The organism is Mediterranea massiliensis (assembly GCF_900128475.1).
In the GTDB taxonomy this organism is placed as follows: domain Bacteria; phylum Bacteroidota; class Bacteroidia; order Bacteroidales; family Bacteroidaceae; genus Bacteroides; species Bacteroides massiliensis_E.
Genome location: NZ_LT635837.1, coordinates 55,633 through 99,385, shown reverse-complemented (window position 1 = coordinate 99,385; position 43,753 = coordinate 55,633). Strand labels below are relative to the sequence as shown.

Annotated in this window: 44 protein-coding genes (1 of these 44 cut by a window edge); 21 read left to right on the top strand and 23 right to left on the bottom strand. The window is 47.7% G+C overall.

The features are described 5' to 3' along the window. Positions 1-806: aminotransferase class I/II-fold pyridoxal phosphate-dependent enzyme (locus BQ7483_RS08270; protein ID WP_072545555.1), on the bottom strand; the 806-nt coding region annotated here is incomplete at its 3' end. Between the two features lie 189 nt (positions 807-995). Between BQ7483_RS08270 and BQ7483_RS08265 the strand changes: the two genes are divergently transcribed. The 3 genes from BQ7483_RS08265 (at position 996) to BQ7483_RS08255 (ending at position 4,271) form a co-directional block, all read left to right on the top strand. Then, positions 996-2,042 carry a diacylglycerol/lipid kinase family protein gene (locus tag BQ7483_RS08265; protein WP_072545775.1) on the top strand — a complete coding sequence of 349 codons (1,047 nt, stop codon included), beginning with the start codon at positions 996-998 and terminating at the stop codon, positions 2,040-2,042. A gap of 74 nt (positions 2,043-2,116) precedes the next feature. Further along, positions 2,117-3,874: an aspartate--tRNA ligase gene (aspS, locus tag BQ7483_RS08260; RefSeq protein ID WP_072545554.1), complete on the top strand. Its 1,758-nt coding sequence runs from the start codon at positions 2,117-2,119 to the stop codon at positions 3,872-3,874. Positions 3,875-3,890: 16 nt separating this feature from the next. After that, on the top strand, positions 3,891-4,271 hold the full coding sequence (locus BQ7483_RS08255; RefSeq protein ID WP_022021719.1) for a GtrA family protein: 381 nt from the start codon (positions 3,891-3,893) through the stop codon (positions 4,269-4,271). Between the two features lie 6 nt (positions 4,272-4,277). Here BQ7483_RS08255 and trxA read toward each other — a convergent pair whose 3' ends face one another. Further along, entirely contained in the window at positions 4,278-4,640 is a 363-nt protein-coding gene (trxA, locus tag BQ7483_RS08250) for a thioredoxin (RefSeq protein WP_022021720.1), read from the bottom strand. Positions 4,641-4,695: 55 nt separating this feature from the next. Next, a complete protein-coding gene (locus BQ7483_RS08245) occupies positions 4,696-4,944 on the bottom strand; it encodes a hypothetical protein (protein WP_022021721.1) in 249 nt (82 codons plus the stop codon). 101 nt (positions 4,945-5,045) lie between these two features. Here BQ7483_RS08245 and BQ7483_RS08240 point away from each other — a divergent pair, with 101 nt between their 5' ends. Continuing rightward, positions 5,046-5,990 (top strand): LysR substrate-binding domain-containing protein, encoded by a 945-nt coding sequence (locus BQ7483_RS08240; RefSeq protein WP_072545553.1) that lies wholly within the window; start codon positions 5,046-5,048, stop codon positions 5,988-5,990. Between the two features lie 58 nt (positions 5,991-6,048). Here BQ7483_RS08240 and BQ7483_RS08235 read toward each other — a convergent pair whose 3' ends face one another. Genes BQ7483_RS08235 through BQ7483_RS08215 form a run of 5 tightly spaced genes read right to left on the bottom strand, consistent with a single transcriptional unit; the run spans position 6,049 to position 12,194 of the window. Continuing rightward, a complete protein-coding gene (locus BQ7483_RS08235) occupies positions 6,049-6,933 on the bottom strand; it encodes a carbon-nitrogen hydrolase (RefSeq protein WP_072545552.1) in 885 nt (294 codons plus the stop codon). A 30-nt stretch (positions 6,934-6,963) separates the two neighbouring features. Next, the gene (locus tag BQ7483_RS08230) at positions 6,964-8,217 is read right to left on the bottom strand and encodes a 5-methylcytosine restriction system specificity protein McrC (protein WP_072545551.1); all 1,254 of its coding nucleotides are present in this window, start codon (positions 8,215-8,217) and stop codon (positions 6,964-6,966) included. After that, positions 8,214-10,598 (bottom strand): AAA family ATPase, encoded by a 2,385-nt coding sequence (locus BQ7483_RS18245; RefSeq protein WP_072545550.1) that lies wholly within the window; start codon positions 10,596-10,598, stop codon positions 8,214-8,216. Before BQ7483_RS18245 ends, BQ7483_RS08230 begins: the two co-directional genes overlap by 4 nt. Before the next feature lie 25 nt (positions 10,599-10,623). Beyond that, positions 10,624-11,655, bottom strand: coding sequence for an agmatine deiminase family protein (locus BQ7483_RS08220; RefSeq protein WP_083535689.1), 1,032 nt, complete (start codon positions 11,653-11,655; stop codon positions 10,624-10,626). Further along, a complete protein-coding gene (locus tag BQ7483_RS08215; RefSeq protein WP_072545548.1) occupies positions 11,655-12,194 on the bottom strand; it encodes a ferredoxin domain-containing protein in 540 nt (179 codons plus the stop codon). The genes BQ7483_RS08220 and BQ7483_RS08215 overlap by 1 nt, the downstream gene beginning before the upstream one ends. Positions 12,195-12,349: 155 nt before the next feature. Between BQ7483_RS08215 and BQ7483_RS08210 the strand changes: the two genes are divergently transcribed. Both BQ7483_RS08210 and BQ7483_RS08205 read left to right on the top strand, forming a co-directional pair. Beyond that, on the top strand, positions 12,350-13,444 hold the full coding sequence (locus BQ7483_RS08210; RefSeq protein WP_072545547.1) for a Nif3-like dinuclear metal center hexameric protein: 1,095 nt from the start codon (positions 12,350-12,352) through the stop codon (positions 13,442-13,444). 5 nt (positions 13,445-13,449) lie between these two features. Continuing rightward, positions 13,450-14,283 (top strand): zinc ribbon domain-containing protein, encoded by an 834-nt coding sequence (locus BQ7483_RS08205; RefSeq protein WP_072545546.1) that lies wholly within the window; start codon positions 13,450-13,452, stop codon positions 14,281-14,283. Positions 14,284-14,334: 51 nt separating this feature from the next. On the opposite strand, the gene BQ7483_RS08200 is transcribed toward BQ7483_RS08205, so the two are convergent. Beyond that, positions 14,335-14,856 carry an FHA domain-containing protein gene (locus BQ7483_RS08200; protein ID WP_072545545.1) on the bottom strand — a complete coding sequence of 174 codons (522 nt, stop codon included), beginning with the start codon at positions 14,854-14,856 and terminating at the stop codon, positions 14,335-14,337. Between the two features lie 45 nt (positions 14,857-14,901). Continuing rightward, the gene (locus tag BQ7483_RS08195; RefSeq protein WP_072545544.1) at positions 14,902-16,032 is read right to left on the bottom strand and encodes an HU domain-containing protein; all 1,131 of its coding nucleotides are present in this window, start codon (positions 16,030-16,032) and stop codon (positions 14,902-14,904) included. 139 nt (positions 16,033-16,171) lie between these two features. Between BQ7483_RS08195 and BQ7483_RS08190 the strand changes: the two genes are divergently transcribed. Next, the gene (locus tag BQ7483_RS08190) at positions 16,172-17,602 is read left to right on the top strand and encodes a capsule assembly Wzi family protein (RefSeq protein WP_072545543.1); all 1,431 of its coding nucleotides are present in this window, start codon (positions 16,172-16,174) and stop codon (positions 17,600-17,602) included. A gap of 84 nt (positions 17,603-17,686) precedes the next feature. Here BQ7483_RS08190 and BQ7483_RS08185 read toward each other — a convergent pair whose 3' ends face one another. Then, positions 17,687-18,952, bottom strand: a complete 1,266-nt coding sequence (locus BQ7483_RS08185; RefSeq protein ID WP_072545542.1) for a DEAD/DEAH box helicase — start codon at positions 18,950-18,952, stop codon at positions 17,687-17,689. A gap of 288 nt (positions 18,953-19,240) precedes the next feature. After that, positions 19,241-20,266: a TolB family protein gene (locus tag BQ7483_RS08180; RefSeq protein WP_072545541.1), complete on the bottom strand. Its 1,026-nt coding sequence runs from the start codon at positions 20,264-20,266 to the stop codon at positions 19,241-19,243. 521 nt (positions 20,267-20,787) lie between these two features. Between BQ7483_RS08180 and BQ7483_RS08170 the strand changes: the two genes are divergently transcribed. Next, a complete protein-coding gene (locus BQ7483_RS08170) occupies positions 20,788-21,288 on the top strand; it encodes a redoxin domain-containing protein (RefSeq protein ID WP_072545540.1) in 501 nt (166 codons plus the stop codon). A 245-nt stretch (positions 21,289-21,533) separates the two neighbouring features. Here the strand turns inward: BQ7483_RS08170 and BQ7483_RS08165 are convergent, their stop codons facing one another. The 3 genes from BQ7483_RS08165 to lon form a co-directional block, all read right to left on the bottom strand. Then, entirely contained in the window at positions 21,534-22,598 is a 1,065-nt protein-coding gene (locus BQ7483_RS08165; protein ID WP_235847344.1) for an LptF/LptG family permease, read from the bottom strand. 80 nt (positions 22,599-22,678) lie between these two features. Further along, a complete protein-coding gene (gene tgt / locus BQ7483_RS08160) occupies positions 22,679-23,809 on the bottom strand; it encodes a tRNA guanosine(34) transglycosylase Tgt (RefSeq protein WP_072545538.1) in 1,131 nt (376 codons plus the stop codon). After that, positions 23,806-26,295 (bottom strand): endopeptidase La, encoded by a 2,490-nt coding sequence (gene lon, locus BQ7483_RS08155; RefSeq protein WP_072545537.1) that lies wholly within the window; start codon positions 26,293-26,295, stop codon positions 23,806-23,808. The genes tgt and lon overlap by 4 nt, the downstream gene beginning before the upstream one ends. Before the next feature lie 176 nt (positions 26,296-26,471). On the opposite strand from lon, the gene BQ7483_RS08150 reads away from it, so the two are divergent. Beyond that, positions 26,472-27,179 carry a tRNA1(Val) (adenine(37)-N6)-methyltransferase gene (locus BQ7483_RS08150; RefSeq protein WP_072545536.1) on the top strand — a complete coding sequence of 236 codons (708 nt, stop codon included), beginning with the start codon at positions 26,472-26,474 and terminating at the stop codon, positions 27,177-27,179. Positions 27,180-27,310: 131 nt separating this feature from the next. Here BQ7483_RS08150 and BQ7483_RS08145 read toward each other — a convergent pair whose 3' ends face one another. Further along, positions 27,311-28,450 (bottom strand): Fic family protein, encoded by a 1,140-nt coding sequence (locus BQ7483_RS08145; protein WP_072545535.1) that lies wholly within the window; start codon positions 28,448-28,450, stop codon positions 27,311-27,313. A gap of 480 nt (positions 28,451-28,930) precedes the next feature. Here BQ7483_RS08145 and BQ7483_RS08140 point away from each other — a divergent pair, with 480 nt between their 5' ends. Both BQ7483_RS08140 and BQ7483_RS08135 read left to right on the top strand, forming a co-directional pair. Further along, positions 28,931-30,154, top strand: coding sequence for a site-specific integrase (locus tag BQ7483_RS08140; protein WP_032944613.1), 1,224 nt, complete (start codon positions 28,931-28,933; stop codon positions 30,152-30,154). 20 nt (positions 30,155-30,174) lie between these two features. Beyond that, on the top strand, positions 30,175-31,500 hold the full coding sequence (locus BQ7483_RS08135; protein ID WP_072545534.1) for a site-specific integrase: 1,326 nt from the start codon (positions 30,175-30,177) through the stop codon (positions 31,498-31,500). 26 nt (positions 31,501-31,526) lie between these two features. Here BQ7483_RS08135 and BQ7483_RS08130 read toward each other — a convergent pair whose 3' ends face one another. From BQ7483_RS08130 to BQ7483_RS08100, 7 genes are all read right to left on the bottom strand, one after another. After that, positions 31,527-31,838, bottom strand: coding sequence for a helix-turn-helix domain-containing protein (locus BQ7483_RS08130; protein ID WP_022161963.1), 312 nt, complete (start codon positions 31,836-31,838; stop codon positions 31,527-31,529). Then, positions 31,835-32,128 (bottom strand): helix-turn-helix domain-containing protein, encoded by a 294-nt coding sequence (locus BQ7483_RS08125; RefSeq protein ID WP_022161964.1) that lies wholly within the window; start codon positions 32,126-32,128, stop codon positions 31,835-31,837. Before BQ7483_RS08125 ends, BQ7483_RS08130 begins: the two co-directional genes overlap by 4 nt. Before the next feature lie 12 nt (positions 32,129-32,140). Further along, positions 32,141-32,464, bottom strand: coding sequence for a helix-turn-helix domain-containing protein (locus tag BQ7483_RS08120; RefSeq protein WP_022161965.1), 324 nt, complete (start codon positions 32,462-32,464; stop codon positions 32,141-32,143). 206 nt (positions 32,465-32,670) lie between these two features. Next, a complete protein-coding gene (locus BQ7483_RS08115; RefSeq protein WP_072545533.1) occupies positions 32,671-33,084 on the bottom strand; it encodes a hypothetical protein in 414 nt (137 codons plus the stop codon). Between the two features lie 309 nt (positions 33,085-33,393). Next, positions 33,394-34,698 carry a sigma-54-dependent transcriptional regulator gene (locus BQ7483_RS08110; protein WP_072545532.1) on the bottom strand — a complete coding sequence of 435 codons (1,305 nt, stop codon included), beginning with the start codon at positions 34,696-34,698 and terminating at the stop codon, positions 33,394-33,396. Continuing rightward, positions 34,673-37,099: a hybrid sensor histidine kinase/response regulator gene (locus BQ7483_RS08105; RefSeq protein WP_072545531.1), complete on the bottom strand. Its 2,427-nt coding sequence runs from the start codon at positions 37,097-37,099 to the stop codon at positions 34,673-34,675. Before BQ7483_RS08105 ends, BQ7483_RS08110 begins: the two co-directional genes overlap by 26 nt. Positions 37,100-37,180: 81 nt before the next feature. After that, complete coding sequence (locus BQ7483_RS08100; RefSeq protein WP_072545530.1) at positions 37,181-38,014, bottom strand: helix-turn-helix transcriptional regulator; 834 nt, start codon at positions 38,012-38,014, stop codon at positions 37,181-37,183. 136 nt (positions 38,015-38,150) lie between these two features. Between BQ7483_RS08100 and BQ7483_RS08095 the strand changes: the two genes are divergently transcribed. The 10 genes from BQ7483_RS08095 to BQ7483_RS08055 all read left to right on the top strand — a co-directional run. Further along, complete coding sequence (locus BQ7483_RS08095; protein WP_072545529.1) at positions 38,151-38,429, top strand: immunity 17 family protein; 279 nt, start codon at positions 38,151-38,153, stop codon at positions 38,427-38,429. Between the two features lie 52 nt (positions 38,430-38,481). Next, the gene (locus BQ7483_RS08090; RefSeq protein ID WP_072545528.1) at positions 38,482-39,402 is read left to right on the top strand and encodes a hypothetical protein; all 921 of its coding nucleotides are present in this window, start codon (positions 38,482-38,484) and stop codon (positions 39,400-39,402) included. Between the two features lie 159 nt (positions 39,403-39,561). Then, a complete protein-coding gene (locus BQ7483_RS08085) occupies positions 39,562-40,668 on the top strand; it encodes a tyrosine-type recombinase/integrase (RefSeq protein ID WP_072545527.1) in 1,107 nt (368 codons plus the stop codon). Between the two features lie 160 nt (positions 40,669-40,828). Continuing rightward, positions 40,829-41,089 (top strand): hypothetical protein, encoded by a 261-nt coding sequence (locus BQ7483_RS17515; RefSeq protein WP_139247601.1) that lies wholly within the window; start codon positions 40,829-40,831, stop codon positions 41,087-41,089. 81 nt (positions 41,090-41,170) lie between these two features. Then, positions 41,171-41,545, top strand: coding sequence for a hypothetical protein (locus BQ7483_RS08080; protein ID WP_072545526.1), 375 nt, complete (start codon positions 41,171-41,173; stop codon positions 41,543-41,545). Positions 41,546-41,591: 46 nt separating this feature from the next. Beyond that, the gene (locus BQ7483_RS08075; RefSeq protein ID WP_072545525.1) at positions 41,592-42,176 is read left to right on the top strand and encodes a hypothetical protein; all 585 of its coding nucleotides are present in this window, start codon (positions 41,592-41,594) and stop codon (positions 42,174-42,176) included. A gap of 82 nt (positions 42,177-42,258) precedes the next feature. Beyond that, the gene (locus BQ7483_RS08070; protein ID WP_072545524.1) at positions 42,259-42,762 is read left to right on the top strand and encodes a DUF2004 domain-containing protein; all 504 of its coding nucleotides are present in this window, start codon (positions 42,259-42,261) and stop codon (positions 42,760-42,762) included. A gap of 80 nt (positions 42,763-42,842) precedes the next feature. After that, complete coding sequence (locus BQ7483_RS08065; RefSeq protein WP_072545523.1) at positions 42,843-43,049, top strand: hypothetical protein; 207 nt, start codon at positions 42,843-42,845, stop codon at positions 43,047-43,049. 79 nt (positions 43,050-43,128) lie between these two features. After that, on the top strand, positions 43,129-43,530 hold the full coding sequence (locus tag BQ7483_RS08060) for a hypothetical protein (protein ID WP_072545522.1): 402 nt from the start codon (positions 43,129-43,131) through the stop codon (positions 43,528-43,530). A 44-nt stretch (positions 43,531-43,574) separates the two neighbouring features. After that, a protein-coding gene (locus BQ7483_RS08055; protein WP_083535686.1) for a hypothetical protein crosses the window boundary here: on the top strand, positions 43,575-43,753 show its start. It continues 190 nt past the right edge of the window; 179 of the gene's 369 nt are visible here — the first part of the coding sequence; it begins with the start codon at positions 43,575-43,577; its stop codon lies beyond the right edge, outside the window.

Below are 43,753 nucleotides of genomic sequence, written 5' to 3'. Positions count from 1 at the left end.
ATGTAGGAGCGGGCGTTGGGGGGGAGCCAGTTGATGTCTTCCTTGTCCCCAGCCACGAAACCGCCGATGGAAGCCAGCGACTTGCTGAAGGTACCCATAATCAGGTCTACGTCGTCGGTCACGCCGAAGTGGTCGCAGACACCGCGTCCCTGACGGCCGAACACACCCAGACCGTGGGCTTCGTCCACGTAGATGCTGGCATTGTATTTCTTCTTCAGACGGACAATCTCGGGCAGGTTGGCCAGGTCGCCTTCCATGGAGAACACACCGTCTACTACAATCAGCTTCACGGCTTCGGGTTCGCACTTCTGGAGTTCCTTTTCCAGAGCCTCCATGTCGTTGTGTTTGTACTTCAACTGCGTGGCGAAGGACAGGCGGCGTCCGTCTACGATGGAAGCGTGGTCGCGGTCATCGCAGATGATGTAGTCACCACGTCCCACCAACTGGGGGATGACACCTTCGTTTACGGTAAAACCTGTGGAGAAGCAGAGCGCTTCGTCTTTTCCCACGAATTCAGCCAGTTCCTTTTCCAGCTGCACGTGGATGTCGAGTGTGCCGTTCAGCAGACGGGAACCGGCACAGCCTGTGCCATATTTGTCGGTAGCTGCCTTGGCTGCATCAATGATGCGTTTGTCATACGTCAGGCCCATATAGGCATTCGAACCGAACATCAGGACCTTCTTGCCATCCATCAGTACCTCTGTATCCTGGTGGCTGTCGATTTCACGGAAATAAGGATATACGCCTTTGGCCATAAATTGTTGCGGCAGGTCGTATTTCGCAAATTTTTCTTGTAGTAAACCCATTGAATGTCTTATAATTAGTATGTTTATTTTTGTCAGGTTTTTAAAACAGGGGGCAAAGATAGCAAAATTACTTTTTTTATGCACCAAATAGTTGAAAAAATATGTTTGTCCAGTGTTTTAAAATCGCTTTATTACGTTTTTTCTGAGGATTTGTATTACTTTTGCACGACATGAAAATCCTTTTTGGACATGGACAACAACAAGAAGAAAATCGTTTTTGTAATCAATCCGATATCCGGCACGCAGGGTAAGGAGCAGATTCTGGCCTGGGTGAACGAAAAGCTGGACCGGGAGAAGTATGACATGGAGGTGGTCTATACGGAGTATGCCGGGCATGCCGTCAAGATAGCGGCACAGAAGGCGGCCGAAAAGGCTTTTGCCGTAGTGGCCATCGGAGGTGACGGGACCATCAACGAGATAGCCCGCTCGCTGGTACATACGGATACGGCCCTGGGCATCATTCCATGCGGGTCGGGCAACGGGCTGGCCCGCCATCTGCAAATTCCGCTGGATCCCAAGAAGGCGGTGGACATCATCAACGGCGGGCGGCTGGAAGTGATTGATTATGGAAAGATCAACGGTATTCCTTTTTTCTGTACGTGCGGCGTGGGCTTCGATGCCTTTGTCAGCCTTAAATTCTCGCAGGCAGGGAAGCGCGGGCCGCTGACCTATCTGGAACAGACTTTGCTGGAGAGCCTGAAGTACAGGCCCGAAGTCTACGAGCTGGAGATGGACGGCAATGTGTCGACCCGTTATCGGGCTTTCCTCATCGCCTGCGGCAACGCGTCGCAGTACGGCAACAATGCCTACATCACTCCGCGGGCGACGCTGGACGACGGCCTGCTGGACGTCACCATTCTGGAACCCTTCACGGTGCTCGACGTTCCCTCCCTGTCGTTCCAGCTGTTCAACAAGACCATCGACCAGAACAGCCGCATCAAGACATTCCAGTGCAAGTCGTTGCGCATCCATCGTTCCAAGCCGGGAGTGGTGCACTTCGACGGCGATCCCATGATGGCCGGCGAAGATGTAGAAGTGAGCATCGTGCAGCGCGAGCTGAAGGTCATCGTACCTTGCGAAACCTGCAAGCGGTCGGGCAACGTGCTGCAGCGGGCACAAGATTATATCAATGGCTTGAAGCAGCTCAACGAAGCGTTTGTGGAAGATATTTCGCACAAAAACCGGGCTATTTTGGACAAAGGTAAGGAACAGATCAAAAAGCTGGCGAAAAAATAGGCCGAGTATTATAAATATTGTGTACTTTTGCATGCTTGAATTAACGTGTATGCTTAAAATAAATAGATAAAGAAATGTATAGAACACACACTTGCGGAGAACTCCGCATCTCTGATGTCAATAAGCAGGTGACGCTGGCCGGATGGGTGCAGCGCAGCCGTAAGATGGGAGGCATGACTTTCATTGACCTCCGCGACCGCTACGGCATCACACAGTTGGTATTCAACGAAGAGGTGAATGCCGGGCTTTGCGAACAGGCCAACCGCCTGGGACGTGAATATGTCATTCAGGTGACCGGTACGGTGAACGAGCGTTTCAGCAAGAACGCCAACATGCCTACGGGCGACATTGAAATCATCGTGTCCGAACTGAATGTGCTCAACGCAGCCCTGACTCCTCCTTTCACCATCGAAGACAATACGGACGGAGGCGATGACATCCGCATGAAGTACCGTTATCTGGACCTGCGCCGCACGGCTGTACGCAAGAATCTGGAACTGCGCCACAAGATGACCATCGAGGTGCGCAAATACCTGGACAGCAAAGGTTTCATCGAAGTGGAGACTCCGTTGCTCATCGGTTCGACTCCCGAGGGCGCACGCGACTTTGTCGTTCCTTCGCGCATGAATCCGGGACAGTTCTACGCACTGCCGCAAAGCCCGCAGACACTGAAGCAGCTGCTCATGGTATCGGGCTTCGACCGCTACTTCCAGATTGCGAAGTGCTTCCGTGACGAGGACCTGCGTGCCGACCGTCAGCCGGAATTTACGCAGATAGACTGCGAAATGTCGTTCGTACAGCAGGACGATGTCATCGAGCTGTTCGAAGGCATGGCCAAGTACCTGTTCAAGACCATCCGCGGTGTGGAACTGACCGAACCGTTCCAGCGCATGCCGTGGGCCGAGGCCATGAAGTATTATGGCAGCGACAAGCCCGACCTGCGCTTCGGCATGAAGTTTGTCGAGCTGATGGATATTCTGAAAGGATACGGCTTCTCGGTATTCGACAATGCGGCCTACATCGGCGGTATCTGTGCCGAAGGTGCAGCCCACTATACACGCAAGCAGCTCGACGCGCTGACCGAGTTTGTGAAGCGTCCGCAAATCGGTGCCAAGGGTATGGTTTATGCCCGTGTGGAAGCCGACGGTAACGTGAAGTCCAGCGTAGACAAGTTCTACACGCAGGAAGTGCTGCAGCAGATGAAGGCTGCCTTCGGCGCGAAGCCCGGTGACCTGATTCTGATTCTCAGCGGCGACGATGCCATGAAGACGCGCAAGCAGCTCTGCGAGCTCCGTCTGGAGATGGGCAATCAGCTGGGCCTGCGCGACAAGAACAAGTTTGCCCTGCTGTGGGTGGTAGACTTCCCCATGTTCGAGTGGAGCGAGGAGGAAGGACGACTGATGGCCATGCACCATCCGTTCACCCATCCGAAGGACGAGGATATCCCCTTGCTGGATACCGATCCGGCAGCTGTGCGTGCCGATGCATACGACATGGTGTGCAACGGTATCGAAGTGGGTGGCGGTTCCATCCGTATCCACGATGCGAAGCTGCAGGCCAAGATGTTCGAGATATTGGGCTTCACGCCCGAGAAGGCTCAGGAGCAGTTCGGCTTCCTGATGAATGCCTTCAAGTACGGAGCACCCCCTCACGGAGGTCTGGCCTACGGTCTGGATCGCTGGGTGAGCATCTTTGCTGGACTGGACAGCATCCGCGACTGCATTGCCTTCCCGAAGAACAACAGCGGACGCGACGTCATGCTCGACGCTCCGGGTTACCTCGACCAGAAACAGCTGGACGAGCTGAATCTGATTGTGGATGTAAAAGAATAAAAACGTCGGACGGGCAGTGAGAGAAACGACACGCATCTTCCGCTTCGTGGTCATCGGCACGCTGAATGCGCTGATTACCGCCGCTACCATCGGGGTGATGATGGGTGTTTGCAATGTCCACTACCTGGCTTCCAACGTGACAGCTTATGTACTTGCACAGACGAACAACTTCGTCTGGTGCAAGTATTGGATATTTCCTACAAACAAAAAGAGCAACACCTGGCGGCAGGTGCTGCTCTTTCTTATTGCTTTCGGAATGGCCTACGGGGCCCAGTTCCTTTTCCTTATCGCACTGGTCGAGTTGCTTGGCTGCAACGAATATCTGGCACAGTTCCTCGGATTGTTTGTCTATGGTGCGGTCAATTTCCTGATGAACAAGAAAATTACTTTCAGGTAAGTTCTCTCATTCTGGCAGCAGTACGTTCCGGATGGCTTCCTGCAACACGTTCTTGGGCAACGCCCCTTGAGCCATTTGTGGAGCTCCTTCCATGGGAACGAAGAGCAGGGTGGGGACACTTCTGACGCCGAATACACCTGCCAGTTCCTCTTCCTCTTCTACATTAATCTTATAGATATCTATCTTTCCTGCATATTCGGCTGCCAGTTCTTCAAGAACGGGCGACAGCATCTTGCAAGGACCGCACCAGGTGGCATAAAAATCAATGATGGCCGGTCTTTCGCCCAAGAATTTCCATTCGGAGGGGCTTGTTTCATAGTTGGCTACTTTATTTAAGAAGTCTGCTTTGTTCAATGACATCGTTTTCATACTTGTTTTCTGTTTTTATGGTTGTTATTTTGATTTTGTTCGCTTCGCATTTCATTTATTTGTGGGACGCATCGGGATGATAGGGCTTGATGACGTCCTGGTAGAGTGTCTTTTTCTGCGATGCTACAGAGCATCCACCGCTCCCGCAGCAGGACAGATTGAATAGTGCCTGGATGATGAACAATCCGCCTAATGCCGCCAAGAAATAATCGCCTGCCCAGGCTGCATATCCGCCGACTCCCAGTCCGATCAATAAGCGCAGGGTTCGGACGAAATCCCAGTTTTTCAGTAATAAGTTTTTCATATTTTCCTTTCTTTGTTTGATTCTGATGCAAAATTAGAGGGAAAACAGGGGGCGTACAACAGATTTCGTTTATCTTTGTATAGACGTAATCTATTAAATATATGAACCTGCAACAAATGGAATACATCGTGGCCTTGGACAAGTACCGCCATTTTGTCCTTGCTGCCGAAGCCTGTGGAGTGACTCAGCCCACCCTCAGTGCCATGATACAGAAATTGGAAGAAGAACTGGATGTCAAAATCTTCGAGCGGAGCAGGCGGAGTGTGGTTCCCACCAGCATCGGGGTCAAGATTATCCGTCAGGCACAGACGGCCTTGAACGAAACCCAGCGCATCAAGGAGGTGGTGGCCGACGAAACGGGTGCCATGAACGGCAGTCTGCATATTGGCATTGTTCCGACCATTGCTCCCTACATCGTGCCCGATTTCATCTACCATTTCCAACATGCTTATCCGAATATGAAACTTCATTTGGACGAACGGGACAACAAGGGACTGTTGCAGGAACTGGCCTACGGGAATCTGGATATGATCATGACCACTTCGCCCCTGGAGGGAACTTCTTTATTGGAAATACCAGTCTATGTGGAGCGTTTTGTCGTATATTTTTCCGAGGGATGCCAATGGGACACGCTGCCAAGCGGTCCTGGGATGTTGTTGCCGGCCGATCAGATGTGGGTGCTGAAAGAAGGGCATTGCGTTCATGGTGAAGCGACCAGTTTCTGTAAGAATCAGGAAGTGGGAAATCATGTGTACGAAGCGGGCAGTATCGAGACACTGATTCGGATTGTAGACCGTAACGGTGGATATACCATTATCCCTGAGCTGCATGTAGGCTTCCTGACAGACAAACAAAGGGAACATGTACGCCCCATCGAAAGCATGCCGTCTCCCCAGCGCCGCATATCCATTTTCTTGAAAGAAGATTTTGTACGGGAGAGAGCGGTCAATGCAGTGAGAGAAACCTTGCTGAAGATTATACCTGCCCGCATGTTGGACGAGCGGTTCGGCAAGCATGATATCCGGCTACGGAGAAGCAGAAACTGAATTTGCCCACAAACGACGCCTGCGGGCAGTTCGTTTATGGGCAAATTGGCAGGAAAGATTAATCCAGGAATCGTTTTACAATGCCTTCGTAGGCATCGATGCGGCGGTCGCGCAGGAAAGGCCACCAGCGGCGCACGTTCTCCGAACGCTCCATGTCTATTTCTACAACCAGATTCTCAGGACGGTCGTTGGCTGCCTGTGCCAGCAGTTCGCCTTGCGGTCCGGCCACAAAGCTGTTGCCCCAGAAGAGGATGCCATTGGTCTGTCCAGACGGGTCGGGTTCGTGTCCTACGCGGTTCACAGCGATGACTGGCAGGCCGTTGGCCACCGCATGGCCGCGTTGGGAGATGATCCAGGCATTCAGTTGGCGGGCTTTTTCGTCGTCCGTATCGGTGCTTTCCCAGCCGATGGCAGTGGGGTAGATGAGCAGCTCGGCACCTTTCAACGCCATGAGGCGGGCAGCTTCGGGATACCACTGGTCCCAGCAGACAAGTACGCCTAATTTGCCCAGTGAGGTCTGTATGGGTTCGAAGCCCAAATCGCCGGGGGTGAAATAGAACTTCTCATAATAAGCGGGATCGTCGGGGATGTGCATCTTGCGATATTTGCCGGCAATGCTGCCGTCGCGGTCGAAGACTACGGCCGTGTTGTGATAGAGTCCCGGCGCACGTTTCTCAAAGAGGGAAGTGACCAGCACAATATGGTTGGCTGCGGCCAGTTCGGAATAGAAGCCGGTCGAAGGGCCTGGTATCGGTTCGGCCAGGTCGAAGAGCTGTGTGTTCTCCGTCTGGCAGAAATACAACGAATTGTGCAATTCCTGCAACACGACCAACTGTGCGCCATGAGCGGCACAGGCTTCGATGCTCTTGGCCAGGTTCATCAGATTGGTCCGCAGGTCGGCGGTATTGGCCTGCTGGATGATGCCTACTTTTATTTTTCTCATAATAGAATTTATTAAATTGTTATTATCATATTAAAGACTTCTGTTCTGCGATATTGGAAGTTTTATTCCCAATTTGAAAAACTGAAGATATTCCATCTCTTTGACATTTCCCTCTTTTAAAATGTTTTCTTTTTCAAAGGATGTGATGCCCTGTATGCTTGGATAAAGCAATAGACAGTTACAGATAATTGTATCATCGTCTGTCCCCAATAATTTGCGTCGGATACCTGGAGCACGTGCATATCGGGCCAATTGACCGATGTGTTCGGTATTCACCTCCGTGTCCCAGTCGGGTACATATTTTGCATCCATAATCAAATGTTCGTCCCGTTTTCCAAAATCTATTTCATCTTTTCGGGTTGCAATGTGATAGTATATCTTGCTCCCAAATCTGTTTCTAAGCATATTCAGTATATAAAGTTCGTACAGCAGTGGCATATCTATCCAAAAGGGAGGAAGCGTTTTGTCTGCATCGCCTTGAGCTGACTGTATGTCGTAGCTGAAACGGCGTAAAATAAGTTTGGCAACCTTCAAGGCTCGGGCATATTCTCTATAAAATGGATTGACTTGAAACTTTCGTATCTCTTGTGTGTCGGATATATCAGACACACTTTGAAATATAGGCAACATGCTTTGAACTATTCTTTGGAGTTCGTACGAATCAGATAATTCATAATTATTCAGGAAATGTGCTACGAATAGTAAGGTTTTTTTTAAGATACGGTTTTCTATGCAATCTTCAGAATACTCCTGATAGCGGCAATAGTTGTTCTCAATTCTTCCGGTACTAAGATTCTTTTTATATTGATGTGCAAATAGAATTTTCCCTTTTACTTTCCCTTTCAGATTTTCTTCTTTCAGAATATACCCTTTTTTCAATCCTTTTTTTATCAGCTTCTTCATCAGTTGTAGAAAGTGGATGATGATGAAAGGAGTAAATTCAAAAGGGGTATTCTCCAGATGAATACAAGGCTTGTCAAAATCTATGGAGTAGATTTGCATCAGTTTGTCCTGAACGTCGTTGTCATCGCTATAAAAGCAGTCCATGAACATTTTCAAATAGTCAACATTGATTTTGGGAAGTACCGATACCGAACATTCACCTTCCTTCAGCCATGACAATCCTATATAATAACTTGCTTTGACGGTTTGTTGCCGCAGGTCGCTGGTCAATCCCAAATAGACAGACTTATCCGGCCGGGCTGGAAAATCATTTATCTTGATTCCCGTTCGGCTAAATTCCTGATAGGCTATTGACTGATGTTCATGTAATACGATGTTCATGCTTCACCAAAACTCTTGATTACCTTGTATTCTTCGTCATCTTTTCTGAAAGCAAGCAGCCCATCGTTAAAATATTCCAAAAGCAAGGGACGTACTTCATAGACCATCTTGTTCTGAAGCTCTTCTTCATCCTTGGCCAAAAAATAGCTATGACCTATCATCAAGTCATCTTTTTCATATTCAGAAGAGACTTTCATTAAAGCGTCTACCTGGTCGAAATATGCCAGAGCTTTCTGTTTCAAATCATTGTCTGTGTAATAATTCTCAATTACATTCCTGTCAGCTTTTAAAGTGATGAAAGCAAAACGACGCCGGATAGCATAGTCAATGTAGCCTACACTGCGGTCGGCAGTATTCATTGTTCCAATTATATAAAGATTGCTGGGCACTCCAAATGTTTCCTGTGAGTAGGGAAGAGTGACCGTCAGTTCATTCTCTTCTCCTATTCGTTTGTCAGCCTCCAGCAAAGTAATCAATTCTCCGAATATTTTAGAAATATTGCCGCGGTTGATTTCGTCGATGATGAGAAGGTATGGTTGATTAGGAATAATATTGTCATTGTTATCTTCAACCTCTACAGGAGATGCTGTTGATTGTTTTCCTATCTCTATAGTTGCTTCTTTCGCCCTCTGAAGCATTACTCGTAAAATGCCTTGATAATAATTGTAATCCAGAGTCCTTGTACGTCCATTAGTTAATTGTTCTATTAACTTGAAATAATCATCTTTTCCTAAACCTTTGATATCATATCTATGTTCTTTATTTATAAAATAATCGAAAAGAGTCCTGAGATGACTACGTCTTTTAACAGTTTTACTATTACATATGATGTCGTCTCCATCACAATGAACAGGGAATGTGCCATGTCTCGTACTTTCCAATGCTGTAATTTTCCCAGCTTTAATATCGTTCAATATGGAAGTATAAATACTATCATAATCTTCAGAGCCCAAATATTTTGGGATGTTATTGACGGCATCATGCTTTGTGACAGAGGCAATAGCAGCCATCTTTTTAAATATTCCATCTGAAATTTTATAAGTGATGCCATTAGCTGTCATACAAGGTTTTATACCTTCTACGAACTCCTCATAATCAGTGGACTGATGAAAGGTTACAAATCCTATTCGCCCCCCATCATATAAGTCATTGTACCGTTCTATTATATCTTTCCTACTCATGAACGTGGTATCTACATTATCACATAATGCTACTGCCAATTCTGTAGTTGTATATGTTTTTCCTGTTCCGGGAGCACCTTGCAAAATGATTTGTTTCTTCTGCTTAAGAAGTTTTATTTGTTTCATATCAGCTGGAACATTATTATTGTCTGTATCTATGCCAAGTAGTTTTTTCATTTTATCCACATAATTGGTATAAGGAGTTATGTTTGTTAAAGTCTTAAGAACAATTGGTCCCATATCGTCGTGACTTTTTGTTTCTGCATTAATCCACTTAACATTTCTCAATGATGGATATTCTGAATACTTGTTGGGATCATAATAATAATCGGAAGTTATTACTCCCCAACCAAGTATGCTATTTCGCCCTTGTTTTGCAATAACGATGTCACCGATATTCATTTCATTGCAGAATTCCCAATTTGCTTTTGTGTCATTAGTTGGATTGTTCGCTTTATTATACGTTTTTTTTATAGCTTCTTTTATCTCAGAAGTCGTTTTATATTGTTGTAAGTCACCTATATCCCAACCTAATCCCATAACATGATTATTATAGAATGTTGGCCACATATTAGCATTCTCACCAGGAGCATATAACCAATATTTTACAGAAGGAGTATTGTAAATTCTTTCACAAAAACTAAATATGTCTTCTCCCATTTTCCTTTTTTCTAAGATTTTAGCTTGAAACAGAGTCGTGGAAGTTTTATGATTTAATTCCGGACATATATTGAATAATAGTTCTCGTTTAAAAAAATGTGCAATAATAGGATGAGCTATATCTGATTGATAATGAAAAGCTATTTTCCATTTATAGGCATGTCCTAAGTCTGCTTCTTCGATAGCTTTTAAATCTCCTCTATATGCACTTTCTGCAATTTTTATAATTATACTTTTGATTTGGTCAAAGGCTTGAGATTCATTATTCCCATATTTGGAGCTCCATGCATATTTATCTGAATAACAAGCACCAATATCTTTCCTTTTAGGCGTTTGTTCATTTCGATTGAATATTCCAAATTTAAATGAAGACCCTCCCCATATTGAGCCTAATTGGTCAAGACGGGATTCAAGCCAATAAGTAAAAGTGTGTTTATCTCCAATCTTAGAATACTCATCTAAACGCATGGTGTATAAACGGCTTATAGGCCATTCTTGTCTGAATGAATTGTATAATTCAATTTTTTCTTGGATATTCATTTTTTTTAATATAAATATGGTCTCCTTATTTTAGTACTCCCTGTGGATACTGCATCGTGACGCAATGGAGCGACCCGTGCTGGCAGATGAGGGCACGACAGTCGATGCCTACAATCTCATAGCCTGGGAAAGCCTGGCTGAGCACTTCGGCAGCACGGCGGTCATTGTCGGGTTGGGCGTAGGTGGGGTAGAGTACGGCTCCGTTTACCACAAGGAAGTTGGCGTAGGTGGCTGGCAGGCGTTCGCCGTCTTCTACTACGGCATCGGCCATCGGCAGGGGGAGCAGACGGTAGGGTTTTCCTGTAAGGGTGCGGAAGGTCTTGAGTTGTTCTTCCATCTGGCGGAGCGCGTCGTAGTGCTCGTCCTGCTTATCGGTACACTGCACGTAGACGATGGTGTCGTCGGGGCAGAGACGGGCCAGGGTATCGATGTGACTGTCCGTATCGTCGCCCGCCAGGTAGCCATGGTCCAGCCAGAGAACCTGCTGTACATGGAAGGTACGACGCAGGTAGTCTTCAATTTCGGCCTGTGTCATCTGTCCGTTTCGGTTGGGCGAGAGCAGGCACTCTGACGTGGTGAGCAGCGTGCCCCGTCCGTCGCTTTCGATGGAGCCTCCTTCGAGGACAAAGCCCAGGCGGTTCTCGTAGGTGCCGTGCAAGGCTCCTGCCTCCACTAGGTGGCGGGTAATCAAGTTATCTTTATCTGACGCGAATTTCAGTCCCCAGCCGTTGAACTTGAAGTCGAGCAGGATGGGGCCTTCTGCACCTATCAGGGTGATGGCGCCGTGGTCGCGTGCCCATGTATCGTTGGTGGGGCACTGCACAAAGCGTACGTTCTCCATGCGGACGGTATCGGCTATCTGTCGTTTCACAGCTTCGGGTTCGGGTGTGACGATGAGCAGCCGTTCGCGGGCGGCAATCTCGCGGGCGATGTTCACGAAACATGCCTGTACGCGCGGGAGCATATAGGCCCAGTCGGTAGCGGCATGAGGCCACGTCAGCTGCACACCGCTCTGCGGTGCCCATTCAGCTGGAAAATAGGTTGTTGTCTTTTCCATCACTTGTTGGCCTCCTTGGGTTTACGGTCGAAGAACGGATTCTTGGAAGAGGCACTGACGGGGATGGCCAGTACGTTCTTGCATTGGGGCAGCCATTGCAGGCGTTGGGCAGCCAGTCCAGCAGAGAACATGACACGCGTATCGACACGCAGGTCGGCAGCCATGGCGCAGGCCGAACCGACAGCGATGCCCACATCTATGGTGTTCAGTGCACAAGGCACTCCTTCGGTACGGGCAGCGCAGGTGGCGAAGCCACAATGCCCGCAGTTCAGGCCCTGAGCCTGCTCGCGTGTACCTATGATGACGACGCATTCGGCCTGCAGGATGTTGTCGGCATCGCGCAAGAAGAATTTCATGCCGGTCTCTTCGGATATCTGCCGCATTGTGTCGGAGAGTTTTTGCAAATCATCGTCGGTTACCATAGCCACCTCTACGACGTCGATGCCCTTGCCTTTGGGAGCGGTGCGGGCGGCTGTCATCATTTGTCGGGCCACGGCGAGTACATGCTCGTGGCGCAAGTCTCTTTCGTTCTGTATCATAATCTGAATGTCGTTTTTTTGAATGAATCAGTGAGACAAAGATACGACAAATATTTGGCTTCGTCAGAATAAAGGAGAAATGGGTTGCAAAAAAATAGGTTCTCCTGCCTGTATTCATTCTTTTTTCTTATCTTTGCACCCAAATTCTCTGTTTTATGAAGATAAAAGAGATCGTAAGCGCCCTTGAACGGTTCGCGCCTCTGCCATTGCAAGACGGATTTGACAATGCCGGCCTGCAAATCGGATTGACAGAAGCGGAAGCAACAGGGGCTTTGTTGTGTCTTGACGTAACCGAAGCTGTGCTGGACGAGGCTATCGGACTTGGTTATAATCTGGTGATTGCCCATCATCCGCTCCTCTTCAAGGGCTGCAAGTCGATTACGGGACGGGACTACGTGGAGCGTTGCATCCTGAAAGCAATCAAGAACGACATCGTGATTTATGCTGCCCATACCAATATGGACAACGCCTGGGGTGGGGTCAACTTCAAGATAGCCGAGAAACTCGGACTGAAGAACGTACGTGTGCTCGAGCCCAAGGAAGAAGCCCTGGTGAAGCTGGTCACGTATGTGCCTGTGGCGCAGGCCGAAGAGGTGAGAAACGTCTTGTTTGCGGCCGGATGCGGCTGTATCGGACGCTATGACTCGTGCAGCTACAACGTGGAAGGCAGCGGTACGTTTCGGGCACAGGAGGGGACACATCCCTATTGTGGCGCTGTCGGCGAACTGCATACCGAGGCAGAGGTGCGCATCGAGACCATCGTGCCTGCCTATCGGAAGGCGGAAGCTGTCAGGGCTCTGCTGAAGGTGCATCCGTATGAGGAACCTGCTTTCGACTTGTATCCGCTGCAGAACACATGGCAGCAGGCTGGGGCGGGCGTGATAGGCGAACTGGAAAAGCCTGAGACGGAACTGGAGTTCCTGAAGCGCGTCAAGAAGACGTTCGAAGTGGAATGCCTTCGCCATAACAAACTGATGGGAAGGGAGATACAAACCGTTGCTTTGTGTGGAGGCGCAGGCGCTTTTCTTCTGCCATTGGCCATCCGGCAACGGGCGGACGTGTTCCTTACAGGAGAAATCAAGTATCATGAGTTTTTCGGCCACGAAGGTGAAATCCTGCTGGCCGAGACGGGACACTACGAAAGCGAGCAATATACGAAAGAAATATTCTATACTATAATCAGGGACCTGTTTCCCAGTCTGGACGTACAGCAGACGCGGGTGAACACCAATCCCATAAAATACATGTAACTAAAATGGCTAAAGAAGCAAAGAAAGATTCGCAGGAACTGACGGTGGAACAGAAACTGAAAACTTTGTTCCAGTTGCAGACAACTCTCTCGAAGATTGACGAAATCAAGACACTGAGAGGAGAACTTCCGTTGGAAGTACAGGATTTGGAAGACGAGATTGCCGGTTTGAACACCCGTATCGAGAGAATCAATTCGGAAATTGCCGAGCTGAAATCGTCCATCGCTACCAAGAAGGTAGAAATCGAGACAGCCAAGGCTTCTGTCGCAAAGTACAAGGACCAGCAGGACAACGTGCGCAACAATCGTGAGTATGACTTCCTGAGCAAGGAAATTGAATTCCAATCACTGGAAATAGAACTGTGCGAGAAGCGCATCCGTGAGTTTACGGAGCAGGAAGCCGCCAAAGAAAAAGAAGTGGAAACTTGCACTGCACAGCTGGAAGAAAGAAAACAGGACCTGGAGGTGAAGAAGAACGAACTGGACGAAATCGTTTCGGAAACCAAGCAGGAGGAAGAGAAGCTGAGAGACAAGGCCAAGGATCTGGAAACCAAGATTGAACCCCGTCTGCTTCAGTCGTTCAAGCGTATCCGCAAGAATTCCAGAAACGGTTTGGGCATCGTCTACGTACAGCGTGACGCTTGCGGTGGTTGCTTCAACAAGATTCCGCCCCAGAGACAGCTGGACATTCGTTCGCGCAAGAAAATCATCGTTTGCGAATATTGTGGCCGTATCATGATAGACCCTGAACTGGCAGGCGTAACAGTAGAGCCGAAGGCAGATGCTGCCAAGGAAAAGCCGACTCGGAGAAGAAGAACGACGGCTTCGGATGCCGAATAACCAGTATCTGAAGAGATATAAGAAAAGGAGGCCGATTTCAGCCTCCTTTTTTTATTTTGCCGCCCGCAGGATGAAGGTGGTGGCGCCGATGGTGACAATCGCTCCGTCTTCGATGCGGATGCGGTCCTTGTCACCCAGAATTTCATTGTTCAGGAACGTGCCGGTCAGGCTGGGGGCGTCGCGGAGGGTGTAGACCAGTTCGCCCTGCTTGTTGCGCTTGACGTTGATGATGCAGTGGCGGCGGTCCATGCTCATGTCCGACGTCTCGATAGGTACGTTGATTTCCGTTCCGATGCAGCGACGGCCGATGATGTTGTCGCCCTCTTTCAGCGGAAGCACCTGCTTGAAGCCGAAAACATTCTCGATGACAGTGATGCTGCCATAGGCTTCCTGGTATTCGCTTTCGTCCAGCTTTTCTTCCTTGCGCGGGGCCTGCATCTTGGTCTTTCCCAGGCGGATGCTGAACTGCTTCTTGCAATGGTCGCAAACGAAGACCAAAGACTGGCCTTCGGTATATTTGGTTTCGTCGAAAGTCAGATAACTTTCACATTTGGGGCAACGTATTCGTTTCATTCCTGATAGGGGTTATATTTGCTTGGTACAGAGAGTCGAGTGCGTTTAGTACTTCAGTACCCAGGCACTCTCGTAGTTTTTGTTCTGACGAATGCTTTGCAGGCTTTGATAAGCTTCGGCTTGCGTGGCAAACGATTCGATGCTTACCCTCATTTTACCGTTGCCGATGATGGCGGAAGCTCCTGCATAACCTTTCTCTTTCAGCTGACTGGCCATCGCCTGGGCATCTTTCTCCGTAGCTACACTGGCTACAATGATGTGATAGGGCTTTTTGGCTGCTTTGGCAACAGGTGCCGCAACGGGTTGGGCAGCTGTCTGCTCTTGTTTCGTTTCGGTTTTGTCAGTCGCAAGGTCCTTGACTTTCACTTCCCGCATGACAATCGGCTTGACGTGCTTGGCCTTGTTCTCGGTTGTGGCAGGGCGGCGTTGAGCTTGAGCGGACGCTGTCTTCTGGGGAGCCGCTTCAGGTTGTTGTACAGGCGTTACGGCCAATGAGCTTTTTCCTATTTGCTCGAGCAGCTCTTCAGGGAGCAGGCGGGCATAGTTGCCTTGGACGACTTCTGTATTTTCTATGGGCGTAGAAAAGAGAAAGAACAATATCACTGCCGCAATCATGGCCACAGCGTTGGTCAGGTAAGTGCGGTTCAGGCGGAAGGTGCGCAGCCGTCTTTGAGGTTTGGCCATGGTTGTCGTGACGGTCGGCATGCGACGCGGCATGCCTGCTGTAGGCTTCCGATCTTCTTTCCTTTGCAGTTCGGCCAGCGGTTTCATCTCGAAGCTGTCCAGACCATAGAGGCTGGGGGTAGTCACCTGATTGTCGTATGGAACGAAATCGTAGGTACCGTGAATGGTATAACGGATTTCGCCGACGTTGGGCAGTACCACTTTCCCGTTTTCATGGAGGCTGGCGATGAGTTCCTGTATCTTCTTGTTGACCATTCGCGTGGCATCCGAAAAGTTGGTGCCGTATACAGACATATAGGACTGCACCAGCACTCCGTCGTTCATCTTCAGCTGAGGGTTGAAGCCGATGGTGCGCGTGGGAGGGAGGAACGTGTGCTCTTCCTCGATGTAGGTTGCCGCATTGTAATGGGCTACAAATCCGCCTAAGTCGGGAAGAATGACGCAATCATTCTCCAGCAGCAGTGTCTCTATGTGTCGGGCCAAATCAATCATGATGCAAAAATAACGTATTTATCGGAAAAAACGATTGTTTCCCCAACTTTTCTTATGAACAAAATATCAACAATATGGCGGCTGAACAGCATATTTTTCCTACTTTTGCAGCGTTTTACATTAGACTTACACTATTTATATGCGAATCGGTACCTGTCTTCTGGCTTTCCTGCTACTGGGTGGAGGAAATGCCATGGCGCAGAAAGAAAGGAAGTTGGATCCTTTTGTAGAATATGGCGCAACGGTCCATACGGGTGACAACACCCCCTTGTGGCAGATGAGCAACCTGCAGGGGCTGGCTTCGTTGGACAACAGCACATACATCCGCGGAGGCGTTTTCTACCATGACCAATGGGGAAAGTGGACGGTAAGCGGAGGGCTGGATCTGGTGGCGGCCGCAGGATTCAATTCGGGCATCCAGCAGGCTTACACTGACTTCCGCTACAAATGGTTCGGCATTTTTGCCGGCAGCAAGGAGATGACCGCTCCATTGATCAATTCCCGCCTGAGCAGCGGCGAGCTGACGTGGTCGGGCAACTCCAAACCCATTCCCCAGATTATGATCGGCATTCCAGAATATCTCTACCTGTTGCCCCGCCTGGCCATCAAGGGAGAAATTTCGTATGGATGGTTTACGGACAGCAACTGGATGGAAGCCCATACCAATTTGGCTGCAGGAGGCTGGTATACGAAGAACATCAAATACCATCACAAGGAGGGGTTTGTTCGTATCGGCGTGCCTGGAGGCAAGTGGCAGCTCGATTTCGGCATGACGCTCGACACGCAATTCGGTGGGCAGATGGTGACCGCCAGTGGGGTAACGGACCTGGGCAACAGCCTGAAAGACTACTTCCGCATCTTTATACCTGGTTCAGCCGGCGAGGACAAACCCGTCAACGATGCCTTGTTCTATCAGGGAAACTTTGTCGGAACAGAGCAGATCCGCGGTACTTATCGCGGTAAGGAGGTGGCTGTCAGTCTCTATTTGGACAATTATTTTGAAGATTTTTCAGCCATGGGCAAGCAGAACGGATGGGATGGTCTGTGGGGCTTGGAACTGAAATTCAAGCGCTTCCGCCCCATCAATAACATCGTATTGGAGTATCTGCAGACTACCAACCAGAGCGGCCCCCTGCATGGGCTGCACGAGCCTGAAGAAGGCCCTGTGCACAAGACGGGCGGCAGCGACAACTATTACAACAACGGCCTGTATCCCGGCTGGGCCCATTGGGGCATGGCCAACGGAAACCCTCTGCTCCGTTCGCCCATTTATAATGAGAACGGCACCCTGTCGTTCAAGTACAATCGTGTGAAGGCTGTCCACCTGGGATGGAGCGGCGAAATTTCCGATGAATGGGAATACATGGCCAAGCTGACGATGAACCGCACCTGGGGTACGCATGGGGCACCTACCTTGGATATTTTGGAGAACTTTTCGGCCTATGCCGCTTTCCAATACCGGCCGGCCAAGCTGAAGACGTGGGCCTTCCATGCTTCGCTGGGATTGGATACAGGAGATATCTATGGCGACAACTTCGGCTTCCAGCTGAAGGTGCGCAAGACATTCTGAGCCTGCAGGCTGTAAACGAAACGGAGGGATGCTGACTCGAGTGAGTCTCAGCATCCCTCCGCTTTTTATCGTTGTCGCTTCTTGTTATTCCTTGCTCGGCTTGGCTCCCTTGCCGCCCGAGCGTTTCTTGCCGCCCCGATGGGACTTGTTTCCATTGCCGCTTCCGCCCCGTTTGCGTCCGCCCTTGTCGTGGTTGCGCGGCTGGTATTCGGGTGCTTCGCCCAGTTCGGCAGGGACGGGGATTTTATAGATATCCTTTTCGAGGAACTTCTCGATGGTGTGGAAGTTGGTCTGCTCCTTCTCGCTGACGAAGGTGATGGCCACGCCGTCGTTGTTGGCACGGGCAGTACGTCCGATGCGGTGCACATAGTCCTCGCAGTCGTGGGGTACGTCGAAGTTGATGACCAGGCGGATGTCGTCGATATCGATGCCTCGGGCCACGATGTCCGTTGCCACCAGGATGTTGACGCGTCCTGCCTTGAACTCGTGCATGACGGCCTCGCGCTGCGCCTGCTCCAGGTCGGAGTGCATTTCGCCTACATTCAGCTTCATCTGCTTCAGGGCCTTGGTCACTTCCTTCACCTTGATTTTCGACGAGGCAAAGATGATGACCCGCTCGGGCACCTCGTCCGTGAAAAGGCTGCGGATGATGCCCAGCTTCTGGTTTTCGTAGCACACGTAGGCTGCCTGTATGATTTTGTCCGCCGGCTTGGAGACGGCCAGCTTCACTTCGACGGGGTTGTTCAGGATGTTGTTGGCCAGCTGCTGTATTTTGGTCGGCATGGTGGCCGAGAACATGATGGTCTGCCGGTTCTTGGGCAGATACTTCACAATCTGCATGATGTCGTCGTGGAAACCCATGTCGAGCATGCGGTCGGCTTCGTCCAAGATGAAGTAGGACACCTTCGACAGGTCCACGTAGCCCAGGTTGAGGTGGGCAATCAGACGGCCGGGGGTGGCTATCACCACGTCGGCTCCCAGCGTCAGGCCTTTCTTCTGCTGTTCGAAGAGGATACCATCGTTTCCGCCATACACCGCCACGCTGCTCACGGGCAGGAAATAAGCGAATCCCTCCATCTGCTGGTCTATCTGCTGGGCCAATTCGCGGGTAGGTGCCATCACGATGCAGTTGATGGCATCTTCGGCATGTTCTTCTTCGGAGAGACGGTTCAGGATGGGCAGCAGGTAGGCGGCCGTTTTTCCTGTTCCTGTCTGTGCGACGGCTATCAGGTCCCTGCCTTCGAGTATCACGGGGATGGCTTTTTCCTGTATCGGGGTGCATTCTTCGAAGCGCATGGCGTCGAGCGCGTCGAGAACACTGTCGTTCAGGGGTAATTCAGAAAATTTCATGTTATAACTCTAATTTCGTGCAAAGATAATCAGAAGTCATGAATTTAAGATACCGTTGGGAAAAATATTCTGTTTTGAATTTGCTCTTTTGTATGTCTGTCACTACTGTTATTATCAATTTCAAATGATGTCTTAGCTCAAATTAAGATTACATAAAAAAGTGGAATTGCACTGTTGATTAAAATGGTTATTTTAGGATAATTACAGTGCAATCCCGCGTCGGCATGTTTCGAGCATACCGTTTGTTATAAAGTAGCAATCGGGGGCTCGAGTTATGTTGTTAGAGCTTTATAAATTAAATCTCATTCTCCATACATTGAAATAGTCGTTTTTGTTGGCTCGACTCGAAATGAAATAAATATATTTACCATCTGCAGACCATTTGGGGCAGCAGTCATCGGCAGGATGATAAGTCAATTGCAGGAAGTTTGTACCATCCAATTTAACGGCAAACAAATCGAGATTGTTTTTCTTTGTGATGGAAGATTTGCTGTTGCCTTGGCATAAGATCCATTGGCCGTCAGGAGAAACAGTAGGATTGCTGAAGCCTCTGTCCTTATCCGAAAGAATCAGTGTTTCTTTGCCTTCGACATAGTTTATCATCCAGATTTCACTGACACCTGCAGTAGAGTTTCTGACGCAAATGAAGGAATCGTTCTTGTCACCGATCAGACTCGGGTTGTATCCTCTAGCACATGATGTAAGAGCTCCGTCTTCAAGGTTGAGTGACCAAATGGAAGGTCCTGACTTATCAATTCTAGTGAAAAATAAAATTTTACCGTCTTTCGTAATAACAGGATTTGAATCAAGATTGTTATTGGTTAGTTGTCTCATCAAACTTCCCGAATGTGCATTAGTGACTCCAATTTGCATTTTCTGTACGTCTGAGTTGTCTGAGAAGTATAGATTACCGTCAGTTCCCCATGAGAAGTCATTAACGTTTCTGAATGTTCGTTGTGTAGCTGCGCTCTGAGGACCAGATTTACGTACCATAATATTGGATTGTTTGTTGATGTTACTAACGTAAGCTAGTTCAGTGCCATCGGGTGAAATGTCAAGTAAGCGTCCTGTTCCCCAATAAATATTACTGTTTTTACATCCTCCGATAGTGGAATAGGCAAAACTATTTTTCATCATGAAATTCATTCTTGCATTTCCCATTACTGAATTAGAGGACTCGTCTGTGATTTTCATTACATTCGATCCGCTTTCTTCTGGAGCTGTCATGTCCATAAACTTACCCGATCCACAAGATCCCATGGATAATAAGCAAATGCTTAACAATGCAAAATTTCTAAAATCATTTCTTTTCATAACCTTACTAGAATTAATATTTTTTCCAAAATTATAAATTTTTATTTGTCTTGGTATTAAAAAAGTCAACTTATAACATTATATAACAGGAAGTGTTGTGTATGAATTATTTTATTCGGATAAATGTAGCCATTTATTAATTATACAAATCTGTTTAAGTATAGAATAATGTATGATAGTCCATTATATATCTCTATGATTACAGTATTGTGATATTCGATGTATGAAAATAAGTTCAATGTATACATGGGCCGCTAATTTAACTTTATTTACATTTCGTTTTGGTGCTATTTTTGTGTTTTATGCTAAATAACATAAAAATAAGCCTGCAAAAAGTGAGAAAATCGCTTGTTTATTTGGAACTTAATTTGAGAAATGCTTACCTTTGCCACCGATTTCAGATGAAAGGTCTTGACTGTCAGCAGAATTGTTGGGTGTCGGGCCCTGTAAGACAATGTTTCGGGAAGAAATCACTGTCACGAACGGCAGTCCCGAATAGTATTTAACCAAAACCGTATTGCATGAGATATGTAAAATGGATTTTTGTTGTATTACTACTTAGTTCCTTGACTTCTTTTGTTTCAAAAGACAAACCTACCGGAGGTTTGAATGTGGGCGACATAGCCCCGGATTTTACTATCCAAACTATGTCTGACGTGCAACCGTCCAACGGTCTTTCAGACCTGAAGGGCAAATATGTGTTGCTGAGCTTTTGGGCCAGTTACGATGCGCAGTCCCGGATGCAGAACGCAAGTTTGAGCAATGCGCTTCGCCAATCGGCCTCCGACAATGTGGAAATGGTTTCCGTGTCGTTCGACGAATATCGTTCCGTCTTCGAGGAAACCGTTCGTAAGGACCAAATAGTTACTCCCGCCTGTTTCGTGGAGACAGAAGGTGAAGACTCCGACCTGTACAAGCAATATCGCCTGGGTCGTGGTTTTACTAACTATTTACTGGATGATAATGGTGTGATTATTGCCAAAAACATCTCTGCTGCTGAGCTTTCGGCCTATCTGAACTGATGCTTATCCGTCGGTCGGACAGGAAGAGAGTGGTTGATAAGAGGAAATGAATACAACAAAAGAGCCCCTCCTGCACTTGTGGCGACACGAGAGCAGGAGGGGCTTCATGTTTTTTTTAGCTACGAGTGATGAGCTACGAGCTACGAGTGAGGATTATAAAGCTACGAGTTGTCGGCATGTAATCTGCACTCGCCACTCATAGCTTTTCACACCTCGTCACTCGTAGCTCGTAGCTTGTAGCTCATTTACTTGGGCGCCTTCTTGTACAGATAGAACGCAATGAAGGCATACAGCACGTTGGGAATCCAGACGGCAATCATCGGCGGCACGTTGCCGTTGACGGCAAACGTCGAGGCGATGGTCTGGAAGAGGATGTACGAGAAACTCAGTCCCAGTCCGATGCCCAGGTGCAGACCCATGCCGCCCTTGGTCTTTCTGGACGAGAGCGACACGCCGATCAGCGTCAGGATGAAGGAGGCGAACGACATGGCGATGCGCTTGTGGTACTCGATCTCGAACTCCTTGATGTTGGCAAAGCCTCGTTGCTTCTGTCGGTCGATGTACTCGCTCAGCTGCGGGCTGGTGAGCATTTCCTGCTGGTTCTTCATGATGAGGAAGTCCGCCGGTTCCATGAAGAGCGTGGTGTCGATGCGCTCGCCGCGGGTTATCTTCTCCTTCATGCCGTCCATTTCGCGTATCATGTAGTCCTTGATGATCCAGTGGTGATAGGATGTCGTGTCGTAGGTGATGCTGCGTGCCGTCAGGTGCGACACCAGCTGCTTGTCCTTGAACTTGTCCAGCGAGAAGCGGTAGCCCGTCTTGCGGTAGTCCTCGAAGCGGTCGATGTAGGCGATGACGCCCGAGTCCACCTCCAGCTGGATGTTGCGGGCCGAGTTGGCCTTTCGGGGCTTGTAGTACTTGTCCTCGAAATTGATGCGCGTCACGCTGCCCTTGGGGATGACGTACGACCCCAGCCAGAAGGTGGCGACGGCGATGATGGCGGCCGACACCATGTAGGGCCGCAGCATGCGCTTGAAGCTCATGCCGGTGGAGAACATCGCGATGATCTCCGAGTTTTCGGCCAGCTTCGAGGTGAAGAAAATGACGGCGATGAACACGAACAGCGGGCTGAACAGGTTGGCGAAGTAGGGGATGAAGTTCATGTAGTAGTCGAAGACAATGGCGCTCCAGGGCGCGTTGTGCGACATGAACTTGTCCTGCTTCTCGTTGAAGTCGAACACCACGGCAATGGAGATGATGAGGGCGATGGCAAAGACGTACGTCCCCAGGAACTTCTTGATGATGTACATGTCCAGCCGCTTCAAGAATCCGCCTGTCAGCTTGGATATGCCGACATTCAGTTTCGGTATTCGTATGCTTCTTAGTTTTTTCATAATCTTGTAGATACTCGTTTTACCATCATGGGCTTCCAGGTGGCAAAGTCACCTGCGATGATGTGCTTGCGCGCCTCGCCCACCAGCCACAGGTAGAAGGCCAGGTTGTGTATGGAGGCTATCTGCATGGCCAGCAGTTCCTGTGCGTGGAACAGGTGGCGCAGGTAGGCCTTCGAGTAGAGCGTGTCCACGTAGGAGGCGCCGCCGGCCTCGATGGGCGAGAAGTCCGTTTCCCATTTCTTGTTGCGCATGTTCATGATGCCGTCCTTGGTGAAGAGCATGCCGTTGCGTCCGTTGCGGGTGGGCATCACGCAGTCGAACATGTCCACACCGCGCTCGATGCCCTCCAGAATGTTGACCGGCGTGCCCACACCCATCAGGTAGCGGGGCTTGTCCTTGGGCAGGATGCCGTTCACCAGCTCTATCATCTCGTACATCTTCTCCACAGGCTCGCCCACGGCCAGTCCGCCGATGGCGTTGCCCTCGGCCCCCTTCGAGGCGATGTACTCGGCCGAGCGCGTGCGTAGGTCGCGGTACACGCAGCCCTGCACGATGGGGAAGAGCGACTGGTGGTAGCCATACTTCGGCTCCGTCTCGTTGAAGCGCGCGATGCAGCGGTCCAGCCAGCGGTGGGTCAATTCCATCGACTTCTTGGCATAGTTGTAGTCGGCATCGCCAGGCGTACATTCGTCGAAAGCCATCATGATGTCGGCCCCGATGGTGCGCTCGATGTCCATCACGCGTTCGGGCGTGAAGATGTGCTTGCTGCCGTCGATGTGCGAGCGGAACTCGGCACCCTCCTCGCGCAGCTTGCGGATGCTCGAAAGGGAGAACACCTGGAAACCACCGCTGTCGGTCAGCATCGGGCGGTCGAAGCCATTGAACTTGTGCAGGCCGCCCGCCTTCTCCAGCACGTCGAGGCCCGGTCGGAGGTACAGGTGATAGGTATTGCCCAGAATGATCTGCGCCTTGATGTCGTCCTTCAGCTCCGTCAGGTGTACGCCCTTGACGGTGCCCAGGGTACCTACGGGCATGAAGATGGGAGTCTCAATCTGCCCGTGGTCGGTCGTTATCAGGCCGGCGCGGGCGTTGGTCTTGCTGTCGGTATACTGTAATTCGAATTTCATGCTTCTTCCTTTTGTTCCTTTTCCTTGTCTTTCCTGGCGGTGAGGTCGATGGCATCGGCCACCTTCTCGTCGGTCAGCGCGAGGGCAAACACCTCCTTCACATCCTTCACGTAGTGGAAGGTGAGCCCCTTGAGGTAGATGTCCTGAATCTCGTCAATGTTCTTGCGGTTCTCCTCGCTCAGGATGATTTCCTTGATGCCTGCACGCTTGGCGGCCAGAATCTTCTCCTTGATACCGCCTACGGGCAGCACCTTGCCGCGCAGCGTGATTTCACCCGTCATGGCCAGATTGGCCTTCACCTTGCGCTGCGTCAGGGCCGAAGCCAGCGAAGTGGCCATCGTGATGCCCGCCGACGGTCCGTCCTTTGGGATGGCCCCTTCGGGCACGTGGATGTGTATGTTCCAGTTGTCGAAGATTTCCTCGTCCAGCCCCAGCAGCGATGCATGCGCCTTGATGTACTCCAGCGCCAGCATGGCCGACTCCTTCATCACGTCGCCCAGGTTACCCGTCAGCGTCAGGCGTCCGCCCTTGCCACGGCTCAGGCTCGTCTCCACGAAGAGGATTTCGCCGCCCACGGCCGTCCATGCCAGGCCCGTCACCACGCCCGCATAGTCGTTGCCCTGATACTTGTCGCGCGTGTATTCGGCCACGCCCAGATAGTCGTACAGGTCTTCGGGCTTGATTTCCGTCTTCAGCAGGTAGCCGTCGGTGGCATACTGTCGGGCCACCTTGCGCATGATCTTGCCTATCTTCTTCTCCAGCTCGCGCACGCCGCTCTCGCGGGTGTACTGCTCGATGATGGCCTCCAGCGTCTGTTTGGGCAGCTTCACGTCGGTCTTCTTCAGTCCGTTGGCCTCCAGTTCTTTGGGCACCAGGTGGCGTCGGGCAATCTCGATCTTCTCCTCCGTGATGTATCCGCTCACCTCAATCAGCTCCATGCGGTCCAGCAGGGGGCCGGGGATGGTGTTCAGGTTGTTGGCCGTGGCGATGAACATCACCTTCGACAGGTCGTAGTCCACGTCGAGGAAGTTGTCGTGGAAGGCCGAGTTCTGCTCAGGGTCGAGCACTTCGAGCAGGGCCGACGACGGGTCGCCCTGACGGTCGGCGCTCACCTTGTCTATCTCGTCGAGGATGAAGACCGGGTTCGACGATCCCGCCTTGATCAGGTTCTTGATGATGCGCCCCGGCATGGCGCCGATGTACGTGCGGCGGTGTCCGCGTATCTCGGCCTCGTCGTGCACGCCGCCCAGCGACATGCGCACGTACTTGCGCTTCAGCGCGGCGGCTATCGAGCGTCCCAGCGACGTCTTTCCCACGCCCGGAGGGCCATAGAGGCAGATGATGGGCGACTTCATGTCGTGCTTCAGCTTCAGCACGGCCAGGTGCTCCAGGATGCGTTCCTTCACCTTCTCCAGTCCGTAGTGGTCCTTGTTCAGCGTCTTTTCGGCGTTCTTCAGGTTGAAGTTGTCCGTGGTATAGATGCCCCAGGGCAGGCTCAGCATCGTCTGCAGGTAGTTCAGCTGCACGCTGTAGTCGGGCGACTGCGGGTGCGTGCGCTCCAGCTTGTCCACCTCCTTCAGGAAGGTGGCCTTCACCTCGGCGCTCCACTTCATCGTGTCCGCCTTGCGGCGCATCTCGGCTATCTCCTGTTCCTGCGTGCTTCCGCCCAGCTCGTCCTGAATGGTCTTGATCTGCTGTTGCAGGAAGTATTCGCGCTGCTGCTGGTCGATGTCCTCGCGGGCCCTCATCTGGATGGAAGCCTTGATTTCGGCCAGCTGCACCTCGCGGTTCAGTATCTCCAGCAGGTGGTAGGCGCGGTCGCGCATGGAGGTCAGCCGCAGCAGTTCTATTTTTTCGTCCTTCTTCAGCTGCAGGTTGGTGCAGATGAAGTTGATGAGGAAGATGGGGTTGCTGATGTTCTTGATGGCAAACGAGGGATCTTGCGAGAACATCTCCGACGTACGCATGTAGCGCACGATGAGGTCCTTGCAGGCCTCCACCAGCGCCTGGAATTCCTTGTCGTTCTTGTCGGGCAGTTCCTCGTCGATGGTGGTCACGTGTCCCTTCAGGTAGGGCGTGGTCTCCACGATTTCCTTCAGCTGCATGCGCTTGGTGCCCTGCAGGATGGCGGTGGTCGACTGGTCGGGCATTTCGAGCACACGTATCACCTTGGCCACGGTACCCATGTCGTGCAGGTCCTCGGCCAGCGGCGCCTCCGTGTCGGCCACCTTCTGGCACACCACGCCGATGTACATTCCCTTGCGCTCGGCGTCCTTGATGAGCCGCAGCGACGACTTCCGCCCTACGGATACCGGCATCAGCACGCCCGGAAACAACACCATGTTGCGAAGGGGCAGTATGGGCAGCACGTTGTCTATCTCCACGTCCATCAGCTGCTGTTCGTCGCCTCCTTCGTAGTCGGCAATGACGGAGAAGCCTCTTCCGGCCTGCGATTCGTCATCGCCCATATAAAATCTTTTCTTCATTTCTTTCCTGTTAAGTTAGTACTCTCTTGTGGGAGTTCACAATGCAGATGCAAATTTACGCTATTTCTTTGTATTAATCGGCCCCCAATTCTTTAAAAAGACAAAAAACGGGCATTTTGGGGACTTTTTTTCGGGCGGATTTCCTTACTTTTGCGACAGCAATCCATCAGAGCGATATGTCCGAATCATCCTTTTTGTTCAAACAATTCATCGTCCGCCACGACCGCTGCGCCATGAAGGTGGGCACCGACGGCGTGCTGCTGGGCGCGTGGGCTCCTGTGGAAGGCGTCCGCACGGCGCTCGACGTAGGCACAGGTACGGGCCTCATAGCCTTGCAGTTGGCCCAGCGCAACCCCCTGCTGCAGGTCACGGCCGTCGAGGTCGATGCCGATGCCGCCTCGCAGGCATCCGAGAACGTTTCCGCCTCGCCCTGGGCGGACCGCATCCGTGTGGTCTGTACAGATTTCCGCGACTTCGAGCCCGCCGCGCGCTACGACCTCATCGTCTCCAACCCTCCTTACTTCATCGACGCGCTTCCCTGTCCCGACCGCCAGCGCAACGCCGCCCGCCATGCCGGCGGCCTGAACTACGACGTGCTCTTCCGCCGTTCGGCCCGGCTGCTGGACGAGGGCGGAGTGGTGAGCATCGTCATCCCCAGCGAGGTGGAGCGTGCGGCCGAAGACGCCGCCTGGATGCAGGGCCTCTATCCCTGCCGCCGCACGCGTGTCTACACCAAGGCAGGCAAGCCCGCCCGCCGCGTGCTGGTCGCCTACAGCCGCCGTCTGGGTCCTGTGGACGAGGATGCGCTCTACATCCACCAGGCGGGTGGCGACTACTCCGACGACTACCGCCGCCTCACGGGCGATTTCTATCTGAAGTTCTGAGGATAAAGAGGGTAGGAGCGGGAAGGAGCTTCGTTCGTGCCTGCCCATTTTGTCATTCTCCGCCAGCCTTCCCCTCTGTCATGCTGAGCGGAGCGAAGAATCTCAAAATCACTTTCGGCTAACTGTAATTGTCATTTGTCATTCATCGAAGCAAGCAAGGCCATCCCTTTGACGGTCAACACATATTTTTGACGTGGGTGGCGGGGCTTGTCAGGATAGAGCAACGTCACAAATCCATTGGCTTGTGCCGGCATGACGTAATATTCAAGCAGGTTTTTCCGATCTTTAAGATTCAACAGGTCCAAAATCTCTTTTATGCTCCGTTTGTTTTCCCCTATCACCGATACCAGCTTCTGAACATTGACATTGTCTGTATACAGTTGGTTGGTCTGACTTGTGGGGGTACTTGTGGGGGTACTTGTGGGGGTACCATCATCCATCGGTTCCTTCCATTCTTCAGGAGCATCAATTACCATGTATCGGTTGCGCAATTCATTGTTTTCTCCCAAGAGCAAGTTGCGGAAGAAGCGGACGAGGTATTTCATATCCGGTTCTACTCCTTTCACCGCATTGCGATAATTGGCACGGACCAACGCATTGCGGAAATACCACGAATAGTTGGCAAACAAGTCGTTTTCAACATAAAATCCGATGGAACGGAGGTATTTGATGGTAAACACAGCTACCGTGCGCGTATTTCCTTCGCCAAACGGATGTATTTGCCACAATCCCGATACGAATTTTGCGATATGCTCCACCATTTGGCTGTGTGCAAGTCCGGCATATACAAAGTTCCTTTCCTGCTCCAGGTCATATTCCAAAGCTCTTCTTATGTCTTCTGAATTGACGTATATCACAGTGTCGCCTTTGAGTACCCATTCCTTTTTCGTGATGTCATAATCACGAATTCTACCGGCAAACTTGAAAACACCTTCAAATAACCGGCGGTGAATAGAAGTAATGCCCACCACAGAAAAAGCAAAAGACTGTTCCCCCAACAGTTTGGCTATATGAGCAGAAACCACATCGGCCTCTTCCAGGTCGTCGTCTACGGAAGTTCTGGTCGTCTTCGACTGATAGTACGACTTGATCAGCTTTTGCGCTTCGTCAATATCAATCTCTCCCTCAATATGCTTGCGTGCCGTATCTTTCAGATATTCCGAGGGCTTCAAGCCATCGACGGCCTGAAGTCCGATCGCTGTTCGCCAGGCATAGGCTTTCTGCCGGCTGTCAGGCTCATTTTGTCTGATATATTCTTCAAAATCAGTCATGGTGCTCTGCTTAAAAATCCTACTTTTTTTAACAGCTAAGTTTATCCGATGTTTTCACAACGGGGCAATCCTTCTTTTGTATTGCTCCAAATTAGCAAGGCAAATATAGAAAAACTCGCCCGATTTCGGATGGATTTAGGAAGAATAATGTAAACTATTGGGCTTTCAGGGAGATACGCAGCATTATTCCGCATTTGTAAATGTGTGCTTTGAAGCCGTTTTTTGAATAGTTAAGCGAAAAAATTGCTACCTATCCGTTGCCCATTCCAGTTGTATGGAGTTGTTTGAAAATCCTTTCTGCTCCGACCGTAAAGAACGCAGTTTCATCATTTTGGCTTAGCGAAGGTACTTATTTTTTTTGAGATATGAAAAATATAGGTTCCGGAAGTCAATGGTGATAGCTTTGTCGATGTCTGACGATATTTTACATGCCGATGATTAACTCTGTCTCTGTTAATTTTGCAAACAATGGAACAGATTATGAATCAGACAGATGTAAAGGTTTCGTTCTACCTTAAAAAGAGCGAGGCGGATGCCAGGGGAAACTGTCCCGTGATGGCACGGCTTATTGTTGGCAAGCACTCTGAAACAGCATTCAGTGTCAAGTTTCGTGTGCCACAGTCATTGTGGTCATCCGGACGGGCGTGTGGAAAAAGTGTTGCGGCAAGAGACATAAACAACAGACTGGATGAAATACGTGCTGCCGCGCTCGGCATCTATGCGGAACAATCTGCAATCCGTGAGGATGTAACAGCAGAGGATGTAAAGCATCAACTTTTGGGGATGGCTTCGGAACAAGAAACCCTATTAAGCTATTTCAGACTTTTCATTAGAAATTTCGAGAAACGCGTTGGGATCAATCGTACGGAAAAGACATTGAGGGCTTACCGCAATTCCTACAATCATCTGGTACGTTTTTTACAGATGCAATATAAGCTGTCAGATATCCCTTTTGCCGCATTGGACCGTTCCTTCATTGAAAAATATGACTTGTATCTACGTACGGAATGTTGTCTGGCTTCAGGCACAATAGTCAATCTTACCGTCCAACTGAAAACAATTGTCGGAGAAGCTATTGCTGACGGTATAATAACAGTATTCCCGTTTGTCGGATATGAACCGGTACATCCGAAACCGGAACAGAAATATCTCACCTCCGAAGAATTGAATAGGATTATGACAACACCTCTCCATGATCAGATTCTTTATCATGTGAGAGATATGTTCCTGTTTTCCTGTTATACGGGTATTCCCTATAGCGACATGTGTCTGCTGACAAATGAAAACCTTTCTCTCGCGGAAGATGGTACCTGGTGGATCAGGAGTTCTCGCAAGAAAACCGGTGTAGATTTTGAAATACCGCTTATGGAACTGCCGTTCCATATTATTGAAAAATACCGCGATATGGCTCCTGAAGGAAAGCTTCTCCCCATGTATTCCAACAGTTCATTGAATCGTTATCTGAAACGCATCGCCGAAATTTGCGGTATAGGACGTAAGCTGGTCTTCCATGCAGCCCGTCATACCTATGCGACAGAAATTACACTTTCCCATGGCGTACCGCTTGAAACGGTCAGCAAGATGTTGGGGCACAGTCGTATTGAGACCACACAGCATTACGCAAAGGTGACAGACAATAAGATAGATACAGATACGAAAGCATTGGATAAAATAATTGCTGAGCGGTTTTCTGTAGTTATTTGACAATGGCAAAAAATAGGATTATGAAAAGAAATACTGACAATATGGAAATCAAACGTCGCAGTACATTTGCGATACTGTTTTATATAAACCGCACCAAAGTCCGTAAGGATGGAACGTGCCAGTTGCTGTGCAAGATAAGCATAGATGCCAAATGGGAACAGATAGGAACGAAAGTATCCGTCAATCCGGCCATCTGGAATCCTGAAAAAGGACGGGCTGACGGCCGCAGTGAGAATGCCATTACCGTCAACCGGGCTATTGATGATCTGACCAAAGAAATCAAGGAGCATTACAGGCGGATTAAGAACAGTCTGGGATTTATTACGGCAGAGCAGGTAAAGAATGCCGTGATGGGAGTCGGTCAGAAACCGCTAACTCTGCTGGCTCTTTTCAGAGAGCATAACGAGGAGTTTAAGAAACGTATCGGTGTGGATCGTATAAAGGAGAGTTATGATTCCTACTTACGTTCATATAAGCACCTTTCGGCTTTCGTGCAGGAAAAACGCGGCGTAGAGGATGTACTGCTACGTAGTCTTGACCGTGTGTTCTACGATGACTTTGAACTTTTTCTCAGGACGGACAGGAATTTAAGCCCGAAGAGCATGCATGAACATCTTTACAGGCTGAAGAAGATGACCATGCGGGCTGTCAGCCAGGGAACAATCCGCCGTGATCCGTATTGTCGCCTTCATCCTGAACTGCCCAAACGGAAAAGTCGTCATCTAAAGCTGGAAGATCTGAAGACACTGCTTACAACACCTGTCGAGAAGCCACAGCTTCAGTTTGTAAGGGATATGTTCATCTTCTCCACTTTTACCGGACTTGCCTATACGGATTTGAAAAAATTGAGGGTAAATGATATTACCCAATCTGAAGACGGTTCATGGTGGATCCATATCCATCGCCAGAAAACAGGAACACTGTCTTCTGTCCGATTGCTGGATATTCCGTTGAAGATAATAGAGAAATATCGGGAACAGAGAAAGGATGACAAGGTCTTCAATCTGTATAGTCGTACGTATTTCATTATGCTCGCCCACCAGTTGGGTGAAGTTTACGGATTTGAACTTACATTTCATAAGGCACGACACAATTTCGGAACCCATATAACCCTTTCATTGGGTGTTCCAATCGAGACAGTCGGCAAAATGATGGGGCATATGCGTATTGAGACCACGCAGCTTTACGCCAAAGTGACTGACAGGAAAGTGGACGAGGACATGAAACGGCTGAAAGCAGCCGGAATGGATCGGATTCCTGGTCTGTATGAAGAAGATGTTATTGTCAGGAAACGAAGAAGGAGATTCGGATACCAATTGTCCGACAACAAAGAAACGACCTTGTAAAGAGGCCGTTTCTTTTACTTTTTGCTTCATACCCATCGCTGTTCTTCCCTGCATCTTTTATAAGCGTCATCAAGAACTTTTTGTATGTCTGACTCTTTGTATAGGGCTTTTCCCTGCACAAGATAGTAAGGTATCACACCGAGGGTCCGGTATTCCTGCAAGGTACGCCGGCTTACTTTCAACAGCTTTGAAAGTTCCTCGTCCGTGAGGAAATAATCACCGTGAAATGCGGGCCTTGGAGCCGTCCGTATTGCGTCTATCATGCGCTCCATGTTTTCCAGCCCTTTGAAAATAGTATCAATCCGCTGGTCTTTTCTGTTTATAAGATCGTAACTCATGGCTTTCTTTTTTGTGGGTGATAACTTGATTCCAACAGGCTTTGTACATCTTCCGGTTTGTAGAAGAACTTGTTCTTGATCCGGGTGAAAGGCAACAGTCCTTTCTCGCGATATACCTGAAGTGTTTTCTTGGATATTCGGAGAACCCCGCATACCTCCTGATTGTCCATCCATTTTTTCAGACCCGCGTCTTTGGTCTGACTACATAGACCGATGACTTTTTTCTCAATCAGGCTGAGGCGGACAACCAATTCGTCAAAGGTCTGTTTTTCCATACATATAATTTCCATACCGTCATTTTATTAGGATTGAAGACCGAGTTCCTTTTTTATTTTCGCCGGCAGCACCTTTCCCTTTTTGTTCAGGAAGTCCTGGACTTCCGAAGCTTTGTAATAGGTACGTCCGTCAATCATGTAGTATGTGACGAGCTTCTTCTGGCGGTAGCGTGCAAGGGTACGCTTGGTAACACCAAGGAGTTCGCACATATCCTGGTTGTCAAGCAGCTTGTCACCCTCAAGGGCGGCCGTCTGCCTGTTCATGCGGTTCAGTCTGTCATCTATCCTGTCAAACCGTTCCATTATCTGATGGAGCATCATCTGGAATGTCTCCCTGTCTATCTGTATCATAATGAATTCTGTTTTTAGTGTAATAATTCCATTTTTTACACCGTGTTGCGCAACAGGTTTCATTATGATATAGGCCAAAACATGGACCAATGCAGCAATACACACCCGCATAAAAATATATCCCACTGGATTACAGTGAGATAAAAAATAGAAATTCAAAAAGACATGTTTGGGTAACGTTGCAGAAACATTGCAGTTGCGAGAAGCTATTGCAATGTTTTGCGATATATCAGGCGGCAAATACCGTTACGGAAACTTTTTGAGGAGTGCAGATTCCAGGAGCAGGAATCAAGAAAATCAGATATTCGTATTCCATGGCCGGAAATTACAGGCAGCATATAGATGACAATTTCGTCGGGAAGGTGATATACAGACAGTCTGCGTAATATTTCCGTATCTTCACGTTCGGATATTATTGCCTGGAATATAGAATCAGAGGAAGTGGTATCCTTGAAACAGATAAGATCGACCATCGGGTAGTCAGGAGCTATGGAAAATGTGCTGTGCTGTTTCCAGAGAAGGAATCCGTTCCTGTCTTCTCTTATCCATTCCATCAGCCTGTCATCATCCGGGAAGTAACCGTCGATGGTCATTGCGAATACGATCTGAACTTTTGCCATACCTCTACCTGTTATAAATAAAAGCGTGAAACTCACACATTTTCAGGTAGGGGCTCTGGTAAGCCCATTGTAGATAATGCATGAGCTCACGCTATTTTTAGGCATAGCATAAGCTGCACGCAAAAGTCTCTACAATTTGAAATTTACCAGATTCCTACCTGAGACGTCTTGCGACTTATGTATAATAGGCGACAGCCGCTTTGCGGCGTCGTCATATTTTATTTCAAAATACAGACATGGCCAATAGACCAGTCTGTTACAAAATTAGTCATTTTGCCGGAATTACAGGCAATTCACTGCAAAAAATATTCATTTCAGCCCATATTTGTTCATCTTACGGTACAATGTAGCAGGATTGATGCCGAGCAGTTCTGCCGTTTTTTTCCGGTGGCCGCCTGTGGCTTTGAGAGCCTTGATGATGGACAGTTTTTCTTCTGTCATGCCATCATAATAGACAGAATTTGCAGATACGGTATTCGTATTGATGCTGATATCCATGCACTCCGGTTCGATGACCGGTTTTTCTGTCAGCAGCACGGCCCTTTTTATCTTGTTCTGCAACTCCCTGATGTTCCCCGGCCATTCGTAGGAAAGGAGAAGCTGCTGGGCTTCTATGGAAAATCCTTCAGTATCCCTTCTCAGTTTGGTGGAAGATTCTTTCCTGAAAAATTCCGCGAGTGGCAGAATGTCTTCGGGACACTGGCGTAATGGAGGTTGCGTTATCTCAAATTCTCCCAGTCTGTGATAAAGGTCTTCACGGAAGCGTCTTTCTGCTATGGCTTTGGGAATATCCTCGTTCGTGGCCGCAACTATTCTTACATCCGCATGTCTTTCCTTGTTGTCCCCTACAGGTATGTACGTGTTTTCCTGCAAGACTCTTAAAAGGACAGACTGTACGGAATAAGGCAGCGTCCCTATTTCATCCAGAAACAGTGTCCCTCCTTTTGCAAGGTCGAAATATCCCTGTCTGGCTGTATCAGCTCCGGTGAATGCCCCTTTTGCATGGCCGAACAGAAGTGAAGCCGCGAGCTCCCCGGGAATGGCTCCGCAGTTTACCGCGACAAACGGAGCTTCATGCCTGTCGCTGTAGTTATGTATCATCCTCGCAACCGATTCCTTACCGGTACCGTTTTCCCCCAATATCAGTACCGACATATCGGATGGAGCGACCAGTTTTGCCTGTTTTTCACATTTTACGGCTTGTGCGCTTGTCCTTTTGAACAGATGCTTTTCACCGTTCCAGACAGCGGACATGTGCTTGAGGAATGTATCCACAAGTTCAAGGAGTTGTTCCCTGTGAACCGGTTTCACCAGATAGTCCTTTGCTCCGAGTTTGATCGCACGCACCGCGTCAGGATAGGAAGCGTATTCGGTCATTACCACAAATGGAATATGAATGTGTTCCCGGTTTATCCATTCAAGCAGTTCTATGCCATTTCCTTGAGGCAGTCTTACATCTGAAAGAATCAGGGCAATATTTTCGGCTTTCAGTACTCTTTTTGCCGCAGGTTCATCCATGGCGGTTGTGACAGCATAGCCGCAACGTTCAAGCCAGTCCCTTTGCAGTTGGGACAAGGCTACGTTATCTTCAACTATCAGTATTTTCCTTTTCATTTTCCTGTCTGATTAAACTGTTTATCTCATTTTCTGCTGCCGAGACAAGTCTGTCAAGGCTGGCTGTTATTTTCAAGGTCCATTCTTTCATGATCTGATCTCTGGAGCTGTCATCGTGGACAAGGTTTCTGTATTCTTGCAATTCTTCTGCAATTCCGAGCATTTCCCACATGGGAAACATCCGGTGTATTATCTCCTTTATCCGCATTTTATCCTTATTTCTTATTGCTTCCACAAGTTCTTCCTTGTTCGTTTCGGATTCTTTTACAAGCATTGTCAATACCTTGCGTTTGTTTCCGGAATCCGATATGAGCGGCCTGAAATCTATTGATTGTGATTCAGGCTTGTTCATCTTTTCCATAATAGAGGACAGGAACAGAAGCAGTTCCGGGCTTGAAAAAGGCTTATGGATACATCCGGTGAAACCAGCCTTGATGAAATTCTCCTTTTCTTCATCTCCTCTTGCAGTCATGGCAGCTATCGGAATGCTTCGTGAACTGCCAATATTGGAGTTGCGCAGCAGATTGAGCAGACTGAAGCCGTTGGTTCCCGGCATTTGTATATCTGTAAGTATCAGATCATAATCCTCTTTTCTCAAAAGACAGACCACTTCTTTTACATTTTGGCAGGCATGACAACTGACTCCATTCCTTTCCAGGATGTCGCGTGTTATTTCCATCTGGACAGGATCGTCTTCCACGACTATGATACGGTGTGGAAGTCTTTTTGCCGGATTTGGAAGCGTTGTGCATTTTTCCTCAATTGTTTCTGATGTTTCTTTCAGCGGAATACTCACCTTGAATGTACTGCCTTCTCCGATTTTGCTTTCCACGGAGATATTTCCTTTCAGTAAGGTTACGAGTCCTTTTGTAATGGAGAGGCCAAGTCCGAAACCTTCAGGACAAATCTCTACTGCTGCCCTTTCAAATGGAGAGAATATGCGTTTTAAGGTTTCTTCGCTCATGCCGATACCTGTATCCCTGACTGTTACTGTCAGAATATCGTTTCTGAATATGGCAAAGAATCCAATAGAACCGGATTCTGTAAATTTTATGGCATTGGACAGCAGGTTGCTGATTATCTGCTCTATGCGGTCCGCATCGCCGGTAACGGTAATGTCGGTTCCGATAAAGTCTCCGGATAGCATTATTCCCTTGTCGTTGGCGATGCGTCCATATTCTTTTTCGATGTCTGAAAGGAAGGTATTCAAGCGGAATGGAATTTCATTTAGAGTTTCCTTGGCCTCATTCAGGCGTGACAGGTCCAGAAGGCTGTTTACCAGCCGCATGATATGTCCAGTAGAGCTCAGGATGTTGTTCAGATAGGAATTTCGCCGTTTTCTGTCTTTGGTATCCATTGCCAGTTCTGCACTTCCCCGGATGGCATTCAGGGGTCCCCGAATGTCATGAGAGAGCGTGATGATAATCTTTTTGCGTATCTCCAGCATTTTACGGTTATGCTGGTCTGAGTCCTCAAGTTCTTTTCTCTTGCGGTGTTTTCTGTGTATATCCTTGGTTATGAATATGGATAGGAACAAGGCGCACAATAAGGCTGCTGATGATATGATACATATTGTGTCGAATGCTTCTTCCCTAAGTTCAGAAACCCTTTGATGTCGTTCTGCAGTACGCTCCAGGGCGTCTTTTTCCAATTCATTGATCAGTCTGGAGATGTTCCGGTTGAGAATATGGTTCTTATGCTCAAGAGAGTCCGCGAGTGATTCAAAAAGCCGGTTTTGCCTTTCCAGTACCTCGTACATTTCATCCCCGAACTTTCGGATGTTATGGGCGTTATCGGTTTGTCCGGCTTTTTGCTGTATTGATGTTTCTGTTTCCTTCTGTTTCCTTTTCCGGGAAAAAAGGCGGCTCAGAAAATTTTTCTTTTCAGGTTTCGTCGGTTCCGTATGTAACATTGTAGCGGAAGAAGTCATTTTTCTTTCCAGTACCGGAAGCTGACTTGAGAGGATACTGTCCATCTGTGTGAGTACGGAAGGGATATTCTTCAAAGAACGGATATGGTCATGCTTTTGATTGAGCAGGAACTCGACTGTATCAATGCGTGCCTGCTGAAGGGAGTCGGTATATACTTTTCTCAGTTCATCAAGCATGAAGAAGACCCTGTTCTCTTTTTCATTATACTCTTTTTGGTCCGATATGTCACGCAGATATGCCGATTCGTTGTCCAGAAAGAGTGAAACAAGCGCTTTGAATGTCCTGCTGGTCAGTTCCCGTTGTGCAAGCATTGCGTTCTCTTCCGCTTCTGCTTCCGCAAAAACCTTTTTTTCATGCCATAAAGCAGCGATGATTCCTATAACCAGCAGTGCCAGGATAGTGTAACCGGCAAATATTTTTATTAGCAGGGAACCCGAAGGTTTTATTGGATTTTCTTTTTTCGTTTCCATAACCTTGTATCGTGATTTTTACAAAGTTACGGAGGTGACGATGAAGTGATGTTCTGATTACTAACGGATTTTTTCTGATTTTTATCGGACTGTGTCGGCAAGCAGTTCTTTTCTTAACTGCAAGGGAGTTTTGTTAAAATTCCGTTTGCAATAGTCGGAGAAGGTTGACTCTGACTTGAAGCCGTTGTTTTCCGCTACCCGATATAACGGTATCGCCGGATTTTTCAGCATTCCTGCTATTCTCTTTTTCTTCCTTTCACGCAGCCATTGTGATACGTTCATGCCGAATTCACGCTTGAACCGTTCTCGGAATACGGTATTCGACATGTGGCATTTTTTCGCGAGCTCCTCTCCGGTCATATTTGCTGTAACCCGCAAAAGGACTGTTTCTCTGAAACCTGCTCCCTTGAAATCCGGGATATATTTTTCTGCAAGACGGAAATCGGATTCGGTCATGAAAGAATCGTTTGTTTTCATGTGCCGTTTGAATTCGCTGATGACATTTCCGGCCATAAGGTTATACAGGAAGTTCAGGTGCGGATATTCTTCTTCCGGGCTTATTGCATGAAGAATTTTAGCGCAAACCAACAGGCCGTGGGCATTACGGTTTTTGTATTGGTACATGTAGGTGTCAATTACGTAACCGAGCACTTTGTTGTTCCGACAGAAACTTGCCAGTATGTATAGCGCGGTTTCAGTCTTGTTTTCAAGCGAAGGGTCCGACTGTAGTTTTCTCAGTTTTTCTGTCAGCCATATCATGGCCGGTATGTTCTCGGACAAAGGTTTCAGGATGGTCCAAGTCCGTGGAATACGGATATCTGTCTGTCGGACAGCTTCGGCAAGTTCGAGTACCCATGCCTCCCATTGTGTCCGGAATGAGTCGTGCTTAAGAGATTCTATAAGTATGTATTCCATGATTCGTAAGTTTCTGTGCAAAAATATAATTTCCTGTATGACAGAGCAAATAATGGTTACCGAAACTTTTTGATTCTGTGCACTTTTCGTTAAATTTGCAAACGGCAGATGCCGTTGTTTTCTTAAAAGTATTATTATGGAATGGTTTGAAAAGGTCAAAGAATTCATAACCGGTTTCCCGCAGTTGCTTCAGACAAGCCCGAGGTACGGTTATCTGATAGTGGCGGCAATACTGCTGCTGTGGCTTTTGGGTATAATCTGCGGATGGAAGTGGACCTATACACGTCCGGGTAGCTGGGGCGGGAATTTCTGGCTGGATACACTCGGACCAAAGGCTTTCCGTTTCTGGCTGGGGGTGATCCTTGCCGTCGGGATAGGACTGGCTTTGTTTCTGTTCTCTATTTCTGGCAAGTAGCCGAACATTCTTTCCTCAGATGAAATCTGTAAACATAAAAAAGAGATTGAGTATGAAAACAATTCCAATTATGACCTTCTTCCTGTGTACGGCGATGTATGCCCAGGCACAGCTTAACATCGTTCCCAAGAGCGATGGACTGAAAGAGTACACGGTGACAAATGCCCTTCCCTATGACAGCCTGACGAACGTGGAGAAGCGGAGTTTCGCTTCCCTTCCGGGACAGACCCTGTACATGCACGGGGCGAAAAATGACGGGGACGGCTACTGGGATGCCTTCTACACATCCAACTTCCTTGCCGGGGATGACCGGACGGTGTACAAGGCGGTCAATATCAGTTCGACCCCCGCTAAAGAGGTGGTCGGAAAATATTACGAGGTGGTGAAGGTCTGGACCAAGACAGACTACCTGTCGGCAGGATGCTGCCTGCTGCTTCGTGAAAAAGAAAGCGGCGATGAGATGTATTATAACCCGTTCAGGTATCCGCTGAGCATGACCTGTTTAGGGTATTATGAGAAACTGAAACGCTTTGTCGGGCAGACATTCCTGTCGCTTGCCAAGGCCGTGGAGACCGAGGACGGTCAGGTCATTACCCCGGCTGAAGGTGCGGAGTACCGTTGTGTGGACGTCGGCCTGAAGATGAACAGTGACGGGGCGTTTCTGCTGATGGAGGATGCTGACGGTGTACGAGTTGAAGCATTTCCTATAGGCGGTGACGAGGTGTATGAGTTTGTAAGCACTGCACGTATCGGCCAGCTGGAAAAACGGTACGGCAAGAAATACGGGAAGCTGATTGCCTTCCGCAAGGTCGATACCGGCATGACGAGGGAAATGGTCATCTCCGCATGGGGTGAACCATACCACAAATCGGAAGTCAAAAAGGAAGGCAGGACTCTGGAGACTTTGCGCTTTTCCGACGACCGCTGTGTGGAACTGCTTGACGGGAAAGTACAGTATGTGCACGTCTATTGAATGGAGGCGCATCTTTGCCTGTAAAGTCCCAGGCGAGATTTGCGTTTATCGTTTATTAACAGACAAAAGCACCAAAAAATCAGGGAAAAATACCTATCTTGCGTAACCCTATTTAATTGAGGAAACATTGTCCAAAACAGTAATTAAAAAAGAATTGATATGGACATATACCAGAACAAGCCCAGAATCAAACTTACGCCTACCGTCAGGTATGGCAGGAAGTTCATTGAGGCAGCCTTTGATGATGACAGCCTGCGGATACCTTTGTCTAAAGAGGAAGGCATTCAACTTGTGGGCGGCAAAGCCTATTTGCCGGAAGAGCACTTTGTGCTTGCAGAGTTCTTTGACCGTTATGTAAAGATGGCTTTTATCGACTATTCCTCCATCAGGGAGCTGGGGCCCAGGAAACAGGAAGACAGTCGTCCGCCTCTTCCGGAAGGTTATCTGGAGAAATTGGAGCAGGTGCGGTATAGCGGACATACTGTCAGGGTTTATACATCCTATTTCCGGGATTTCCAGCAACATTTCAAAGGTCGTGACATCGGGACGATCACTTCCGGTGAGATAAATGACTATCTGCTTTACCTTATTCACGAGAAAAACATATCCTCTTGCCAGCAGAACCAGAGAATCAATGCCATCAAGTTTTATTATGAGAAGGTACTCGGACAGGAACGCCGATGCTACAAGGTGAGCCGTGCAAAACGGGAAAAGACACTGCCCGACGTGTTAAGCAAGGAAGAGATAAAAAAGATACTTGATGTGACAGCGAAAGACCTGCGCTTCTTCTGTGTGTTTTCCATACTTTATTCCGCCGGGTTGAGAATCAGTGAACTTTTGAATTTGAAACCCGGAGACATCAGTGAGTCACGTTTCATGATCCGGGTGCGACAGGGAAAAGGCAGGAAAGACCGCTATACCCTGCTGTCCAAACCATTGATGAAGAAGTTGGCAGAATACAATCGACTGTACAGACCGAAAGTGTGGTTCTTTGAGCGCAGGCCTGGAGAGCCTTTCACGGAAAGCATCATATCGAAACGCTTGAAGGCTGCCGCACTTGAAGCCGGCATAACGAAACGTATTTATCCTCACCTGTTACGTCATTCCTTTGCCACGCATCTACTGGAGCAAGGCACTGACATTAAGATTGTAAAGGAGCTTATGGGACATAACAACATTAAGACAACGGAAAGATATGTACATATAGCTGATACATTCAAAAGCAATATCAAAAGCCCGTTGGATGACCTGTTGACAGAAGAGTAATAGATATGATACTTAGAAAAAATAACAGCCAAATCGGCTGATAGCATAACATTACTAACATAAATTAATGAATATGATTATAAGATGTCCAAATTGTCAGAAGACTTTTAATGCAAATTATGAACAGAAGTCGTTAGTTGAATCTGCTATAAAAAAGAATATGAGATTAGTTTTCATAAAGTGCCCTGAATGCTATCAAAATGTTCCAATAAATCCAAGTGATTTGTTATCGAAAGTACCCCAAAAAGATGCAGATAAGAAAGATAATAATCAAGAGGTAATAGAATGCCCCATCTGCCATGATGGAGTTGTTTGCTATATTGATGATAAAGAAGAACAATTTTGGGGATGTGGCGAATGTGGGAATATATGGAAAACTAAAGACGATTTGGAAAAAGACATTAACAAAAAAAGGTGTTAGTAACATACGGATAAACCTCACTTAAAAGTCGGTTATCCGCCAAACATTATCTGCTTATAGCCTAAAAAAGAATGTATTAGAATGAAAATCGTACTGACAATATTGATAGGTATGTTTCTCTTTTCTGCCCCTTTTGTATCTTCGCATATTGAGACAAATAACTATCTGCATTTAAGCATCGTTTGTGGCTCAAACAAGAATGGTTATATTGATATTGACAGAGGTAATCAAAAGGTAAAATATTATTTCCCTTATAGATTTGGTAAAGGCGGTAAGGGAATGACAGACTTAAGTAATGTAGTGTTTAGCTACAGGAAAGAAACTTTAATAATGGTCTATAAAACAACCTCAGAAACTATTTTCAAGATTAGATGTAATAGAGATGAATTTGAGGTAATTAATTCATTTTTGAAAACTATAAATAAGCAGATAATAGACAGCAAACCGACTGAATAAGCGGAACGCTGCCAAACATTATGTGCAATTAAAAAACGATGTAAATATGAAAACTGAAAAAATTAGTGATGTCCTGCAAGGAATGGATGTCAATACAGAAGATGCGATTGTAACCTTATCAGATAAGGTTTGGGAGATAGGCGAATTAAGTGAAATTAAAAATCAAGTGTCCGACGCTGTATTTGCATTTCACATAGTAGCTAATGTTATAGGTATCTATAAAGGTGATGGGTGGCAAGCGATTATAGAAGAAAATACAGAATTGCTGCCTTACATATCCCATGCAATGTATGAAATTGGACTGGACAAAATTGGAGATGCAACAAAGAATATCGAACAAATTTTCCCTCTCAATATAGATGTCTTCTCTCTTGACGAAGACCAACTTTGTGAAGTTGTAAATTTCGTGCGTGGGAGCAGAGAAGGTAAGTATTTTACCATAACAATGGAAGAACTAAAAGGCTATACCTCAGAAGAAAGGAAACAAATAACAGCAAAATATTCAGAAGTATGTGAAAAATTAGAAGATGCTACTGAAAGTATGTGGGGGTATAATAGTCCTGACAATGAAGGTTGGGGAGTTGTAAGTCGATATTTGGAAAAGCACTTGCAGGACAACTTTTGGAAATAAATGCACATAACATGCACCTCAATCGCCACAAATGGCGATTAGCTGCCAAACATTAGTCGCAATTAATTAAAAACAAAAGAATATGAGCAAGAAGAATATTACTTATTTCGGTGAAGTAGATAATGAAGTAGATAATAAGGAAGAGGACTATTTTGAAGGTCATGTAATGATTTGTAACAAGGATGTCGAATTGTATTTGGACTTCTGTGCTTATGAAGGCAATCCCAATGATTGGTCGGCAGAGCTGGAAGGCTATCTTTCCAACCTTTTTAAATACAAGACAGAAATAGATAAATCCATATTAAAGGATTATGAAGATGGTGGCACAACGAATGAATATGTCCGTTGGCATCTTGATGAATGGGAAGCTATTGATGACTTGTTACCAAATGCCGATTCGACAAAAACAAAGGAAGAACAGTTTCTATCCTTGCTGATTCAGAGAGTAGAAACTATTACTTTTTATCCCGGTGATAATCACTATGCTGTTTGGGATTACATGATTGATAGTGAAAATTCAGATGAAATAGTCGTAGTACATACTGACAATAAAGGAAAAATATTAGATATTACTTGGGAAAGTTAAATATGCGACTAACAAGCACCTGTGCCACCTAACGGCGGCAAGCTGCAACCCATTATCCGCAATAAATAAAGAAAATAGATATGGAAAAAGAAAAGAAAATCGAAAAAGCTAAACAAGTATTTAGGAAAATGCTTGTTGACGAGTACGGTATAAAATCAGCCGACCAGTTTTTCTCTACCGAAGGCGAGACAATGGCTGAAATATACGAGAGTATGAAAATCGAACAAGAAAATTTCAATCTTACAGACGATGAATTGAATAGTCTTTTAGATTCAATTTTCGATTAAATGTAAATGCGGATAACGCGCAGATAAGCAACTTGTTAAAGTTGCTATCTGCATCCCATTATCGGTAAAGTTCAAAAGAATGGAAATAAAAGATATAATAACAAGCATAGGCTTTATTGGTGGACGAGATGCTATAATAATTGAACATATAAATATTATAGATTCTCGAACTATCGAAGTGTATGTTAATGTTTCGCGTAATAGCCTATGTGATTTTGTTGACAACTCTATGAGTGCTATTAATCTGAAGTTTGTATTCAATGGAGTAATGAAATTCCAGTTGTACGATTACGAAATGTTTGAAAATAATATTAAAGGTAAAGGACAAACAGTTTCCTCTATACGAGAGATTGTTAAGTCCACCTATTCCCTAAAGGGACTTCATCACATAATCATAATTGCATACGATGATGTAATGGAGCTTTTATGTACAGAATTTCATAATGAATTGATTACCGATAACAAACAGCAAACCGACTGAATAAGCGGAACGCTGCCAAACATTATATTTATAGTATGAAAAATATGAAAACAACAGAAATAAAAAACATCATCCAAAATGAACTTCCGCTTATTTTAGGAAGATTGTCAGACGAAACTATAGACAATATTTTGGTTGAAAGAGATGACAACTTTTTCAGCGAGCAATGGATGCAGGCATATAACGAAGTTGAAAAACAAAAAAAACAACAAGGAGTACCTTC

What these genes read in the sequence shown, in the direction of transcription:
- BQ7483_RS08090 (WP_072545528.1), top strand. Translation starts at nt 38,482, where the DNA reads ATGAAAACAATTCCAATTATGACCTTCTTCCTGTGTACGGCGATGTAT.
- BQ7483_RS08065 (WP_072545523.1), top strand. Translation starts at nt 42,843, where the DNA reads ATGGAAAAAGAAAAGAAAATCGAAAAAGCTAAACAAGTATTTAGGAAA.
- BQ7483_RS08150 (WP_072545536.1), top strand. Translation starts at nt 26,472, where the DNA reads ATGTCCGAATCATCCTTTTTGTTCAAACAATTCATCGTCCGCCACGAC.
- lon (WP_072545537.1), bottom strand. Translation starts at nt 26,295, where the DNA reads ATGAAGAAAAGATTTTATATGGGCGATGACGAATCGCAGGCCGGAAGA.
- BQ7483_RS18245 (WP_072545550.1), bottom strand. Translation starts at nt 10,598, where the DNA reads ATGAATATCCAAGAAAAAATTGAATTATACAATTCATTCAGACAAGAA.
- BQ7483_RS08105 (WP_072545531.1), bottom strand. Translation starts at nt 37,099, where the DNA reads ATGGAAACGAAAAAAGAAAATCCAATAAAACCTTCGGGTTCCCTGCTA.
- BQ7483_RS08185 (WP_072545542.1), bottom strand. Translation starts at nt 18,952, where the DNA reads ATGAAATTTTCTGAATTACCCCTGAACGACAGTGTTCTCGACGCGCTC.
- BQ7483_RS17515 (WP_139247601.1), top strand. Translation starts at nt 40,829, where the DNA reads ATGAGATTAGTTTTCATAAAGTGCCCTGAATGCTATCAAAATGTTCCA.
- BQ7483_RS08110 (WP_072545532.1), bottom strand. Translation starts at nt 34,698, where the DNA reads ATGAAAAGGAAAATACTGATAGTTGAAGATAACGTAGCCTTGTCCCAA.
- BQ7483_RS08130 (WP_022161963.1), bottom strand. Translation starts at nt 31,838, where the DNA reads ATGAGTTACGATCTTATAAACAGAAAAGACCAGCGGATTGATACTATT.
- BQ7483_RS08145 (WP_072545535.1), bottom strand. Translation starts at nt 28,450, where the DNA reads ATGACTGATTTTGAAGAATATATCAGACAAAATGAGCCTGACAGCCGG.
- BQ7483_RS08120 (WP_022161965.1), bottom strand. Translation starts at nt 32,464, where the DNA reads ATGATACAGATAGACAGGGAGACATTCCAGATGATGCTCCATCAGATA.
- BQ7483_RS08080 (WP_072545526.1), top strand. Translation starts at nt 41,171, where the DNA reads ATGAAAATCGTACTGACAATATTGATAGGTATGTTTCTCTTTTCTGCC.
- BQ7483_RS08195 (WP_072545544.1), bottom strand. Translation starts at nt 16,032, where the DNA reads ATGATTGATTTGGCCCGACACATAGAGACACTGCTGCTGGAGAATGAT.
- aspS (WP_072545554.1), top strand. Translation starts at nt 2,117, where the DNA reads ATGTATAGAACACACACTTGCGGAGAACTCCGCATCTCTGATGTCAAT.
- BQ7483_RS08070 (WP_072545524.1), top strand. Translation starts at nt 42,259, where the DNA reads ATGAGCAAGAAGAATATTACTTATTTCGGTGAAGTAGATAATGAAGTA.
- BQ7483_RS08220 (WP_083535689.1), bottom strand. Translation starts at nt 11,655, where the DNA reads ATGGAAAAGACAACAACCTATTTTCCAGCTGAATGGGCACCGCAGAGC.
- trxA (WP_022021720.1), bottom strand. Translation starts at nt 4,640, where the DNA reads ATGAAAACGATGTCATTGAACAAAGCAGACTTCTTAAATAAAGTAGCC.
- BQ7483_RS08245 (WP_022021721.1), bottom strand. Translation starts at nt 4,944, where the DNA reads ATGAAAAACTTATTACTGAAAAACTGGGATTTCGTCCGAACCCTGCGC.
- BQ7483_RS08115 (WP_072545533.1), bottom strand. Translation starts at nt 33,084, where the DNA reads ATGGCAAAAGTTCAGATCGTATTCGCAATGACCATCGACGGTTACTTC.
- BQ7483_RS08240 (WP_072545553.1), top strand. Translation starts at nt 5,046, where the DNA reads ATGAACCTGCAACAAATGGAATACATCGTGGCCTTGGACAAGTACCGC.
- BQ7483_RS08100 (WP_072545530.1), bottom strand. Translation starts at nt 38,014, where the DNA reads ATGGAATACATACTTATAGAATCTCTTAAGCACGACTCATTCCGGACA.
- BQ7483_RS08060 (WP_072545522.1), top strand. Translation starts at nt 43,129, where the DNA reads ATGGAAATAAAAGATATAATAACAAGCATAGGCTTTATTGGTGGACGA.
- tgt (WP_072545538.1), bottom strand. Translation starts at nt 23,809, where the DNA reads ATGAAATTCGAATTACAGTATACCGACAGCAAGACCAACGCCCGCGCC.
- BQ7483_RS08125 (WP_022161964.1), bottom strand. Translation starts at nt 32,128, where the DNA reads ATGGAAATTATATGTATGGAAAAACAGACCTTTGACGAATTGGTTGTC.
- BQ7483_RS08205 (WP_072545546.1), top strand. Translation starts at nt 13,450, where the DNA reads ATGGCTAAAGAAGCAAAGAAAGATTCGCAGGAACTGACGGTGGAACAG.
- BQ7483_RS08210 (WP_072545547.1), top strand. Translation starts at nt 12,350, where the DNA reads ATGAAGATAAAAGAGATCGTAAGCGCCCTTGAACGGTTCGCGCCTCTG.
- BQ7483_RS08230 (WP_072545551.1), bottom strand. Translation starts at nt 8,217, where the DNA reads ATGAACATCGTATTACATGAACATCAGTCAATAGCCTATCAGGAATTT.
- BQ7483_RS08200 (WP_072545545.1), bottom strand. Translation starts at nt 14,856, where the DNA reads ATGAAACGAATACGTTGCCCCAAATGTGAAAGTTATCTGACTTTCGAC.
- BQ7483_RS08235 (WP_072545552.1), bottom strand. Translation starts at nt 6,933, where the DNA reads ATGAGAAAAATAAAAGTAGGCATCATCCAGCAGGCCAATACCGCCGAC.
- BQ7483_RS08180 (WP_072545541.1), bottom strand. Translation starts at nt 20,266, where the DNA reads ATGAAAAGAAATGATTTTAGAAATTTTGCATTGTTAAGCATTTGCTTA.
- BQ7483_RS08135 (WP_072545534.1), top strand. Translation starts at nt 30,175, where the DNA reads ATGAAAAGAAATACTGACAATATGGAAATCAAACGTCGCAGTACATTT.
- BQ7483_RS08165 (WP_235847344.1), bottom strand. Translation starts at nt 22,598, where the DNA reads ATGTACATCATCAAGAAGTTCCTGGGGACGTACGTCTTTGCCATCGCC.
- BQ7483_RS08190 (WP_072545543.1), top strand. Translation starts at nt 16,172, where the DNA reads ATGCGAATCGGTACCTGTCTTCTGGCTTTCCTGCTACTGGGTGGAGGA.
- BQ7483_RS08265 (WP_072545775.1), top strand. Translation starts at nt 996, where the DNA reads ATGGACAACAACAAGAAGAAAATCGTTTTTGTAATCAATCCGATATCC.
- BQ7483_RS08215 (WP_072545548.1), bottom strand. Translation starts at nt 12,194, where the DNA reads ATGATACAGAACGAAAGAGACTTGCGCCACGAGCATGTACTCGCCGTG.
- BQ7483_RS08170 (WP_072545540.1), top strand. Translation starts at nt 20,788, where the DNA reads ATGAGATATGTAAAATGGATTTTTGTTGTATTACTACTTAGTTCCTTG.
- BQ7483_RS08075 (WP_072545525.1), top strand. Translation starts at nt 41,592, where the DNA reads ATGAAAACTGAAAAAATTAGTGATGTCCTGCAAGGAATGGATGTCAAT.
- BQ7483_RS08095 (WP_072545529.1), top strand. Translation starts at nt 38,151, where the DNA reads ATGGAATGGTTTGAAAAGGTCAAAGAATTCATAACCGGTTTCCCGCAG.
- BQ7483_RS08085 (WP_072545527.1), top strand. Translation starts at nt 39,562, where the DNA reads ATGGACATATACCAGAACAAGCCCAGAATCAAACTTACGCCTACCGTC.
- BQ7483_RS08140 (WP_032944613.1), top strand. Translation starts at nt 28,931, where the DNA reads ATGAATCAGACAGATGTAAAGGTTTCGTTCTACCTTAAAAAGAGCGAG.